General features: G+C 66.2%; 48 protein-coding genes (1 of these 48 cut by a window edge). 28 read left to right on the forward strand and 20 right to left on the reverse strand.

All coding sequences use genetic code 11. The features are described 5' to 3' along the window. Window positions 1-5: 5 nt before the first annotated feature. The 13 genes from AC6LJW_RS06095 to AC6LJW_RS06155 form a co-directional block, all read right to left on the reverse strand. Window positions 6-1,277, reverse strand: coding sequence for a glycosyltransferase WbuB (locus tag AC6LJW_RS06095; RefSeq protein ID WP_498086773.1), 1,272 nt, complete (start codon window positions 1,275-1,277; stop codon window positions 6-8). Then, window positions 1,274-1,834 (reverse strand): putative colanic acid biosynthesis acetyltransferase, encoded by a 561-nt coding sequence (locus AC6LJW_RS06100; RefSeq protein ID WP_056563330.1) that lies wholly within the window; start codon window positions 1,832-1,834, stop codon window positions 1,274-1,276. The genes AC6LJW_RS06095 and AC6LJW_RS06100 overlap by 4 nt, the downstream gene beginning before the upstream one ends. Then, a complete protein-coding gene (locus tag AC6LJW_RS06105) occupies window positions 1,831-2,718 on the reverse strand; it encodes a glycosyltransferase family 2 protein (RefSeq protein WP_056563327.1) in 888 nt (295 codons plus the stop codon). Before AC6LJW_RS06105 ends, AC6LJW_RS06100 begins: the two co-directional genes overlap by 4 nt. A gap of 13 nt (window positions 2,719-2,731) precedes the next feature. Then, window positions 2,732-3,862: a glycosyltransferase gene (locus tag AC6LJW_RS06110; RefSeq protein WP_056563324.1), complete on the reverse strand. Its 1,131-nt coding sequence runs from the start codon at window positions 3,860-3,862 to the stop codon at window positions 2,732-2,734. Next, window positions 3,855-5,150: an O-antigen ligase family protein gene (locus AC6LJW_RS06115; protein WP_056563321.1), complete on the reverse strand. Its 1,296-nt coding sequence runs from the start codon at window positions 5,148-5,150 to the stop codon at window positions 3,855-3,857. The genes AC6LJW_RS06110 and AC6LJW_RS06115 overlap by 8 nt, the downstream gene beginning before the upstream one ends. Window positions 5,151-5,177: 27 nt before the next feature. Next, window positions 5,178-6,095 carry a glycosyltransferase family 2 protein gene (locus tag AC6LJW_RS06120; RefSeq protein WP_235512096.1) on the reverse strand — a complete coding sequence of 306 codons (918 nt, stop codon included), beginning with the start codon at window positions 6,093-6,095 and terminating at the stop codon, window positions 5,178-5,180. A 5-nt stretch (window positions 6,096-6,100) separates the two neighbouring features. Next, a complete protein-coding gene (locus tag AC6LJW_RS06125) occupies window positions 6,101-7,405 on the reverse strand; it encodes a lipopolysaccharide biosynthesis protein (RefSeq protein ID WP_234015672.1) in 1,305 nt (434 codons plus the stop codon). A gap of 44 nt (window positions 7,406-7,449) precedes the next feature. Then, entirely contained in the window at window positions 7,450-8,403 is a 954-nt protein-coding gene (locus AC6LJW_RS06130; protein ID WP_056563313.1) for a GDP-L-fucose synthase family protein, read from the reverse strand. 5 nt (window positions 8,404-8,408) lie between these two features. Next, complete coding sequence (gene gmd, locus AC6LJW_RS06135; protein ID WP_056563310.1) at window positions 8,409-9,518, reverse strand: GDP-mannose 4,6-dehydratase; 1,110 nt, start codon at window positions 9,516-9,518, stop codon at window positions 8,409-8,411. A 10-nt stretch (window positions 9,519-9,528) separates the two neighbouring features. Continuing rightward, window positions 9,529-9,891, reverse strand: coding sequence for a VanZ family protein (locus AC6LJW_RS06140; protein WP_056563307.1), 363 nt, complete (start codon window positions 9,889-9,891; stop codon window positions 9,529-9,531). Window positions 9,892-10,096: 205 nt separating this feature from the next. Further along, window positions 10,097-11,527 carry a mannose-1-phosphate guanylyltransferase/mannose-6-phosphate isomerase gene (locus tag AC6LJW_RS06145; protein ID WP_056563304.1) on the reverse strand — a complete coding sequence of 477 codons (1,431 nt, stop codon included), beginning with the start codon at window positions 11,525-11,527 and terminating at the stop codon, window positions 10,097-10,099. A gap of 5 nt (window positions 11,528-11,532) precedes the next feature. Next, entirely contained in the window at window positions 11,533-11,985 is a 453-nt protein-coding gene (locus tag AC6LJW_RS06150; protein ID WP_056566764.1) for a GDP-mannose mannosyl hydrolase, read from the reverse strand. Window positions 11,986-12,031: 46 nt separating this feature from the next. Next, a complete protein-coding gene (locus tag AC6LJW_RS06155) occupies window positions 12,032-13,441 on the reverse strand; it encodes an undecaprenyl-phosphate glucose phosphotransferase (RefSeq protein WP_056563302.1) in 1,410 nt (469 codons plus the stop codon). 242 nt (window positions 13,442-13,683) lie between these two features. On the opposite strand from AC6LJW_RS06155, the gene AC6LJW_RS06160 reads away from it, so the two are divergent. From AC6LJW_RS06160 to AC6LJW_RS06190, 7 genes are all read left to right on the forward strand, one after another. Beyond that, on the forward strand, window positions 13,684-14,820 hold the full coding sequence (locus AC6LJW_RS06160; RefSeq protein WP_056563300.1) for a polysaccharide biosynthesis/export family protein: 1,137 nt from the start codon (window positions 13,684-13,686) through the stop codon (window positions 14,818-14,820). A 65-nt stretch (window positions 14,821-14,885) separates the two neighbouring features. Next, window positions 14,886-17,147, forward strand: a complete 2,262-nt coding sequence (locus AC6LJW_RS06165; protein WP_056563297.1) for a GNVR domain-containing protein — start codon at window positions 14,886-14,888, stop codon at window positions 17,145-17,147. Window positions 17,148-17,168: 21 nt separating this feature from the next. Further along, window positions 17,169-18,566, forward strand: a complete 1,398-nt coding sequence (locus tag AC6LJW_RS06170) for a phosphomannomutase/phosphoglucomutase (protein WP_427986024.1) — start codon at window positions 17,169-17,171, stop codon at window positions 18,564-18,566. Between the two features lie 13 nt (window positions 18,567-18,579). Continuing rightward, window positions 18,580-20,247, forward strand: a complete 1,668-nt coding sequence (gene pgi, locus AC6LJW_RS06175; RefSeq protein ID WP_056563292.1) for a glucose-6-phosphate isomerase — start codon at window positions 18,580-18,582, stop codon at window positions 20,245-20,247. Between the two features lie 12 nt (window positions 20,248-20,259). Then, window positions 20,260-21,342, forward strand: coding sequence for a UDP-glucose 4-epimerase GalE (gene galE, locus AC6LJW_RS06180; RefSeq protein WP_498086774.1), 1,083 nt, complete (start codon window positions 20,260-20,262; stop codon window positions 21,340-21,342). A gap of 182 nt (window positions 21,343-21,524) precedes the next feature. Then, window positions 21,525-22,472, forward strand: coding sequence for a serine O-acetyltransferase EpsC (epsC, locus tag AC6LJW_RS06185; RefSeq protein WP_056563286.1), 948 nt, complete (start codon window positions 21,525-21,527; stop codon window positions 22,470-22,472). A gap of 56 nt (window positions 22,473-22,528) precedes the next feature. Then, the gene (locus AC6LJW_RS06190; protein ID WP_498086775.1) at window positions 22,529-23,347 is read left to right on the forward strand and encodes an NAD-dependent protein deacetylase; all 819 of its coding nucleotides are present in this window, start codon (window positions 22,529-22,531) and stop codon (window positions 23,345-23,347) included. 160 nt (window positions 23,348-23,507) lie between these two features. Here AC6LJW_RS06190 and AC6LJW_RS06195 read toward each other — a convergent pair whose 3' ends face one another. After that, complete coding sequence (locus AC6LJW_RS06195; protein ID WP_498086776.1) at window positions 23,508-24,362, reverse strand: inositol monophosphatase family protein; 855 nt, start codon at window positions 24,360-24,362, stop codon at window positions 23,508-23,510. Between the two features lie 296 nt (window positions 24,363-24,658). On the opposite strand from AC6LJW_RS06195, the gene AC6LJW_RS06200 reads away from it, so the two are divergent. Next, window positions 24,659-25,435, forward strand: a complete 777-nt coding sequence (locus AC6LJW_RS06200; RefSeq protein WP_056563278.1) for a hypothetical protein — start codon at window positions 24,659-24,661, stop codon at window positions 25,433-25,435. A gap of 93 nt (window positions 25,436-25,528) precedes the next feature. Here AC6LJW_RS06200 and AC6LJW_RS06205 read toward each other — a convergent pair whose 3' ends face one another. Both AC6LJW_RS06205 and AC6LJW_RS06210 read right to left on the reverse strand, forming a co-directional pair. Further along, window positions 25,529-26,998 (reverse strand): NAD-dependent succinate-semialdehyde dehydrogenase, encoded by a 1,470-nt coding sequence (locus AC6LJW_RS06205; protein ID WP_056566761.1) that lies wholly within the window; start codon window positions 26,996-26,998, stop codon window positions 25,529-25,531. Window positions 26,999-27,140: 142 nt separating this feature from the next. Further along, window positions 27,141-28,403 (reverse strand): 4-aminobutyrate--2-oxoglutarate transaminase, encoded by a 1,263-nt coding sequence (locus AC6LJW_RS06210; protein ID WP_056563276.1) that lies wholly within the window; start codon window positions 28,401-28,403, stop codon window positions 27,141-27,143. A 96-nt stretch (window positions 28,404-28,499) separates the two neighbouring features. On the opposite strand from AC6LJW_RS06210, the gene pdxR reads away from it, so the two are divergent. Next, the gene (gene pdxR / locus AC6LJW_RS06215) at window positions 28,500-30,011 is read left to right on the forward strand and encodes a MocR-like pyridoxine biosynthesis transcription factor PdxR (protein WP_369818950.1); all 1,512 of its coding nucleotides are present in this window, start codon (window positions 28,500-28,502) and stop codon (window positions 30,009-30,011) included. Between the two features lie 312 nt (window positions 30,012-30,323). Here pdxR and AC6LJW_RS06220 read toward each other — a convergent pair whose 3' ends face one another. Next, window positions 30,324-31,238: a DUF72 domain-containing protein gene (locus tag AC6LJW_RS06220; RefSeq protein WP_056563274.1), complete on the reverse strand. Its 915-nt coding sequence runs from the start codon at window positions 31,236-31,238 to the stop codon at window positions 30,324-30,326. A gap of 114 nt (window positions 31,239-31,352) precedes the next feature. On the opposite strand from AC6LJW_RS06220, the gene AC6LJW_RS06225 reads away from it, so the two are divergent. The 7 genes from AC6LJW_RS06225 to AC6LJW_RS06255 all read left to right on the forward strand — a co-directional run bounded on the left by AC6LJW_RS06225 (window position 31,353) and on the right by AC6LJW_RS06255 (window position 42,268). Then, window positions 31,353-33,482, forward strand: a complete 2,130-nt coding sequence (locus AC6LJW_RS06225; RefSeq protein WP_498086777.1) for an ATP-dependent helicase — start codon at window positions 31,353-31,355, stop codon at window positions 33,480-33,482. A gap of 84 nt (window positions 33,483-33,566) precedes the next feature. Further along, on the forward strand, window positions 33,567-34,577 hold the full coding sequence (locus AC6LJW_RS06230) for a magnesium and cobalt transport protein CorA (RefSeq protein WP_498086778.1): 1,011 nt from the start codon (window positions 33,567-33,569) through the stop codon (window positions 34,575-34,577). Window positions 34,578-34,997: 420 nt separating this feature from the next. Continuing rightward, window positions 34,998-35,729 (forward strand): thermonuclease family protein, encoded by a 732-nt coding sequence (locus AC6LJW_RS06235; protein WP_498086779.1) that lies wholly within the window; start codon window positions 34,998-35,000, stop codon window positions 35,727-35,729. Window positions 35,730-35,851: 122 nt separating this feature from the next. Further along, window positions 35,852-38,089, forward strand: a complete 2,238-nt coding sequence (locus tag AC6LJW_RS06240) for an ABC transporter substrate-binding protein (protein WP_498086780.1) — start codon at window positions 35,852-35,854, stop codon at window positions 38,087-38,089. Beyond that, window positions 38,086-39,063: an ABC transporter permease gene (locus AC6LJW_RS06245; protein WP_056563262.1), complete on the forward strand. Its 978-nt coding sequence runs from the start codon at window positions 38,086-38,088 to the stop codon at window positions 39,061-39,063. The genes AC6LJW_RS06240 and AC6LJW_RS06245 overlap by 4 nt, the downstream gene beginning before the upstream one ends. Window positions 39,064-39,068: 5 nt before the next feature. Beyond that, a complete protein-coding gene (locus AC6LJW_RS06250) occupies window positions 39,069-40,580 on the forward strand; it encodes an ABC transporter permease (RefSeq protein ID WP_498086781.1) in 1,512 nt (503 codons plus the stop codon). Continuing rightward, a complete protein-coding gene (locus tag AC6LJW_RS06255) occupies window positions 40,577-42,268 on the forward strand; it encodes an ABC transporter ATP-binding protein (RefSeq protein WP_498086782.1) in 1,692 nt (563 codons plus the stop codon). The genes AC6LJW_RS06250 and AC6LJW_RS06255 overlap by 4 nt, the downstream gene beginning before the upstream one ends. A gap of 67 nt (window positions 42,269-42,335) precedes the next feature. Here the strand turns inward: AC6LJW_RS06255 and AC6LJW_RS06260 are convergent, their stop codons facing one another. The 3 genes from AC6LJW_RS06260 to AC6LJW_RS06270 all read right to left on the reverse strand — a co-directional run bounded on the left by AC6LJW_RS06260 (window position 42,336) and on the right by AC6LJW_RS06270 (window position 46,555). Further along, window positions 42,336-42,881: a MarR family winged helix-turn-helix transcriptional regulator gene (locus AC6LJW_RS06260; RefSeq protein WP_056563255.1), complete on the reverse strand. Its 546-nt coding sequence runs from the start codon at window positions 42,879-42,881 to the stop codon at window positions 42,336-42,338. A 29-nt stretch (window positions 42,882-42,910) separates the two neighbouring features. After that, window positions 42,911-44,524: a collagen-like triple helix repeat-containing protein gene (locus tag AC6LJW_RS06265; RefSeq protein ID WP_498086783.1), complete on the reverse strand. Its 1,614-nt coding sequence runs from the start codon at window positions 44,522-44,524 to the stop codon at window positions 42,911-42,913. 369 nt (window positions 44,525-44,893) lie between these two features. Then, window positions 44,894-46,555, reverse strand: a complete 1,662-nt coding sequence (locus AC6LJW_RS06270; RefSeq protein WP_498086812.1) for a ShlB/FhaC/HecB family hemolysin secretion/activation protein — start codon at window positions 46,553-46,555, stop codon at window positions 44,894-44,896. Window positions 46,556-47,102: 547 nt separating this feature from the next. Between AC6LJW_RS06270 and AC6LJW_RS06275 the strand changes: the two genes are divergently transcribed. The 12 genes from AC6LJW_RS06275 to AC6LJW_RS06330 form a co-directional block, all read left to right on the forward strand. Beyond that, window positions 47,103-47,933: an MHYT domain-containing protein gene (locus AC6LJW_RS06275; protein WP_498086784.1), complete on the forward strand. Its 831-nt coding sequence runs from the start codon at window positions 47,103-47,105 to the stop codon at window positions 47,931-47,933. Window positions 47,934-47,967: 34 nt separating this feature from the next. Beyond that, a complete protein-coding gene (locus tag AC6LJW_RS06280) occupies window positions 47,968-48,180 on the forward strand; it encodes a Flp family type IVb pilin (protein ID WP_056563247.1) in 213 nt (70 codons plus the stop codon). 149 nt (window positions 48,181-48,329) lie between these two features. Next, window positions 48,330-48,836 (forward strand): prepilin peptidase, encoded by a 507-nt coding sequence (locus tag AC6LJW_RS06285; protein WP_056563244.1) that lies wholly within the window; start codon window positions 48,330-48,332, stop codon window positions 48,834-48,836. Then, window positions 48,782-49,243, forward strand: a complete 462-nt coding sequence (locus AC6LJW_RS06290; protein ID WP_498086785.1) for a TadE/TadG family type IV pilus assembly protein — start codon at window positions 48,782-48,784, stop codon at window positions 49,241-49,243. The genes AC6LJW_RS06285 and AC6LJW_RS06290 overlap by 55 nt, the downstream gene beginning before the upstream one ends. 1 nt (window position 49,244) lies before the next feature. After that, entirely contained in the window at window positions 49,245-49,736 is a 492-nt protein-coding gene (locus tag AC6LJW_RS06295) for a TadE/TadG family type IV pilus assembly protein (protein ID WP_498086786.1), read from the forward strand. Continuing rightward, window positions 49,733-50,707: a Flp pilus assembly protein CpaB gene (gene cpaB, locus AC6LJW_RS06300; RefSeq protein WP_427986746.1), complete on the forward strand. Its 975-nt coding sequence runs from the start codon at window positions 49,733-49,735 to the stop codon at window positions 50,705-50,707. The genes AC6LJW_RS06295 and cpaB overlap by 4 nt, the downstream gene beginning before the upstream one ends. Before the next feature lie 64 nt (window positions 50,708-50,771). Beyond that, a complete protein-coding gene (locus AC6LJW_RS06305; protein WP_498086787.1) occupies window positions 50,772-52,133 on the forward strand; it encodes a type II and III secretion system protein family protein in 1,362 nt (453 codons plus the stop codon). Then, window positions 52,130-53,446, forward strand: coding sequence for a MinD/ParA family protein (locus tag AC6LJW_RS06310; protein WP_056563233.1), 1,317 nt, complete (start codon window positions 52,130-52,132; stop codon window positions 53,444-53,446). Before AC6LJW_RS06305 ends, AC6LJW_RS06310 begins: the two co-directional genes overlap by 4 nt. A gap of 50 nt (window positions 53,447-53,496) precedes the next feature. Next, a complete protein-coding gene (locus tag AC6LJW_RS06315) occupies window positions 53,497-54,855 on the forward strand; it encodes a TadA family conjugal transfer-associated ATPase (RefSeq protein WP_056563230.1) in 1,359 nt (452 codons plus the stop codon). Continuing rightward, a complete protein-coding gene (locus tag AC6LJW_RS06320; RefSeq protein ID WP_056563227.1) occupies window positions 54,855-55,778 on the forward strand; it encodes a type II secretion system F family protein in 924 nt (307 codons plus the stop codon). The genes AC6LJW_RS06315 and AC6LJW_RS06320 overlap by 1 nt, the downstream gene beginning before the upstream one ends. Window positions 55,779-55,791: 13 nt before the next feature. Beyond that, the gene (locus AC6LJW_RS06325; protein ID WP_427986742.1) at window positions 55,792-56,784 is read left to right on the forward strand and encodes a type II secretion system F family protein; all 993 of its coding nucleotides are present in this window, start codon (window positions 55,792-55,794) and stop codon (window positions 56,782-56,784) included. Continuing rightward, window positions 56,784-57,190: the start of a tetratricopeptide repeat protein gene (locus tag AC6LJW_RS06330; RefSeq protein ID WP_498086788.1), read on the forward strand. 463 nt of this gene lie beyond the right edge of the window; 407 of the gene's 870 nt are visible here — the first part of the coding sequence; the start codon lies at window positions 56,784-56,786; its stop codon lies off the right edge, out of view. Before AC6LJW_RS06325 ends, AC6LJW_RS06330 begins: the two co-directional genes overlap by 1 nt.

A 57,190-nucleotide genomic window follows, 5' to 3' on the forward strand; every position in this document is an offset into this window, starting at 1 on the left:
CCCCCTCAAACATCCCCCTCACTCGCCCGCGTTCCCGCCGGCGTCGCGCGCCCCTTGTTTTTCGCAATCGCCATGAACTCCCGCTCCGCCGCGCCCAGCACCGCATCCACATGCAGGTGCGCCATCGCATACTGCCGGGCGGCGGCGCCCAGGGTTTCGCGGATCTGTGCGTTGTAGCTGAGCTTGCGCACCGCCTCGGCCATCGCCACAGCATCCTCGGGCGGTGTGAGCAGCCCGCAGCGCGATACGACATTGGCAAGCTCCGTGCCGCGCGCCGCGCCGCAGACGACCGGGCGGCCGCTGGCCAGCATGCCGGTCAGTTTGGATGGCATCACCAGGTCGGCGGCACCTGCGCGCTGGGGCAGCAGGTGGATGTCTGCCGTGCCCAAAAGCGCACCCAGCCGTTCCGCCGGCTGCAAATCCAGAAAGATGACGCGCGTCAAACCACGGCATTTTTCCTCGAGCGCCGCGCGTTCGGGTCCCTGGCCACAGAACAGAAACCACAGGCGGTCCTCGCGGTTCAGGCGGCGTGCCACGTCCGCGAGGATCTGCAGGCCCTGCTTGCCGCCCATGTTGCCCGAATACAGCGCAACGATGGCGTTGTCCGGGATGCCGAGCTGCGCACGGTAATCGCCGCCTTCGGCCAGCGGCGTGATGGCATTGACGTCGATCCAGTTGGGTAGCAGCACCGCGCGGGCCGGGTCGATACCCTTGGAAAGCGCCAGATCCAGCATGCGGTTTGAAATCGTGGACACACGGTCAAACCTGCGCATCAGCCAGCGTTCGGCGCGCTTGACCATCGATCGCAGGGCGCCGCCCTTGAGCAGCCCCAGTTCGAACGCCGCGTCGACCTCGAAGTCCTGGATGTGCAGCCAGGCGCGCGCGCCGGTCAGGCGCGCTGTCAGCCAAGCGGCCGGCGCGCAGAAGAGGGCGGGTTCGACGACCAGGATGATGTCCGGCCGCCGCATCGCTGCGCGCAGCAGCGACGGCAGGCTGGACAGCGCGAAGCTGGCCAGGTGCACCAGCCGCTTGGCGCCGCCTGGTCTTTCGGGCACCCACAAGGGCGCGCGCCGCACCGTTACGCCGCGGCGCGTTTCCTTGGTGTAGCGTGTGCCGCGGTAGCCCTCGTGCACCTGCCATTGCGGGTAGTAGGGCGGGGCGGTGACCACGCTGACTTCGTGTCCGCGAGCGGCCAGCCATTCGGCCAGTTCGGCGGTGTATTTGCCGGTGCCGGTCAGTTCGGGCGCGTAGTTGATGCCATAGATGAGTATTTTCATGTTGGCGTGGCGGTGCGGGGCCGGATGGGGCGGCACGGGTTGCCGTGGCAGACCATCGCGGCCGGCATGTTGCGGAACACCGAGCTGCGTGCGCCGATCACCGCCTCGCGCGCGATCGTTACGCCCGGTCCGACAAACACGTCCGTGGCCACCCACGCGCCGTCTTCGACGCGCACGGCGCGTTCGCGTAGCGGGAAGTCGGGCCGGCCGGCGTCGTGGTCTGCCGCGCACAGGTAGCTGCGCTGGGACACCACGGCGTGCGCGCCGATGTGGATGGGTCCCAGGCTGTAGATCACCGCGTCGTCGCCGATCCAGGCGTAATCGCCGATCTCCACCTTCCAGGGATAGGTGACCGTGGCCGTGGGCCGGATCAGCACCTTGTGGCCCACGCGCGCGCCAAAGCAGCGCAGCAGCCAGCGGCGAAAGCCGTAGGCCACCTGCGGCGACCAGCGGAACAGCGTGCCTTGCACCATCCACCACAACTGCACGGTCAGCGCAGAACGCCCGCGCTGACCCGGCGCCAGCGCGAACTGGTCCAGGCGTTGCAATGTGCTCATTTGGCCGCTCCCGCAACGGCATCGCGCCGGGACGCGGCCTCGGTGGCCTCGCGCGCCTTCAGGATTTCCTCGGTCTTGATGCGGATCTGCCAGTAGTACATGGCGCGCGCGACGGCATAGTCATAGCCCGCCTTGCCGTCCAGGAAGCCCAGCTTGAAGACGTAGGAATGCAGGAACGAGATGGGCGCCTTGAACGGCATGGCCTGGAAAATGCGCTTGAGCAGCGCGCGGCCGCCCACGTTGGCTTCGCGTGGGTCGTTCATCAGGCCCTTGGTGCGCAGGTTCGCTTCCCAGTCCGAATAGCGGTTGTGCTTGTCGAAGTAGTGATAGAGCGAGTCGTGGTCGTTGTGCACCATGCGCTGGCGCAGCGCGAATGTCTCGCCCTCGACCTGCGGCTGGTAGTGGCCTTCGACCTCCCACATGTTGGCGACGTCCAGGTCGTCGTAGTCCAGGAAGCGGGAGCGGTCGCGCGCCAGCAGCGCCAGCTTGTAGACGCGGTGGCCGTGCTCGAGCTTCTTGCCGCAGAACACGTAGTCGAACGGCACGAACGCGCCGCCCGCGCCTGCCGCAAAGCGTGGCAGCACGTCGCGGATTTCGGCCGCGAGGCCCGGCGTCATCTCTTCGTCGGCATCGACGTACAGGACGACAGGGTGGGTGAAGGGCAGTTGCTCCAGGCACCACTGCTTTTTCTTGGGATACTTGCCGTCCCACTGGAAATTCGAGACGCGCGCGCCCATCGCCGTGGCGATCGAGCAGGTGGCGTCCGTGCTGTTGGAGTCCACGACAAAGACTTCGTCGAACTCCACCAGCCCCTTCAGGCACTTCGCGATGTTGCGTTCCTCGTTCTTCGTCATCACCACGACGGATACCGGTATCTTCTGCATGATGCTGTCCTGTTCAGGGCGTTCCGCGCTGCATGAGCGGGCGGAAGAGATCGATGACGTTGCGGCAGTGCCGCTCAAGGGAAAAGGCGTCCGCGCGCTCGGGGCCCTGGGCCGCCAGCTTCTCGCGCATCTCGCCGTCGTAGGCCAGGCGCCGCACGGCATCGGCCAGCGCCGCCGCGTCGCCCACCGGCACCAGCAGCCCGTAGCGGCCCGCGTCCAGAATCTCGGCGGGGCCGTGCGGGCAGTCCGTGGAGATTACGGGAACGCCCAGGCACAGGGCCTCGACCAGCACGTTGCCAAAGCTCTCCCGCACGGACGTGAGCGCGAAGGCGCCAGCGCCGGCGATAACCGGAAAGGGATTGTCGATGTGACCTGCCAGCGTGACCTGCGTGCGCGACGGCCTGTCGTCGATGCGCTTTTGCAGGGCGGCGTGCTCGGAGCCTTCGCCCAGGATCGTGAACGCGATGCGCGGATCGTCGAGCAGCGCGGCGGCATCTATCAGCGTGGCGTAGTCCTTGACCGCCTCCAGGCGGCCCACGGCAACCACGTGGTAGGGCGACTCGCCGTCGTCGGCCGGCTTGGGCTGCGCGCCTTGGCGGCGCACGTTGTCCAGCGGCACGCCGTTGTAGATGGTGTGGACCTTGCCGCGCAGCGGCGGAAACATGCTGACCAGGTCTTCCTTCACGCCGCGCGACACGCCCACCACGGCATCGTGCCGCCGGTAGGTCTGGCTGACCAGCCAGCACTTCAGACGCCGCATTTTTGAGGCGCCGTAGTGGATGGCCGGGCTGCTGTGTTCGAACGCCACCGTGCGGAAGTTGCCGCGCAGGATCTTTCTGGCCAGCACGACCAGCATGTTGCACAAGAGGCCATGCGAGCAGACGATGGCGGGCTTTTCGCGGCGGATGTGCTGCAGCAGCTTGAAGAACGCCACGGGCAGCGCGAGCCGCAGCTTGGTTGGGGACTCGATGATGGGAAATGCGCGGGTGACCTTGGGATTGGCGATGGGGTACTCGCGATTGCGCGAGCGCAGCAGGAACAGGGAGGAGTCCACCCCCTGTTCCGGCAACGCATCCACAATGAAGGCGACGCATCTTCCGACGCCGCCATGCAAGTCCGGTGCGACAAACAAGACATCAGGCATGGGGTATTACTCGCGTGGGTGGCGTCCGGCGCACGATGTCCGGACGGGGGCTGTGAACGGGCGGTTCGTTGCGGGGCACGGGCATGATCTGTGCATTGCGGATCAGAGACAGGCAATAGCACAGCAGAAAGCCGGTAAACGCGGTCTTGGGCGCATAGGCCAGGCCACCGGACATCGAGTCGATGAAGATATAGATGGGCGCGGTGGCGAGCAGATATCGCCGGTGCATCTCCAGCCCGGGATGGGCATAGCGCCGAAAGAGCGAGAACAGCAGGATCAACAAGGGCGGCAGCATGATCATGGTCGTGCCGACCACCCCGAACTTCATCAAGTAGAAGGCCCAGGAGTTGTGCGCGAACGTGCTCAGTTCAAAGCCGTTCTCGCCCATCACCCAGCTGCGAAAGCCCGCACCCTTGCCAAAGACGGGGCTTTCGGCAAAGAACTGCATCTGGCCTTCCATTTCCTGCACCCGCGCGCCGTAGCTGGAGTCTTCGTCCAGGCGCTCGACGCTGAAGATGCGATCGGTAAGCACGTCCAGATAGCCAATGCTGGCGAAGATCAGCACGCCGGCCACGGCCGCCGGCGCGAAGATCATCACGGCGCGGCGGCGGATGTCGGCGCTGCCGGCCAGCAGCACGGCGATGATGACGGAGATCGCCAACTGCAGGTACTGGCTGCGGTTCAGCGAGAACACCAGCGCCATCACCATGAACAGGATCAGCGCGTAGGCCTTGGGACCCGATACGTTCAGCGTGCGGCGGAAGTACAGCAGCGACACCACGCCCATCGGGATCGCCCACACGCCCAGGCGCACGTTGCGCAGGGGGTTGGCCACGCTGAAGCCGGCTGCCTGTTCCACCAGCATCAGCGCGGCGACCGCCAGGCTCGCCGCCACGATGTACTTTTGCAGGATCGCGTAGGCGTGCGGACTGTCGATGTCCTTGTAGCAAAGGAAGGGCGTGCACAAAAAGTAGAAGACGATGCGCAAGTCGCGCGCGACGTCGCCGGTCTCGATGCCCGGGTGGTGAACGGACACCAGCAGCAGGTAGATCACCGAGATCGCCTGGATGCCGAGCAGCATGCCCAGCGCGCCGCGCGGCAACGCGTACGCGCGCGGGTCGGCCAGCCTGAGCGCCTTGACCCCCAGCATGGCCACGAACAGCAGATCGAAGGGCGACAGTTTGAAGCTGCCCACGCCCACGACGAACCTGTCGTCGTTCAGCGCCAGCGCGGTGAAGACGAACAGGCCCAGGAGGTGCAGGGTGGAAAGTCGGCGGCGCGTGGTCATTGCAGTTCCGTATCAGTGAGGGCCGGCCTAGTGCGCGGCCCAGTCGTCGCGTCCGAAGATCTTGGTGGTCAGCTTTTCCAACAGATAGGTCAGATCGCCTTGCCGGGCGTGCGCGGCCACCTTCGAGGCGCGGCAGGACAGTTCGAACAGCTTTCCGAGTCCCGGCTCGGTGCGCCGGATGCGGCTGACGATCTGTTCGCGCTCTTCCAGCAGCACGTCCTGCATCAGCGCCGTCTTGGTCTCGTCGTGGGCGGTGTACACGCCCAGCGCATCGGGCACGATCAGGTTCTTGCCCTCGCGCAGCAGCCGGCTCCACAGCTCCAGATCCATGCAATAGCGCATGCTTTCCTGCAGCAGGCCGTACTTGCGCAGCAGGTCGCGGCGGAAGATCGCGGATTGGTTCGGGATCGAGGCCTTCACCACCGTCAGCGTGCCGCGGTTGACGGGCGTGTAGTGGATCTTGCGGAAGATGCGGTTGTCGGCATCGGCCACGAACAGGTTGCCGCTGACGATCGGCGCGCGTCCGCGTGCCGCCGCCGTGCCCAGCTTGCGCAGCGCGCCCGGGAAATACAGGTCGTCCGAGTTCTGCCAGCCGACGTAGTCGCCCGTGGCGCGTTCGAAGCCCTTGTTGATCGCGTGCGACTGGCCCCGGTCCGGCGTGCTTTCCCAGTACGACAGATAGCGCTCGTACTTTTTGATGATGTCCACGCTGCCATCGGTGGAGCCGCCGTCGATGATGATGTACTCCAGCCGCGGATACCCCTGGTTCAGCACGGACAGGATGGTGCGCTCCAGGAACTTGGCCTGGTTGAACGAGGGAGTCACGATCGTCACCTTGGGCAGCAGGCCGCTGGCGATGGGCGCCGGCGGACGGAGCTCGCGGACGAAGTCGATGAGCTGGCGTGAATACTCGTTATGGCGCTTGCGCATGTAGGACCTCAGCATGTTGGTTATCGGGTGGCCGCAGGCATGGCGCCCGGAAACTCGGGGCGGGATTGACGGATGGCGAGGGCCACGCCGGCCAGCGTGATCGCCGCGTAGGCCATGCGGCCCCAGGCTGCGGCGTGTTCCCCCGCCACGTGAACCAGTCCCGCCATGACGCCCAGCATTGCCAGTCCGCCCAGTCCGTTCAGGATCGCGACGGCCCGGGAATTGCCGAGCCCCAGGAGGGAGAAGTGCGCCGCGGCGTTCAGGGACAGCAGACCCGACGCGACGATCAGCAACTGGAATGTGCCCAGATGGCCGCTGGCGACGTTGTCGCCCAGCAGGACGTTCAGCAGCGGGCGGCTGACCGCCAGAACCGCCAGGGTGGCGCCGGCCGACAGCGCCAGGTTCCACAGCATCATGCGGCGGATCTCGCGTTCGGCGGCCCCCGGGTAGGGCGGCGACACCGACAGGCGCGTCACGCGCGGCATCGCTTTCTGGAAGATGGCGACGGACGCCGTGTGGATGATCTGGCCCACTTGCACGCCCACGGTGTAGATCGCCAGCGCCGCCGGCCCCATGAGGCTGCCGACCAGCACCCGGTCGACCGAGCCGAAGGCCAGCGCGCTCAGGCTGTTCAGCCACGACCAGCGCGAGAACCGGAAGGCGGCCATCATGGCGCCGCGATCGCGCACGGGCCGCACGATGTAACGGTCATAGGCGCGCGAGAAAACGCGCATCTTCACGCTGCCCGCGATCAAGAGGCCCAGCGCCTGCGCCAGCCCCGTCCACGTGGGCGAAGCGGTGTACCAGGCGGCCGCGCAGGCCAGCGCCATCGTGCCGGTGCGGCTGAAGACCTCGCACAGCGCGGTGGCGCGAAAGTCCTCCCGGCCTTTCAGGCAGCCGGAAAAGAGCTGGTCATACTGCTGCGTGAGGTAGATGGCGAGCGCCGGCATGGCCAGCATCGTCACCGCCACGCCGCCAAACGTGGCTTCTGGCCAGCCCAACCCCACCACGCCCCACAACAGCACCGCCGCCAGGGTCACGACGGCCAGCGCACAGCCGATCAGCGACATGCTGACGCCCGCCGCGCGGTAAGCGCCGCCCGGTGCGTGCGCGCTCTCGGAGACCAGCTTGGTCGCGGTCACGGCCGCGCCCAGGTTGGCCGCGTTGCCGAATCCGGCCAGCGCGATGATCATCGAATACTGGCCGAAGCCGACCGTGCCGAGCTGGCGAAAGAGGATCGGCAGCGCCACCAGCGCCGCGACGGGACCGATGCCGTACTCCACCAGCCCCCAGAAGGAGGCATTGCCGGCGATGTGTTTCTTCACGAATCCAAGCATCGGTAACCCTGTCTGTCATGCTGGCGCGGCCGTCAGGCCACCGGCAGCGCCTGTTGCGTGCGCTCGCGCAGGAAATGGCCATAGGCCAGCGTGATGCCGTGCGTCAGAGAGATCTCCGGCCGCCACCCCAGCGCCTGCACGCGCGACGAGTCCATCAGCTTGCGCGGCGTGCCGTCGGGCTTGGACGTGTCGTAGACGATCTTGCCCTCGTAGCCGATCACGCGCGCCACCAGCCGCGCCAGGTCCGCAATCGAGATGTCCTGGCCGGCGCCGATGTTGTAGATGCCTTCGGCGTCCGGATGCTCCATCAGCATGACGCTGGCCTGCGCCAGGTCGTCCACGTACAGGAATTCGCGCAGCGGCGACCCGGTGCCCCAGATCGTCACGCTTTCAGCGTTGGCCTCGCGGCCTTCGTGGAACTTGCGGATCAGGGCCGGCAGCACGTGGCTGCTGTGCAGGTCGTAGTTGTCGTGCGGGCCGTACAGGTTGGTGGGCATGGCGCAGATGAAGCGCGCGCCGTGCTCCCGCTGATAGGCTTCGCACAGCTTCAGGCCGGCGATCTTGGCGATGGCGTAGGGTTCGTTGGTGGCTTCCAGCGGACCGGTCAGCAGCGCGTCCTCGCGGATGGGCTGCGGGGCCTCGCGGGGGTAGATGCATGACGAACCCAGGAACAGCAGCTTGCGCACCCCCGCCGCATACGCCGCGCGGATCACGTTGCACTGGATCATCAGGTTCTTGTACAGAAAGTCCACCGGATGCGTCTGGTTGGCCAGGATGCCGCCCACCTTGGCGGCGGCCAGGTACACCACATCGACCGGCGTGGTCGAAAAGAAGCGGTGCACCTGGTTCTGGTTTTCCAGGTCCAGTTCCGCGCGGCTGCGGGTCAGCACGTGCTCGTAGCCGCGCCTGTGCAGTTCGCGGGTGATCGCCGCGCCCACCATCCCGCGGTGGCCGGCGACGAACACGCGTTGGTCCAGGTTCGTCATGTCGGCTACTCCTTGTAGGCGTAGATTTCGTAGCCGTTCTGTTCGACCAGCGCATCGCGCCGCGCGTCCTTCAGGTCGCTTTCGACCATTTCCTTGACGAGCTGCGCGAACGTGGTGCGGGGCGACCAGCCGAGCTTCTCGCGGGCCTTGGTGGGGTCGCCCAGCAGGGTTTCCACTTCGGTCGGACGGAAGTAGCGCGGATCGACGCGGACGATGACCTGGCCGGCCTTGACGTCGTGCACCGGCGAGAACAGCACGGTGGCCGTCTCTTCAAGGCCTTCGCCTTCCCATGCCAGCAGGATGCCCAGCTCGCGCGCCGCCGTGTTGATGAACTCGCGCACGCTGTATTGCATGCCGGTCGCGATGACGTAGTCCTCGGGCGTGTCCTGCTGCAGCATCAGCCACTGCATTTCGACGTAGTCGCGGGCGTGTCCCCAGTCGCGCAGGGCGGACAGGTTGCCCAGGTACAGGCATTCCTGCAGACCCAGCACGATGCGCGCCAGGCCGCGGGTGATCTTGCGCGTCACGAACGTTTCGCCGCGCTTGGGCGATTCGTGGTTGAACAGGATGCCATTGCAGGCGTACATGCCGTAGGCTTCGCGGTAGTTCACGCTGATCCAGTAGGCGTAGAGCTTGGCGGCGGCGTAGGGGCTGCGCGGGTAGAAGGGGGTCGTTTCCTTCTGCGGCGTTTCCTGCACCAGGCCGTACAGCTCGGACGTCGACGCCTGATAGAAGCGCGTCTTGTTTTCCAGCTTCAAGATGCGGATGGCTTCCAAGAGGCGCAGCGTGCCCAGGCCGTCGGCATTGGCGGTGTATTCCGGCTCCTCGAACGAGACGCCCACGTGGCTTTGCGCGGCCAGGTTGTAGATCTCGTCGGGCTGCACCGACTGGACGATGCGGATGAGGCTGCACGAGTCCGTCATGTCGCCGTGGTGCAGCACGAAATTGCGGGGCTGGTCGTGCGGATCCTGGTACAGATGGTCGATCCGCGCGGTATTGAACAGCGAAGCGCGCCGCTTGATGCCGTGGACCTCATAGCCCTTGGCCAGCAGAAGCTCCGCCAGATAGGCCCCGTCTTGGCCAGTTACGCCGGTAATCAGTGCCCGTTTTGGCATGGTTGTGTCCTTAAGACTTAGTGACTGCACGAAAGGAGCCGATGGCTGCGTTACCAATGTGCAAAGAGATTACTGTTGCACCAGCCGCTGAGATATCGGCCAAAAGGTCTAAGAGATCCGCCTGTCGGTAGGGGAAAAAGGACTGGATTGATTCATCCACCGCACCGAGGGCGGTAGCCGCCAGCATGGCAACCAGCGCGGGGCGCCGGTTCACCGACAGGTAGATCAGCGCGGTCAGGAGGGCGTAGGCGGCCAGGTGCAGCCGCTTGTCGCCAAAGGCATCGGACATGTCCGCCGCCAGCCCTGGCATGTTGCCCACCGTGACCAGCACGGCAAAAAAGAGCGCCGCCGCGGGCAGGCAGATTCTTGCCATGCCCGGGCGCCAGAAAGGAACCCGATCCGGAGAGGGATCTTCGCCGCCGGGCCGCCCCAAGGCGAAGACGGCCCCCTTGGGGGGCAGCAAGCGCGCGGAGCGTGTGCGGCGTGGGGGCTTGTCTTCGCCGCCGGGCCGCCCCAAGGCGAAGACGGCCCCCTTGGGGGGCAGCAAGCACGCGGAGCGTGTGCGGCGTGGGGGCTCCCTAAACACGGCCGTAGATGTCCTGGAAACGGACGATGTCGTCTTCGCCGAGATAGGCGCCGGATTGCACCTCGATGATCTCCAGCGGAATCTTCCCGGGGTTTTCCAGGCTGTGGATCTCGCCCAGCGGGATGTAGGTCGACTGGTTCTCGGTCAACAGGTACTGCTTGTCCCCGTTGTAGATCCGCGCCGTGCCCGACACCACGATCCAGTGCTCGGCGCGGTGGTGGTGCATCTGTGAGGACAACCGCGCGCCCGGTTTCACGGTAATGCGCTTGACCTGGTAACGCGGCCCCTGGCCGACGGAGTCGTACGACCCCCACGGCCGCTGGACCTCGCGGTGGTGGTTCAGTTCGCTGCGGTGCTGCGACTTGAAGACCTCGACCAGGCGCTTGACGTCCTGCGAGCGCGATTTGTGCGCCACCAGGACGGCGTCGGCCGTCTCGATGACGACGATGTCGTCCAGGCCCACCGAGGCGACCAGCCGGCTGGTCGAATGGATGAGGCAGTTGCGCGAGTCCTCCACCATGACGTCGCCCGTCGTGGAGTTGCCTTCCACGGACTTCTGGGCGATGCCCCAGACGGCGTCCCACGCGCCGACGTCGCTCCATGAGGCGGCCAGCGGGATGACCACCGCGCTGTCGGTGCGCTCCATGATGGCGTAGTCCATCGAATCGCTGGGGCATGCCTCGAACGCCGGGCCGTCCAGATGGAAGAGCCCGTTGTCGCCGTGCCCCGTCGCCACGGCCGACTGCGCCTGCGCGAGGATCTTGGGCGCCAGCCGACCCAGTTCGGCCAGGAAGACCGACGCCTGGAAGGCGAACATGCCACTGTTCCAGTAGTAGCCGCCGTCGTCGATGAAGCGTTGGGCGACCTCGGGCGAAGGCTTTTCCACGAACCGGCGCACGCGGCGCGCGGGCGCCATGGCGCCCGGCTCATCCGCCTGGATGTAGCCGTAGCCGCTGAGCGGCGCGGTCGGCTTGATGCCGAACGTCACCAGCGCGCCCTGGCGGGCCGCGTCGTACGCCTGGGCGAATGCGGTGCTGAGCAGTTCGCCGTCCTCCAGCACGTGGTCTGACGGCATGATGAGCATGATGGGATCTTCGCCATCCTGCATTGCCCGCAGCGTGGCGGCGGCGATGGCCGGCGCCGTGTTGCGCGCAAACGGTTCCAGGATGACCTCGACGTCCTTGATGCCCAGCTCCTCGGCCTGTTCCGCCGCGATGTAGCGATGCGCCTCGTTGCAGACGAGGATGGGCCGCTCCTGGGCGCCCGCCGAGTTCAGCCGGCGCAGGGTGTTCTGCAGGAGGCTGCGGTCATCGGTCAAACGGATGAACTGCTTCGGCAGCAGTTCGCGCGACAGCGGCCACAGGCGCGAGCCTGAACCGCCGCAAAGAATCACTGCCCGGTACGGGGGACGGGGGGTGGTCATGGCTCTCACTCCTTGAAGTAGGCCTGGGTGTACGGATGCACGCCGGGATCGGCGGCGATCACTTCCCGCGGCAGCCAGCGGTAGCCGCTGTGCTGGGCCAGGGGAAGGCTTGCGGTATCCAGAGAAAGCTCGGCCTCATACGCGAGGACGACGTAGTGGGTGGAGCGTCCCGCCTCACCCGCGAAATTGGTGCCATAGAAGTGCTCGTACACGCCGCGCGGCGTCCACTCCAGATCGGGCAGCGACAGGCCCAGCTCGTCGTGGACGATGCGGTGCAGCGCGTGGCGCAGGGACTCGTTCTTGCGGATCCGGCCGCCGGGCACGAACCAAGCGCCCTGGGCGGGGGGATTGGCGCGCAGGCCGGTCAGGTAGTTGCCGGCGCCGTCGCGCAGCAAGAGGTCGATCGACACCAGGGGCAGCATCTCCACCGCCTGGCGGAAGTCCGATCGGGCGAGCATGCCGCGACGCGGTGCCGGCGCTTCGCGCACGGGCCATCCCAACGGTTCAGTAGACATTGCGGCCCGTCCAACCCGATACCGCGGTGCGCGCAATGATCAGCAGGTCCATCCTGAACGTCCAATGCTGGATGTAGTAGATGTCGTGTTCGACGCGGTCGCTCATCTTGCGCAGCGTGTCGGTCTGGCCGCGAAAACCATTGACCTGCGCCCAGCCGGTGATGCCGGGCTTGACGCGGTGGCGCATCATGTAGCGCTGCACCAGGTCCTTGTACATCTCGTTGTGCTCCAGCGCGTGCGGGCGCGGGCCCACCACCGACATGTCGCCCATCAGCACGTTCAGGAATTGCGGCAGCTCGTCCAGGCTGGTGCGCCGCAAGAAACCCCCAATGCGCGTGACACGGTTGTCGTTGCGTGTGGCCTGCGTGACCACGCCCTGTTCCTGGTGCACGGTCATGGTGCGGAACTTGTAGACATGGAACACCTTGCCGTCCACGCCCAGCCGGGGCTGCGTGAAGAACACGGGGCCGCGCGACGTCAGCTTGATCAGCGCGGCGACGGTCAGCATCACGGGCGCCAATCCGATCAGCGCGCACAACGCGAAGCTGCGGTCGAAGGCTTCCTTTGCCCAGCCGCGCACGCCGGCCGCGGGCAGGCTGTTCAACTGGATTGCGGGCAGTCCCAGAAATTCGCCGATGCGATGGCCCAGAAGCTGGATCGACATCACATCGGGAATCCAGCGGATGTCCACCAGGTCGTTGCGCAGGTGATAGAGCACCTCGCGCAGCTCCTGGCCGGCTTCCATCGGCAGCACGATCCAGATCTCCCGGACCTTGTTTTCGCGCACGAAGTCGGTCAGGTTGTCCAGATCGTGCAGACGGCGGACCTGCGGCGGCAGGATCTCATGCGGTTCGGCGTAGATCCCCAATATCTGATAGCCGGCCTCACGGTACTTTTCCACGCGGCGCCACATGTCGTGACCCAGTGCGCCAAAGCCCACGAGCAGCACCCGCTTCTTGTCCATGCCGCGATCGCGCGCCGCGCCCAGCACCGCATAGACCGCGATGCGCACGCCGGCCAGCGCCAGCGCCGCCATGCCGAACCAGGTTGCAGCCCATAAGCGGGATATCGCGCCGGTCTGGTGCATGAGAAAACTGACGAAGATGCCCAACGCGAACACGGTGGCCCACGCAGCCAGGCTGCGCACCACCAGATCGGTGAGCAGGCGTCCCCGCCACGACACATACAGGCGGAAGGCCGGGAAGACGGCGATCACGCCCAGGCCGCACAGATAGATCAGGAACAAATGAATCTGCGGAGGATCCGTGAAAGCATCTTCCGAGAATTTCAAGCCGGTGGCAGTCAGGCCGCAGGTGATGACGATCGCGGCGTCGAGCAAGCGATACAGATAACTTGCCCCGCTGAACCTTGCCGACGTGTCCGTTTGGGACGGGTCCATCGCGCACTCCTGTTCGGGTGGGAGCGCCTTGCGGCAAGCAAAAACTGTGCAGTGCCGCAAAGCATGTGGCTACCGACAAAATCTTATTGAGTGCGCAACTCACCCGAAACCTCCAAACGATGTAGGAGAAGGCTTAGGGCATCCGTCGAATGTGCGGGCCTAGGAAAAGAGTGTGGAATGTCGCAACCCGTTACGCATCGGGCTCCTTTCCAGGCAACGAAGTCATTCACAGTGGATTCGCCATGACTACATTTTTCGGAACGTTGAGCCGAGCCATAGCCGCTATCGCGCTCGTGTCCTCGCTGGGCGCTTGCGCCTTATCTCCCGGTATGACGTTCAGCGCCAACCAACTCGCGGATCCGCTGGACCCGAACTCGAAGGCCGTCATCAAACAGATCACGCCGTCCCTCGTTCTTGAAGAACAGCGCGCGCGTGAAGCGCTGCTCGACAACGAAGGCATTGGCCACCTCGTCGGCAAGCCGGGCCCCTACCTCATCGGGCCGGGAGACATCCTCTCCATCGTCGTGTGGGATCACCCCGAGCTCGTCCTTCCGACGCAAACCTACGCCATCGGATCTGGGGCAACGGAATTAGCTATTGGGGATACCGCCTCGGGCATTCCGGGCTATACGGTCTCATCCACTGGATATATCCAGTTTCCGTATACGGGACTGCTGAAAGTGGCGGGGTTGACTGAACTGCAGGCGCGCAATCTCATAGTCAATAGTTCGGGCAAGTACATACAGGACCCGCAGATCACCGTACGCGTTCTGGGATTCCGCAGCAAGCGCATCTTCGTCGATGGCGAGGTGACGACGCCGGGCACGGTTGCGATCAACGATGTGCCCATGACCCTGTTGGAAGCGCTCAACAGGGCCGGAGGCATCTTACCGACCGGAGACCGCAGCTCGGTCTATGTGATCCGCGATGGAAAACGTACTCGCGTGAACCTTCCCGCGCTGATCGAGCGCGGCCAGGACCTGAATCAAGTCATGCTCAAGGCAGGGGACATCGTGAGAGTCACGCCGCGCGACGATAGCAAGGTGTTCGTGATGGGTGAAGTGTTCATCCCCGGCGCTTCCGTCATGCGTGATGGACGCTTGTCGCTGACCGAGGCATTGGGCCTCGCAGGCGGGCCCAACCAGACCACCGCCGATACCTCGCAGATTTTCGTCGTGCGCGCCACGGAGGAGGCAAAGCCCTTGGTGTATCACCTGAACGCCGCATCGCCGCAGGCGCTGGCGGTAGGCGCCAAGTTTGAATTGCAACCCAAGGATGTCGTGTTCGTGGATTCGGCCGGTCTGGTGCGGTGGAACCGCTTCATCAGCAACCTCTTCCCGAGCGCGCAAACCGTACAGACCGTCAGGTCCATCGATTAGTCCGCCTCAAAACCCCGCCTTTGGGGGCGCCGCATCCGCAGCGGCGCCCTCTCCTGGAGAGCTGCATGTCGTTGCCCATCGAATCGTTCGAGCCGTCAGTCCCGGCCCGTCAGCAGGAAACACCGTTGTCGTCTCACGTGGACGCCATTTTTTCCAACCGCTGGATGATCATTGCGATCACCATGTTCGCGTTTCTCGGCGCGCTGGCCTATGTGATGGTGACGCCGTCGGTCTATTCGGCTGACATCATCGTCCAGGTCGAGGAGGAGCTTCCGAACGGCCAGGCCCGCAGCCTGCTGGGCGATGTCTCATCGATGTTCGACACCAAGGCGGAAGCGTCGGGCGAAATGGAAGTGCTGCGCTCGCGCATGGTCGTCGGCCCGGCCGTCGACAAGTTCCTGCTGTACATCCACGCCAAGCCGCGCTATTTCCCCGTCGTGGGCGAATGGCTGGCGCAGCGCTACGAAAGCCTGCCGTATCCGACCAGCTTGCCGCGCGGGGGCTATGCGTGGGGCGGCGAGACCATTGCGATCTCGCAACTGGACGTGCCCAACGAGTGGCTGGGCAAGCCGTTCCGGCTGACCACGCTGGGCGAGGGGCGCTACACGCTCAGCGACAAGCTGACGGGGGCAACCTTCACGGGCACGGTGGGCAAGCCCGAACGCTTCCTGTTGCCGGGCGGCGGCGCCATGGATGTGCACGTCGACGCGCTGTCGGGCCGTCCCGGCACCGAGTTCACGGTGTCGCGCAGCTCGCGTCTGGCGGCCATTGAAAACGTGCAGTCGCGCATGGGCATCTTTGAACGCGGCCGCGCCTCGGGCGTGATCGGCGTCACGCTGGAAGGCAACGATCCGGCGCTGACCACCGCGGTGCTGAACCAGATCGGCCAGGAGTACGTGCAGCAGAACGTGAACCGCAAATCTGCGCAGGCCGAGAAGTCGCTGGTGTTCCTGGAGCAGCAGCTGCCGCAGCTGAAGTCCGAGCTGGACGCCGCTGAAACCAAGTACAACCAGTTGCGCAACAAGCGCGGCACAATCGACCTGAGCGAAGAAGCCAAGCTGATCCTCGCGCAGTCGGTCGATGCGCAGACCCGCGTGATGGAACTGCGCCAGAAGCGCCAGGAGCTGATCACGCGCTTTGCGCCGACGCACCCGAGCATCGTTGGCATCGACCGCCAGATCGCATCGCTGACGGGCGACGTCAACCGCCTGGGCAACAACATCAGGCAGCTTCCGGATCTGGAGCAGGACGTGGTGCGCCTGGTGCGCGACGTGCGCGTCAACACCGAGCTCTACACGGCGCTCTTGAACAACACGCAGCAGCTCAAGCTGATCCGCGCCGGCAAGGTGGGCAACGTGCGCATCCTGGATGCGGCCGTGCAGCCCGACAAGCCCGTGCGTCCGAAGGGCGCGATCATCATCGGCGTGGCCACTGCGATCGGCCTGATCTTCGCCATGCTGTGCGCGTTCGTGCGCAACGCCCTGTTTGGCGGCCTGTCCGAGCCGGAAGATGTCGAGCGCCATACCGGCCTGCCGGTGTTGGCCGCCATTCCGTACAGCGACGTGCAGGACAAGCTGTGGCGCCGCAGCCGGCGCAAGAACGCCACCGTGCCGGCGCTGCTGGCCCAGAGCCAGGGCAACTCGCCACCCATCGAAAGCCTGCGGTCCTTCCGCAACGTGCTGCAGGCGTCGCTGCGCCAGTCCGCCAACAACATGGTCATGTTCACCGGTCCGGTGGCGGGCGTGGGCAAGTCCTTCCTGTCGGCAAACTTCGCCTTCATCCAGGGCGGCGTGGGCAAACGCGTGCTGCTGATCGATGCCGACTTCCGCAAGGGCCAGCTCAACCGCTATTTCGGCGTGCCGAAGGAAGACGGCCTGTTCGAAGTGCTGACCGGCACGATCCCGCTCAGCCGCGTCAGGAAGCACAGCGTGTCCGAAGGCGTGGACTTCATCGCCACGGGCGCCGTCACCTTCGACCCGTCGGAACTGCTGGCGTCGCCTGTGTTCGGCGAGACGCTGCGCGAACTGGCCACGCAGTACGACATGGTGATCCTGGACACGGCGCCCGTGCTGTCGTCGCCGGATGCGGCCGTGGTCGGCACGCATGCGGCGGCGGTCATGGTGGTGGTGCGGTCCGGCATGAACACGGTGGGCGAGATCCGCGAAACCGCTAAGCGCCTGATCCAGGCGGGTGCGCCGGTCGATGGCGTGGTCTTCAACGGTCTCAAGCTTCTGCCGGAACGCTTCGGCTTCCGGTCCAAGTACGGTGGTTATCGCTACTCCCGTGCGGCGTACTACGGTGATTTCAAACAGAACGGTCCCAAGTGAACGCCACACGGAGAAACTGGCATGCACGGAACTTTTGGCTGGGACACGCCGCAAATTCTGGACGCGGTCTTCAAGGCCTATGACATACGGGGAACGGTACCGGATGAATTGGATGCACGGTTTGCCCACAGCCTGGGGATGGCGGTGGGCGCCAAGGCGCACGCACAGGGGGTGCGGTCGATCGTGGTGGGGCGGGACGGCAGGCTGAGCAGCGTCGAGCTGTCCGCGGCGCTGCAGGCCGGGCTGCGCTCCGCCGGCATGCACGTGATCGACATCGGCATGGCGACTACGCCCATGGTGTATTTCACGGCCCGGTTGATGGACACGGGGACCGGCATCGCGGTGACGGGCAGCCACAATCCGCCCACGCACAACGGCTTCAAGATCGTGATGGAAGGCAACTCGCTGTACGGCGACGGCCTGACGGCGCTGCGCGACGCGATGCGCCAGCCGATCGACTCCGCGCCGACGCCCGGCGGCCGCACTCAGATGCAGATCACGCCGTGCTACGCGGCGCGCCTGGTGGGCGACATCCGCATGGCTCGGCCCATGAAGATCGCCATCGACTGCGGCAGCGGGGTGGCGGGCGCGGTGGCGCCGGCGCTTTTCCGGGCGCTCGGCTGCGAGGTGACGGAGCTGTTTTGCGAGGTGGACGGGTCATTTCCGGGGCATCACCCCGATCCGGCCGATCCGCACAACCTGCAGGACCTGATCTATTGCCTGCGCTATTCGGACTGCGAGGTCGGACTGGCGTTCGACGGCGACGGCGACCGGCTGGGCGTCGTCACAAAATCGGGACAGATCATCTGGCCGGACCGCCAGCTGATTCTCTTCGCCCGCGATGTGCTGGCGCGCAACCCGGGCGCCGAGATCATCTACGACGTCAAATGCAGCCGCCACGTGGCGCGCGCCATCACCGAGGCGGGCGGCAAGGCGACCATGTGGAAGACCGGGCATTCCCTAATCAAAGCCAAGATGCGCGAGTCGGGAGCGCTACTTGCTGGAGAGATGAGCGGCCACATTTTTTTCAAGGAGCGCTGGTATGGCTTTGACGACGGCATCTACGCCGCCGCCCGCCTGCTGGAAATCCTCTCGTCGGCGCCGGACCCCTCGGCTTTGCTGGAAAGCTTGCCGCAGTCCTGCGCCACCCCCGAATTGAAACTGGAGACCACGGAAGGCGTTGAGCTGGTTCAGGCGTTGCGCGATCAAGGGGAGTTCCCGGGCGCAGTGTCGATCAACGAGCTCGACGGGATCCGTGTGGACTACGCAGATGGCTTTGGCCTCGCGCGGCCGTCCAACACCACACCAACGGTGGTACTCCGGTTCGAAGGAGACAACGTGGCCGCGCTGGCTCGTATCGAGGAGGACTTCCGCAACGCGTTCAGGCGCATTGCACCTCACATTCGTTTACCGTTCTAAGGAGCATCACGCGATGGGAAAGGCTCAACAGTCGATTGAGGCGTTAAGGGCAGACTCCGGACTGGCAAACAGCCCCGAGTGGGTGGCTTTCGCGCAGGCTGCGCAAAACGCTGAACTGGACGCCAGTGCGCTCAAAGTGATCGAAGCGGCCGGATTGTGCGTGGACTTGACCATGCAACGCCAGTCGGCGTCGCTGGACGGCGCGGGACAGGCGCTCTTGCAGGCGCGCGGACTGGACGAGGCGCGCCGTGCGCTGTTTGCCGGGGAACCGGTCAACTGGACTGAAAACAGGGCGGCATGGCATACCGCGCTGCGCGCGGGGCGTACCCGCGAGCAGCCGGAAGGGCAGGACGCGGATTCCGTTTGCGAGTATTCGCGCATGACCGACTTCGTGCGGCGCGTGGACCAGACGGCAGACTTCTCCACCGTTCTGCACATCGGTATCGGCGGCAGCGACTGGGGCCCGCGCCTGGCGGTGCAGGCCTTCGGCGGACCGTTGCAACGGCGGCAGATCCGTTTCGTGTCCAACATTTGCGGCCACGCGTTCCATGACGCCGTGGCCGGGCTGGACCCGCGCCGCACGCTGGTCGTCATCTCCTCCAAATCCTTCACTACCGCAGAGACGCTGCACAACGCCCGCGCCGCCATCGCCTGGCTCAAGCAGGGGGGCGTGGCCGACGTGTCCGACCATCTGGCGGCCGTCACCGCCAATGCGCCGGCCGCGCGCGCACTGGGCGTGCCGTCCAGCCAGGTCTTCAAGATGTGCGACTGGGTGGGCGGACGCTATTCCGTCTGGTCGGTGGCCGGCCTGTCGATCGCGCTGACGGTGGGCGTGGACGTGCTGATCGGCATGCGGGCGGGCGCCGAGGCCATGGACCAGCATTTCCTGCAGACGCCGTTTGCGTCCAATGCGCCGGTGCAGCTGGCGCTGGCCGGCTTGGTCAATTGCAGCGTGCTGGGATTCAACTCGCTGAACGTGGCGGCTTATAGCGGACGCCTGCTGCATCTGGTGACCTATCTGCAGCAGCTTGAGATGGAATCGCTGGGCAAGCGGGTCGCCGGCGACGGCACCGCGGTCGGCGTGCCGACGGCGCCCATCATCTGGGGCATGCCGGGCACCGACGGCCAGCACACCTTCTTCCAGTGGCTGCATCAGAGCGAGGAAGGCGCGCCGGTGGACTTCATCGCCAGCCTGCAAGGGCACACGGACAGCCCCGATGCGCATCGCATGCTGCTGGCCAACTGCCTGGCGCAGCGCCAGGCGCTGCTGCGCGGCAAGAGCCTGGAGCAGGCGCTGCTGGACGTGGCGCACATCGACAACCAGGAGCGCGCGCTGACGCTGGCGCAGCACATGGTGCATCCGGGCGGCCGGCCGTCGACGCTGATCGTCTTGCGCCAGCTTGATCCGCGCGGTCTGGGCGCGCTGCTTGCCCTGTATGAGCACAAGGTGTTCGTGCAGAGCGTGGTCTGGGGCATCAATCCCTTCGACCAGTACGGCGTTGAACTGGGCAAGCGGCTTGCCAGCGGCATCGAGCGCGAGCTGGCGGTGCCGGTGTCGGCGGGCGTGGTCGATTGGGGGCATGACGCCTCCACGTCGTACTGGATCGACCGCTACCGCAGCCATGCGCAAGCCCCGCGTCCGCGCCATGCGTGGGTGCCCGGCATGACGGCCCATCTCTGACGGAGCGTGGACATGCCGGACACGCAAGTGTTGGTGACGGGCGGCGCCGGCTACATCGGTACGCATACGCTGGTGGCGATGATCGCCGCCGGCCTGCGGCCGATCGTGCTGGACAACCTCAGCAACGGCAGCCGCGAGGCCGTGCGCCGGGTTGAACAGCTTTGCGGCACGCCCATCCCGCTGATCGAAGGCGACATCCGCTCGCGCGGCCTGGTGGCCGCCGTGCTGGCGGATGCGGCCGCGCGAGGCACGCCGGTTCAGTCCGTGCTGCATCTGGCCGGCTGCAAGGCGGTGGGCGAATCGGTGGCGGACCCGCTCAAGTACTACGACAACAACGTGCAGGGTTCATTGGTCCTCTTGCGCGCCATGCGCGAGACGGGCGTGTCGCGGCTGGTCTTCAGCTCGTCGGCCACGGTCTATGGCGAGCCGCAATACCTGCCATTCACCGAGGCACATCCGCTGGCGCCGGCCAATCCGTATGGCCGCACGAAGCTGATGGTCGAGGACATGCTGCGGGACGTGTGCGTGGCGGATCCGGCGTTCAGCGCCGTCACGCTGCGCTACTTCAACCCGATCGGCGCGCATCCCAGCGGGATGATCGGCGAAAGCCCGCGCGACCTGCCCAACAATCTTTTTCCGTTCATCACGCAAGTGGCGGTGGGACGCCAACCGTTCCTGCGCGTCTTCGGCGACGACTACGACACGCCGGATGGCACCGGCGTGCGCGACTATCTGCACGTCATGGATCTGGCGCGCGGCCATGTGCAGGCGCTGACCTACGCGGACAGCCATCCCGGCTTCGTGGCGGTCAACCTGGGCACGGGACAGGGCACCAGCGTCATGGAACTCGTGCGCGCGTTTGAACGGGTCAACGGCTGCACGATCCCGCTGCGCATCCTGCCGCGTCGCGCGGGCGACGTCGAGCGCATGTGGGCCGATCCTGCGTTGGCGGCATCGCTGCTGGGCTGGCGCAGCACGCACGACGTGGAATCCATGTGCGCGGACGGCTGGCGCTGGCAGCAGGGCAACCCGCAAGGGTATGAGGCGGAGCCGGGGTTGGTCTCGGTCTCCGTCTCGGTATCGGCCGCGGCATAACCCCAACGCCGTGTCGGAGGACTTCCGGCGGATACGCCAGAGCGGTTACAGTTGACGGAATTATTGCGAAGCAGCATTCCCCGGGGCATGGCGCCGGGGGCTTCGCACCGTCAGCGAGGCAAAACCATGTTCGTTATCCATCCGTCTGCCGGAACTGCCGGCTCCCCGTCCGGAGCCCGGCAATGAGCGGCCCCAGCTATTTCCCCACGGCGCACTGGAATCTGGACGGCATCGTGTCCGGCCTGCGCGATGCGCGCGTCGCCTGGCGCGGACCGCGCGGCCGGCTGCGCGACGACGCCGGCCTGCGTGAGTTCCCTTCGCAGGAAAGCCTGCGCCAGATCGTCAAGGACCTCTGCGGCGCCTTGTTCCCGATGCGCCTGGGTCCCATCGACCTGCGCGAAGAGGTCGAGGACTTTTACGTCGGCCACACCATCGGCGCCGCGCTCGATGCGCTTTTGCACCAGGTCTGTCTGGAGCTGCAATACGAGGGCCGGCATGATGCGGCCCAGCACGCGGACACCCAGCAACGCGCCACCGAGATCGTGCGCCGCTTTGGCGCCGAGCTGCCGGCCGTGCGCGCCGCGCTCGATCTGGACGTGATGGCCGCCTACCAGGGCGATCCGGCCGCGCACAACGTGGACGAGGTCCTGCTGTGCTATCCGGGCGTCGCGGCCATGATCCATCACCGCCTTGCCAACGTCCTGTACCGCCTGGGTGTGCCGATGCTGGCGCGCATCGTGGCCGAGATCGCCCATGCCGACACCGGCATCGACATCCACCCGGGCGCGACCATCGGCCGCAGCTTCTTCATCGACCACGGCACGGGTGTGGTGATCGGCGAAACCGCCATCATCGGCGACCGCGTGCGGCTCTACCAGATGGTCACGCTGGGCGCCAAGCGTTTCCCGCCCGGCGAAAATGGCGAACTCAAGAAAGGCCTGGCGCGCCATCCCCTGATCGAGGACGACGTCGTGATCTACGCGGGCGCCACGATCCTGGGCCGCGTCACCATCGGCAAGGGCTCGACCATCGGCGGCAACGTCTGGCTCACGCGCAGCGTGGCGCCGGGCAGCAACGTGACGCAGGCCAGCCTGGTCAGCGACATGCCCGATTGCGGGCTGGGCGGTTGAACGCTGCGGGCCGCGCGGCATGATGGGCGCACGGCGGCGGGACTGAGGAGCGAGGATTGGATACAGCACTTCCGGAGCTGGCCGCGCTGCGCGGCTTCATCGACCGCCATCCGCGGCTCTTCGTCCTGACCGGGGCCGGGGTCAGCACCGATTCCGGCATCCCCGACTACCGCGATACCGAAGGCGAATGGAAACGCCAGCCGCCCATGACGCTGCAAACGTTCATGGGTGCTGAGCTTTCGCGGGCGCGTTATTGGGCGCGCAGCATGGTGGGCTGGCGCCGCTTTGGCCACGTCAAACCCAATGCGTCGCATCTTGCGCTGGCTCGCCTGCAGGACCGGGGTCACGTCGCCGTGCTGGTAACGCAGAATGTGGACGGCTTGCACGAGGCCGCGGGCAGCCGCGATGTCGTGGACCTGCACGGACGGCTGGATGCCGTGCGCTGCATGAACTGCGATTGGCGCGGCGGCCGCCACGACTGGCAGGAAAAATTGCACGCGTTGAATCTGGACTGGATGCAGCTTGAAGCCAGCGACGCGCCCGACGGCGACGCCGATTTGGACGGCCACGATTTCTCGCGGTTTGCGGTGCCGCCGTGCCCGCGCTGCGGCGGCATCGTCAAGCCCGACGTGGTGTTCTTCGGCGAGACCGTTCCGCGCGAGCGCGTGGAGCGCGCCAACGCCGGCCTGGATAGCGCCGACGCCGTCCTGGTGGCGGGCTCATCCCTGATGGTGTATTCCGGCTACCGATTCGTGACGGCTGCCTCGCGCATGGGCCTGCCGATCGCCGCCATCAACCTGGGACGCACCCGCGCCGACAGCCTGTTGACCCTGAAAGTGGAACAACCCTGCGCACTGGCGCTGGAAGCGCTTTAGAAAGAAGCGGCGGCGGCCGGTTTTTGACCGGTCTAAGCAAGTGCTTGCCCGGCAACGGTTTTTTTGGCCGGTTACAGACCTTTCCATAGGGTTGTCCACAGGAACTGGGGATAACTCCTAGGGATAACCCCAGTTTTTTGGGGTGATCCCGACGGCGTTGTCAAGTCTCAGTGCCTTCCAATGCGTCCCCTAACAGCGCCTTGCGCGCCGCGTGCCAGCTTCCGGCGTCGGGCGCATAAAGCAGGCCACCCGTGCGGTGCGTGGGCTTGTAGGGCGAACCATCGAAATGCGCCGCATAGCCGCCCGCTTCCCGGTGCAGCAGCCAGCCCGCGGCGTGGTCCCACGCGGTGAGCTGGTTGTACAGCGCTACATGGCAATGGCCGGCCGCGAGCATGCGGTATTCGTGCGCTGCGCAGCGCAGCGAGGCGGTGCTGCCCAGCCGGGACAGGTTGCCGTTGACGGTGGTGCGCAGCGGCTCGGGCAGGGCGCCGGTGGAGATCAGGCCGTCCATGTCTTGCGGGGGCGCGGGACTGGCGACGGCAAGCGGCACTCGCTTGCCGTTCTCGAATTCCAGCAAGGCGCCTTCGCCGCGCACGGCCAGCGCGCTGTCGCGGCTGACCGGGTCGTAGATCACGCCGGCGATCACGTCGCCGCGATGGCAGGCCGCGATCATCATGCCGAACAGCGGCAGGCCCGCCACGTAGTTGCGCGTGCCGTCGATGGGATCGATCAGGAAGGCGAGGTCGGCGTCGACCAGCATGTTCAACAGGGCGGGATTGCGCGCGGAGGCTTCCTCGCCGATCAGCACGGCGCCGGGATGCAGCTTGGACAGGCGTGCGGCGATCAGGCGTTCGGCGGCTTCGTCGGCATCGGTGACCAGATCGCGCGGCGAGCTTTTGCCCCGCACTGCGCCTTCGGGCAGGTTGCGAAAACGCGGCATGACCTCGGTCTGCGCGGTTTCCGCCAGGATGGCCGCCAGCTTGCGGGTGTCCTCAAGGGTGAAAGTTCTGCTCATACGGACTCGTCCACGGAACGCGCAAATCTAACATGCCCGGATGGTATCCGATCGATCGGTGCGCGCGCATCGGCCGTGTGTCCACCGGATGGCCTGCGCCGCGCAAGGCAGGGCGGCTGCGCCAGCCATACCCTGACAGCCGCATCTGGCGCCGCGTGGCGGTTTTTTCTAGCCTTGCCTCGTTCGCCGTATCTACGTGAGTTTTTGCCCGATGGGACTGCGTTTTTTACAACGCCCCGCCGGCGCACCGGTTTCGTCTCGCCCACGTTTCCCTATCACGTTGCAGAGGTGACGCCATGCTGAAAAAACATGCCGCAGTTGGCCTCGTGCTGACCGCGATCGCACGTGCCGCGGCTGCGGAAGACGCTGCCCAGGCCAACAACCCGTTGGCCAACATGACCGCATTCAACCTTCAGAACTACTACATCGGCGATCTGTCCGGCTTTCAAGACAGCGCGAATCAGTTCTGGGTGCGGTATGCGCAACCGTTTTCGTTGGGCAAGACGGACTGGATCTTCCGGGGATCGCTGCCGATCAACAGCTTTCCCACCACGCCGACCGGCAGCCAGAAGACCGGCACTGGCGATCTCAACATGTTCGCCGCCTATCTCATCGACGTGGGTAATCCCGATGTGAGTTTCGGCATCGGTCCGCAGATCACCGCGCCAACGGCCAGCAAGAAGGAGTTGGGCAGCGAGAAGTGGTCCGCGGGATTGGTGAACGTGCTGTTCGACGCCAGTTCGCGCAAGTTCCAATATGGCTATCTGCTGACGTGGGAAGCCAGCTTCGCGGGCAGCAGCAACCGCTCACGCGTGAACATCGGGGCGTTTCAGCCGTTCGCGTTCTATCAGCTTGGCGGCGGCACGTATCTGCGCTCGACGCCGATCTGGTCCTACAACTTCCAGAACGACGCCTACAGCATTCCCATCGGGCTCGGCATCGGCCAGGTGGTTCGGCGCGGCCATACGGTGCTCAATTTTTTCCTGGAACCACAGGTGTCGGTGGCGAGCCGGGGGCCGGGCCAGCCGGAGTGGCAGGTGTTCTTCGGCATGAACATGCAGTTCACGAAGTAACCCGTTGGCGGGCGACGCGCTGCGTGGCGGCGGGCCCGCCGTGCAGCGCGTTTGCCGCAAACGCGCGCGGCGTTGCGCCGCGCGTGCCGGACTTCATGCGCCGAGGTCGACGCAGAGGTATTTGATCTCCAGGTACTCTTCGATGCCGTACTTGGAGCCTTCGCGGCCCAGGCCGGATTGCTTGACGCCGCCGAAGGGGCCGACTTCGTTGGAGATGAGGCCGGTGTTGATGCCCACGATGCCGTATTCCAACGCTTCGGACACGCGCCAGATGCGGGCGTAGTCGCGCGTGAAGAAGTAGGCGGCCAGACCGAAAATGGTGTCGTTCGCCATGCCAATGACCTCGTCTTCCGATTCAAAGCGGAACAGCGGCGCGACGGGACCAAAGGTTTCCTCGCTGGCAAAGCGCATCGATTGCGTCACGTCGCGCACGACGGTCGGTTCGAAGAACGTGCCGCCCTTCGCGTGGGGCTTGCCGCCTGCGATCACCTTGGCGCCGTGGGCCGTGGCGTCGGCGATGTGCTCCTGCACCTTTTCGATGGCGTTCTTGTCGATCAGCGGACCTTGCGTCACACCGTCTTCAAAGCCGTCGCCGACCTTCATGGCGTTGACCTTGGCGACCAGGCGCTTGGCGACTTCCTCGTACACGCCGGCTTGTACATAGATGCGATTGGCGCACACGCAGGTCTGGCCGGCGTTGCGGTACTTCGAGGCCAGAATGCCGTCGACCGCGCGGTCCAGGTCGGCGTCGTCGAACACGATGAAGGGCGCGTTGCCGCCTAGTTCGAGCGACAGCTTCTTGATGGTGGGCGCGCACTGCTCCATCAGCGTACGGCCGACTTCGGTCGAGCCCGTGAAGCTCAGCTTGCGCACCACGTCGCTTTCGCACAGCGCCGCGCCGATGTCGCGCGAGCTGCCCGTGATGACGTGGAACACGCCTGCCGGCACGCCGGCTTCTTCGGCCAGCACGGCCAGCGCCAGCGCGGTCAGCGGCGTCTGCTGAGCGGGCTTGACGACCATGGTGCAGCCGGCGGCCAGGGCCGGGCCGACCTTGCGGGTGATCATCGCGGCCGGGAAGTTCCACGGCGTGATCGCGGCGGTCACGCCGATGGGCTGCTTGAGCGCCATCAGGCGCTGGCCGGCCTTGGGGCTTTGCAGGATGTCGCCGTCGATGCGCTTGGCCTCTTCGGCAAACCATTCCAGGAACGACGCGGCGTAGGCGATTTCGCCCGCGGCTTCGGTGACCGGCTTGCCTTGTTCGGACGTCATGATGGCCGCCAGGTCTTTCTGGTGCTGCATCATCAGCTGCGCCCACTTCAGCAGGATCGCGGCGCGTTCCTTGCCAGTCTTGGCGGCCCACGCGGGCAGCGCGGCCTGGGCGCTGGCGATGGCCTGCTCGGTTTCCTTGCGGCCCAGCTTGGGCACCGACACGATGGTCTTGCCAGTGGACGGATTGTCGACGGGGATCGATGCGCCTTCGCCGGCGCCGACCCACTTGCCGTCGATGTAGCAGGCGTCGCGCAGCAGGTCGGGACGGGCGAGGGGATGGGACAGTGCTGTCATGTTGGAAGTCTCCTTGATGGTGCGGCGGGCCAAGCGATTGCGGGCGTGGCAGGCGTGCGGCCTGTTCATCAAGCCGCCTGCCTGCTACGCCCGCAATCGTTGTTCCTGCCAGCCGAATAACCGGTTATTCAGGGCCTTTGCCTCAAGCGGCAAGCGCCTCGGACAGGATGTCCAGCGCGCGTGCGAACTGGGCGTCGGGAATGGTCAAGGGATACAGGAAGCGCAGGACGTTTCCGTATACACCGCAGCTTAGCAAAATCAGGCCGGCGTCGAGCGCGCGCTGCTGCACGCGCTTGACGGCTTCGGCGTCGGGCTTGCCGGCCGCGTCGTTCAGTTCCAGCGCGACCATCGAGCCCAGGCCGCGCACGTCGGCGATGCCCGGAACCTTGGCGCGCAGGCCTTCCAGATGCGCGCGCAGCTTTTCGCCCAGTTGGGCGGCGCGTTCGCACAGCTTTTCTTCAGCGATGACGTCCAGCACGGCGTGCGCCGCGGCCACGGCCAGCGGGTTGCCGGCGTACGTGCCGCCCAGGCCGCCCGCGGCGGGACCGTCCATGACGTCGGCGCGGCCGACGATGCCCGAGATCGGGAAGCCGCCGCCCAGGCTCTTGGCCATGGTGATGATGTCGGCCTGCACGCCGTGATGTTCCATCGCGAACAGCTTGCCGGTGCGGCCAAAGCCCGTCTGGACTTCGTCGGCGATCAGCAGGATGCCGTGCTCGTCGCAGACCTTGCGCAGCGCGGTCATCAGTTCGGGCGGCGTGATGTTGAAGCCGCCTTCGCCCTGCACGGGTTCAATGATGATGGCCGCGACGCGCTTCGGATCGATGTCGACCTTGAACAGCAAGTCCAGCGCCTTGAGCGAATCGGCCACGCTGATGGACTGCGTGGCGTTGGGGAACGGCACGTGATAGATGTCGCCCGGCATGGGACCGAACGACAGCTTGTAGGGAGCGACCTTGCCGGTCAGCGCCATGCCCAGCATCGTGCGGCCATGGAACGAACCCGAGAAGGCGATGACGCCCGAGCGGCCGGTGGACGAGCGCGCGATCTTCACGGCGTTCTCGACGGCTTCGACGCCGGTCGTAAAGAAGGCGGTCTTCTTCAGGCCGTCGATGGGGGCGAGGCGGTTGATGCGCTCGGCCAGCGAGATGTAGCCTTCGTACGGCACGATCTGATAGGCCGTGTGCGTGAAGTTGTCGAGCTGCGCGGCGACCGCGGCCTTGACCTTCGGGTGCAGGTGGCCCGTGTTCAGGACGGCGATGCCGCCCGCGAAGTCGATGTATTCCTTGCCTTCGGCATCCCACAGCGTGGCGTTTTCCGCGCGCACGGCGTAGAAGTCGCACATGACGCCGACGCCGCGCGGCGTGGCCAGGGAACGGCGGGTATTCAGATCCTGATTCTTCATCTCGGTCTCGATGAGAGTGATGGGCGGTAAAGCACTTATTTAATGCTACGATGGCCCCACTTGTGGGAACCACTTTAATAAATTAGGTAGAACCAATTGCGGTCCATCGTCGGTGACTTGCTGCTGCTGCGCCTGGCCGACGGCGCCAGCGAGCCCATGAACAAGCGGCTCTACCGCGGCATCCGCGAAGCGATCCTGGATGGATCCATTGCCGCGGACTCGCGCCTGCCCGCCACGCGCGACCTGGCGGCGGAGCTGGGCATTGCCCGCAACACCGTCGTCCACGTCTACAGCCAGCTGCTGGCCGAGGGCTACACCCGCAGCCGGCAGGGCAACGGCACCTTCGTCAATGCCTCGGTGCCGGATTCGTATCTGGCCAGCGGCCGCCGCGCGCGCCAGGCGCAGCAGGCGTCCTCGCGTCCGGCCCTGTCGCCGCGCGGCGCGGCCATCGTGGATGGCGTGTCGGCCTCGCCGTACCAATGGGGCGCGTTCATGCCGGGGGTGCCCGACCTGACCGAGTTTCCGCACAAGAAGTTCGGCCGCATCTTCAGCGCGCTGTGGCGCAATCCCGCACCGGACCTGCTGACCTATTCCTATGGCGGCGGCCTGCCGGCGCTGCGCGAGGCGCTTGCGCAGCATCTCGCGCTGACGCGGTCCATCGACTGCGACCCGGAGCAGATCATCATTACCGAGGGCTCGCACCAGGCCATTGACCTGACCACGCGCATCCTGGGCGAGGCGGGCGAAACGGCATGGGTCGAGGACCCGGGCTACTGGGGCGCGCGCACCATCTTGCAGGCCAACGGTCTGCGAACGGTGCATCTGCCGGTGGACGAAGAAGGCATGCGGGTGCCGGACACGGTGGACACGCCGCCGCGATTCATCTTCGTCACGCCGTCGCATCAGTACCCGCTGGGGCCCGTGATGTCGCTGGCGCGCCGGCGGCAGTTGCTGGCAGTGGCGCGGCAGTGCGGCAGCTGGATCATCGAAGACGACTACGACAGCGAGTTCCGCTTCTCCGGGCGCCCGATCGCGTCGCTGCTGGGCCTGGAGTCCGACGCGCCCGTGATCTACATGGGGACCTTCAGCAAGACGCTGTATCCGGGTCTGCGCGTGGGCTATCTGGTGCTGCCCAAACCACTGACGGCGGCATTTCAGGCGGCGCACGCGGAGCTGTACCGCGAGGGGCACCTGATGACCCACGCGGCGCTGGCCACGTTCATTTCCGAGGGCCATTACGCGGCGCACATCCGCCGCATGCGCATGCTGTACGGCCGCCGCCGCGCCATGCTGGTCAACCTGATCGAGCGCCGGCTGGGTCCGGACTGGCTGCATCGCGATGCCAGCATGGCAGGTTTGCATCTGGTGCTGACCTTGCCGGAGGACATGGACGACCTGCGCGTCGTCGAGGTGGCGCGCAGCAAGGGCGTGCTGACGCGTGCGCTGTCGCGCTACTACGTCAACGAGGAAGGGCGCCGGCCCGGGCTGCTGCTGGGTTATGCCTGTGTGCCGGAGCACGACATCGCGCGCAAGTTTGAAGTGCTGCTGGAGAGTCTGGCGGAAGTGGCGCGGCCGGCGGCGCGGACTGCGGCGAAGGCGGGTGTTTGACACCCGAGAGCAAAGGTTGGCGCTTTATCGGCCGGTGTCAGACACCCATGTGGCACGGCGTTGGATTGAAGCGTTTCTCTGTGGGTGTCAGACACCTTGCATGTGGGCCACTACCTGGGTGTCTCGGCCGGTGTCAGACACCCATGTAGCACGGCGTTGGATTGAAGCGTTTCTCTGTGGGTGTCAGACACCTTGCATGTTGGCCACTACCTAGGTGTCTGACACCCGTTGAGACGCGGCTGCGCACTGCGGATCATTTTCCCGGGTGTCTGACACCGGCCCAACCGAACGTGCCGGCCGTCAGGCACCCATTCAAATGCCCGGCAATTGCAGCGCCGACGCGAAGGCCGCCGCGTTGCGCATGCCCTGGTCTTCGAAGTTGGTGTTGAACACCGCATGCGCCTGCGCCGATTGTGACGCCAGCCGCGTGAAGCGGGCGACCAGTTCGGCCAGTTCCGCTTCCGAGTACTCGTACTGAAACCGTCCCGACGACGCCGGGCCGGACGCATTCCACTTGGCCGCATTGCGCCCGTGCAGGCGCAGCAGGGTCAGGTCGGGGTGGGTGCTTTCCCAGACCGCGGGCACGGTGTTCTCAAAACCCTGCGGCGCGTCGACAACCGTGTGCACCACACCCAGATCCCTTTCGAAGGCCAGCGTGTCCGCGGTGGCCGCCGGGGTTTCGAACCAGCTGCGATGGCGGAATTCCACCGATACCAGATGCTCCTCCATCCGCCGCGCGCAATCCGCCACGCGCGCCATGCCGCGGGCGTCGCGCCGTACCCACGGCGGAAACTGGAAATGCACCGCGCCAAGCTTGCCCGGCATCCGCAGCGGCTCGACGGCAAGCTGGTAGCGCCGCCAGAGTTCGTCGCGCAGGTCGGCCGGCATGCGGTCGTGGTAGATGATGGGCTCCGGCCAATCCGCCAGTTCGCGCCGGATGTCGCCGGGCAGGGCAGTGAGCGGCGTCTGGTGGCCAGTGAACAGCCGGAACGCCTTGATGTTGAAGACGAAATCGTCCGGCGTGCGGGTGGACCACAGGTAGGCGTTGTCCGGCGTGGGCATCGCGTAGAAGCTGGCGTCGACCTCGGCCAGCGAAAAGCGCGACGCATAGAACCGCAGCCGGGATTCAGCGCTGCGCGCATCGGGCGGATAGAAGCGGCCGCAGGCCAGCAGGGTGGGGTCGGTCCAGGAGGCGGTGCCGGTCAGGATGCGAGGGAAATCGGACATGGCGCCGGGGCGTTCAGACGAAAGGTCAAAAATTCTGTATAAATATACAGTGTTCATCCGGAGCCAGCCCTGGCTCCTTCCTTTTTTGCGGCCGCAGCGCTGCGGCTCCGCGACATGCCAGACCAAGATCAAATTCCCTGCACGCCCGACAACCACCTGACCGCCGCCCGTCCGGCCGAGCGGCCCGATCCGCTGGCCGACCTGAATCCCGCGCAGCGCGAAGCCGCCGAGTTCGGCGTGGCCGGCGCGCCCGGCAACGACGGCCCGCTGCTGGTGATCGCGGGCGCGGGGTCGGGCAAGACCAATACGCTCGCGCATCGCGTGGCGCACCTGATCCTGAACGGGGCGGACCCGCAGCGCATCCTGCTGCTCACGTTTTCGCGCCGCGCCGCGCTGGAAATGGAGCGGCGCGTGGGGTCGGTGCTGCAACGGGTGATGAACCTGCGGTCGTCGCAGCAGGCGCCGTCGCTGCCTTGGGCGGGCACGTTCCATGCGATTGGCGCGCGCCTCTTGCGCGATTGCGCGCTGCGCATTGGCCTGTCCGAAGCATTCACCATCCATGACCGCGGTGACGCCGAGGACCTGATGGGCATGGTGCGCCACGAGCTGGGCCTGTCCTCCACCAAGTCGCGCTTTCCGCTCAAGGGAACGTGCCTGGCGATCTATTCGCGCGTGGTGAACAGTCAGACGCCGGTGGGCGACGTGCTCAAGACGTCCTTTCCGTGGTGTGCCCAATGGGAGGACGAGCTCAAGAACCTGTTCCGTGCATATGTCGCGGCCAAGCAGGACCAGCAGGTGCTCGACTACGACGATCTGCTGCTGTACTGGTCCGAAATGATGTCGGATGCGGAGATCTCGGCGGACGTGGGCGCGCGCTTCGATCACGTGCTGGTGGACGAATACCAGGACACGAACCGGCTGCAGTCGGACATTCTGCTGGCCATGAAACCCGACGGCCGGGGGCTCACCGTGGTGGGTGACGACGCGCAGTCCATCTACTCGTTTCGCGCGGCCACGGTGCGCAACATCCTGGACTTTCCCAACCTGTTTCCCGCGCCCGCGCGCGTCATCACGCTGGACCGCAACTATCGGTCCTCGCAACCCATCCTGACCGCCTCCAACGCCGTGATCGCGCAGGCGACCGAACGCTATGCCAAGGACCTGTGGACGGACCGCAAGTCCTCGCAGTTGCCCGAACTGGTCACGGTCAGCGACGAAGCCGGCCAGGCGCGTTGGGTGGCCGACCAGGTGCTGGCGCAGCGCGAGGGCGGCGCGACGCTCAAGTCGCAGGCGGCGCTGTTTCGCACCGCCAGCCACAGCGCCGCGCTGGAACTGGAACTGACCCGCCGCAACATTCCCTTCGTCAAATTCGGCGGATTGCGTTTCCTGGAAGCGGCGCACGTCAAGGACCTGCTTTCGATCCTGCGCTGGGCCGAGAACCCGCGTGGCCGCATGGCGGGTTTCCGCGTCGCGCAGTTGATGCCGGGCATCGGCCCGGCCACGGCGGGCAAGCTGATGGACGCCATGTCCGCGTCCGCCGAGCCGCTGCGCACGCTGCGCGAATTCAAGCCGGGCGCGGCAGCTCAGGAAGAGTGGGGCGCCTTTGCCGACACGTACGCCGCTTTGTGCGACCCCACGCTGAAGTGGCCGGCCGATGTGGACCTGGCGCTGCGCTGGTACAGCGGCCAGCTCGAACGCCTGTACGACGATGCGCGCGTGCGCAAGACCGACCTGGACCAGCTCGTGCGCATCGCTTCGGGCTATCCGTCGCGCGAGCGCTTCCTGACCGAGCTGACGCTGGACCCGCCCGACGCCACCAGTGACGAATCCGGCGCGCCGCTGCGGGACGAGGACTACATGATCCTGTCCACGATCCATTCGGCAAAGGGGCAGGAGTGGAAGGCGGTCTATGTGCTGAATGTGGTGGACGGCTGCATTCCGTCCGACATGAGCACCGGCACGGCCGAAGAGATCGAGGAAGAGCGCCGGCTGTTGTACGTGGCCATGACGCGCGCGAAGGAACGGCTGCAGCTCGTTGTGCCGCAGCGCTTCTACGTGCACCAGCAGACGGGCATGGGTGACCGCCACGTCTACGGCTCGCGCACCCGGTTCATCACCAACGCCATGCTGCCGCTCTTCGACCATCTGCCCAAGCTCCCAGACCTGCCGGCCGGACGGGGCGAGCCGCGCGAGCCGCAGGCGCCGCGCATTGATGTGGCCAAGCGGGTACGCAACCTCTTCTGAGCGGTCGGTCCACCCGCGGGCTGGGCTATCATCGGCCGATAAACACAAGCTGTGCGGCAGGGATCGATTTGTCCGAGGATGTCTATGTCTACTGAAGTGCAAGCCGCCGATGCGCCCAAAGGCGAGGTCGTGGCATCGATCGCCTACGTGAACGGACGGCGGGACCGCGAGGTCCCCATCGAAGAGGCCGGCCAGTACGTCGCCCAACGGCAGGGCCAGAGCATGTTGTGGATCGGGCTGCGCAATCCCAATCCGGACACGCTTGCCAAAGTGGCGCGGGAATTGGGCGCCTGCGACAAGAATCAGGAAGAGATGCTGGAAACGCACCGGCGGCCGAAGATCATCGACTACGGCAACATGATTCTCATCGTCGCCGCGACGGTCGAGGTCGAAGCCGAGCGTCCGATCTTCGGCGAGACGCAGTTCCTGATCGGCGACGGTTTTCTGGTCACGGTGCGGCGCGGCGCCACCGCCGGGCACAGCCCGCTGCGAGAGCGTCTGGAAGCCTCGCCCGACCTCCTCAAGCGCGGCAGCGATTATGTGGCGTCCGAGCTGCTGGACTGGCTGGTGGATCGCTATGTGGCGGCGGCCGTCAAGATCGAAAGCGTCGTCGAAGGCGCCGAACAGAAGCTGTTGATCCGCGGCGCCAAGGACTCGGACATCCGCAGGCTGTACCGGCAGCGCCGCGACCTGCTGCGCATCCATACCGTGGTGTCGCCGCTGGCCGAGATCTGCCGCAGGCTGGCGCGCGTCGAGATGTCTGCGGTCGACGAACATGCGCGGCCTTACTTCGGTGAAGTGGCGGATCGCGTGTTGCGCGTGGATGAGCTTTTCAATTCGCTGCGCGAGTCGCTGGCGTTCGCCTTTGAAGCCAGCCTGATGATCGGGCAGGCGGCGCAGAACGACACCACCCGCAAACTCGCGTCCTGGGCCGCCATTCTTGCCGTCCCCACAGCCATTGCCGGCATCTACGGCATGAACTTCGAGTTCATGCCGGAACTCAAGACCCCATGGGGCTATCCGATCACGCTGGGCGTCATCGCGTCGGTTTGTTCGGTGCTGTATTGGCGGTTCCGGAAGTCGGGCTGGTTGTAAGGGGTGGGACTGGGGTTTGACGTGCTGGGGAGATGGTGTTCTTGCCCCGGTGTCTGACACCCTGGTGAGATGACCTTGGGTTTGTAGCGGTGTGCCTGGGGTGTCAGACACCTCCAAATGAGAGGTGGTGTTCTTGCCCCGGTGTCTGACACCCTGGTGAGACGACCTTGGGTTTGTAGCGGTGTGCCTAGGGTGTCAGACACTTCCAACTGCGGTGGTGTTCTTGCCCCGGTGTCTGACACCCTGGTGAGACGACCTTGGGTTTGTAGCGGTGTGCCTAGGGTGTCAGACACCTCCAAATGAGAGGTGGTGTTCTTGCCCCGGTGTCTGACACCCTGGTGAGATGACCTTGGGTTTGTAGCGGTGTGCCTAGGGTGTCAGACACTTCCACGCCAGTGTCGGACTCCAGCATCCAGGCGAATGCGGCGAGCTTCCTTGTGGCAAACTCGCTTTCGTTTTCCCTCTGGAGTCCCGCCGGTGCGTGGCAAATCTCCCTTTCGTGGCGGCAGCAAGCTGACCGCCCTTGTCGTTGCCCTGGTTCTGGCGGCGGCGGGTGCCATCGTGAACTGGCTGCAGCCGCAGGATTCGGCACCGCAGCGCCCGGGGCCGACGGCAAGCGGCAAGCCCTCGGCGCCGGCGGGTGGCAAACCGTCGGCCGTGGCGCCCGCGGGTGGTGTGCCGCCGGGGAGCTACACCCTGACGGGCACGATCGTGAATGTGGCGGACGGCGACACCGTGACGCTGCGGGCGCCGGACGGGCAGCGGCGCATCCGGATGGACAGCATCGACGCGCCGGAAGAAGGCCATGGCACGGATCAGCCCGGCCAGCCTGACGCCGAGGCCGCGCGCAAGCACCTGGCGGGTCTGGTGGCCGGCAAGACGCTCACCGCGCAGTGCTACGAGCAGGATCAGTATGGCCGCGATGTCTGCGCGCTGATCCTGGACGATGGGCGCTCCGCCAACCGCGTGCAGGTCGAGGCGGGCTACGCCTGGGCCTATACGGCCCGCAAGGGCGATTACCTGCGCGACAAGGCCATGCCGGACCTGCAGCGCCAGGCCAAGGCAGCCGGCCGCGGGTTGTGGGCGCGTCCGGATGCCATGCAGCCCTGGAAATGGCGCTACGACTGCTGGCGGCAACGCCAGTGCGGCTGAGCGTCGCCATCCCGACCCGCTCCCGCCCGATTCGCCCGCTGCGCCTCTAAGGGCATGCCGGGGTATTTCCCCAGCCCCCCATTTGCTATCCTCTGTCGCTACGAAACGAAGGGAAGGTTTCCATGGGTGTATTGAAGCGGCTCTGGGCGTCGGCCATGCTGCTGTCGCTGGCGTTGACGGGCTGCTCGCAAGAAAGCCCCATCAACAGCCCGTATCCATCCGGCGCCGAAAGCCAGAACACGCTGTATTCCGCTTTCGTCAAACGATCCCCCAAATACCTGGACCCGGCCAGCTCTTATTCCGGCGACGAGACGCCATATACCTACAACATCTATGAGCCGCTTTACGGGTATCACTACCTGAAGCGGCCCTACGAACTGATCCCGCGCGCGGCGGCGTCGATCGATCCGCCGGTGTACCTGGACAAGGACGGCAACCCGCTGCCCGCGGACGCGCCCGGCGAGCAGATCGCGCAAAGCGTTTACGACATCAAGATCCGGCCGGGCATCCGCTTTGCGCCGCATCCGGCCTTTGCGCGCAAGCAGGACGGCAACTATGCGTACTATCCGCTGGCGCCCGGTGAACTCGACGACAAGTTCTACATTCCCGATTTCCCGCTGACCGGCACCCGCGAGCTCACCGCCGACGACTACGTCTATGCGTTCCGGCGCCTGGCCAGCCCGCGGGTGGTGTCGCCCATCTATTCGCTGATGGCTGAACACGTGCAGGGCCTCAAAGACTACGGCGACCGGCTGCGCAAGCGCGATCAGGACCTGCGGCGCGACGTGCCTGGGGGCGCCGGCGCGTCGCCCTGGCTGGATCTGCGCGAGGACGACGGTTTCAAGGGTGTCGAGGCGCTGGATGCCCACACGCTGCGGATCCGCGTCGACGGCAAGTATCCCCAGTTCAAGTACTGGCTGGCCATGACCTTTACCGCGCCCATCCCGTGGGAAGCGGACCGTTTCTATAACCAGCCCGGCATGGCCGCGCACGACCTCTCGCTGAACACCTGGCCGGTGGGCACCGGGCCGTACATGCTGGTCGAATCGCTGCAGAACCGCCGCCACGTGCTGGGCCGCAATCCCAATTACCACGGCGAACCCTACCCCTGCGAAGGCGAACCCGGCGACAAGGCGGCCGGCCTTTTGGCCGACTGCGGCAAGCCCACGCCGTTCATCGACCGGGCCGAGTTCAGCGTCGAAAAGGAAGCCATTCCGCTGACCGGCAAGTTCATGCAGGGCTATTACGACGTGCCGCAGATCGAGCGCGGCGAATACGGCGTGGCCATGCTGGTGGCGGCCGGCGACAGCCAGGACAAGGCGCGCAAGTACCAGGAACACGGCATCAAGCTGCCGACCACGGTCGAGACCGCCAACTGGTACATGGGCTTCAACTGGCTGGATCCGGTGGTGGGCAAGGGCGACACGCCCGAGCAGCAGGAACGCAACCGCAAGCTGCGCCAGGCCATCAGCATCGCCTTCGACTGGGAAGAGTACGTGGCGGTGTTCGAGAACAGCCAGGCATCGGTGGCGTATGGCCCGGTTCCGCCCGGCGTGCTGGGCTACCGCGATCCGCCCGAAGGCATCAATCCCGTGGTATATGACCTGGTCGATGGCAAGCCCGTGCGCAAGTCCATCGACGTGGCCAAGCGGCTGCTCGCCGAGGCCGGCTACCCGGACGGCCGCAACGCGCAGACTGGCGCGCCGCTGGTGCTCTACTTCGATTCGATGTCCGGCGGCGGGTCCAACCCGCAATCTGATTGGATGCGGCGCCAGCTTGCCAAGATCGGCGTGCAGCTCGACGTGCGGGCCACCGACTACAACCGCTTCCAGGACAAGATGCTGCGCGGCGCCGCGCAGATCTTCCTGTGGGGCTGGAACGCCGACTACCCCGACGCCGAGAACTTCCTGTTCCTGCTGTACGGCCCCAACGCCAAGGCCAAGGGCGGCGGCGAGAACGCGGCCAACTATGCCAGCCCCGAGTTCGACAAGCTGTTCGAGCAGATGAAATTCCTGGACGACGGCCCCGAGAAGGCCGCGCTGATCGCCGACATGATCGCCGTCGTCCAGCGCGACGCGCCGTGGATGTTCGGCTACTTCCCGATGTCGGGCGGCGCCTACCAGCAGTGGGTCGGCAACGCCAAGCCCACGCAGATGGTGCGCAACACGCTGCAGTACATGAAGGTCGACCCGGCGCTGCGGCAGCAGAAGATCGACGAATGGAACTCGCCCATCTGGTGGCCCGTCGGCGTCTTCATCCTGCTGCTGGCGCTCGCGATCTGGCCTTCGTACGTGGCGCTCAAGCGGCGTGAACGCCAGACGGCGTTTGTGCCGCCCGAACGCAAGGAGCATCAATCATGATCGGCTATGTCATTCGCCGGCTGTTGTATGGCGTGCTGATTCTGATCGGCGTCAATCTCTTTACCTTCATCCTTTTCTTTGCGGTGAATACGCCCGATGACATGGCGCGGCTGGCCATCGGCGGCCAGCGTGTCAGCCAGGACGCCGTCGAGAAATGGAAGGCCGAACGCGGCTACGACAAGCCGCTCTTTTTCAATGCCGAGGCCCAAGGCACGGCGCAGCTCACGGACACGGTGTTCTACCGGCGTTCGGTGCCGCTGCTGGTGATGGATTTTGGCGCGTCGGATGGCGGCCGCGATATCGGCCGCGAGATCAAGACGCGCATGGGGCCCAGCCTGGCGCTGGCGGTGCCCACGTTTTTCCTGGGGCTGTTCGCCAGCATCGTGTTCTCGCTGACGCTGGTCTATTTCCGGGCCACGCGGCTGGACTTCTGGGGCGTCGTGCTGTGCGTGATGCTGCTGTCGATATCCAGCCTGTTCTACATCATTGCGGGCCAGTGGCTGTTTGCGAAGCTGCTGCGGCTGGTGCCGTTCTCGGGCTACTCGGGCGGACTGGACGTGATCAAGTTCCTGGCATTGCCGGTGCTGGTGGCGATCGTGTCGCGGCTGGGCCCGGAGGCGCGCTTTTACCGCACGCTGTTTCTTGAAGAGATCGGCAAGGACTACGTGCGCACTGCGCGCTCCAAGGGCCTGGCCGAACGTGTCGTGCTGTTCCGTCATGTGCTGCGCAACGCCATGCTGCCCATCCTGACCAGCACGGTCGCCGCGCTGCCGCTGCTGTTCATGGGAAGCCTTATCGCCGAATCGTTCTTCGGCATTCCGGGGCTGGGCAGCTACACCATCGACGCCATCAATGCGCAGGACTTCTCCATCGTGCGCGCCATGGTGTTTCTGGGCGCGGCGCTTTATATCGTGGGGCTGATCCTGGCCGACATTTCCTACACGCTGGCCGATCCCCGCGTGCGTTTCGAGTAGCCGCCATGCCCAAGTTCGTCTTTCTCTGGACCGATATCGCGCTGTGGCTGATGGTGGCGGGCGCGCTGGCCTATGTCTGGCACGTGCGCCGCAGTCCCAACCTGCGCGCCACCTGGGCGCGTGTCGCGCGCGACACGCCCGCCATGTGTTCGGCCGTCATCCTGGTCGCGTTTTCGGTGGTCGGCCTGCTGGATTCCGTGCACTATCGTCCGCTGCTGCCGCCTGCGCCGGGCGCCGCCGCCGACGCCCCGCCGGTCTACGCGCCCGCGGTGCGGTCCGCGCTGGATGGGCTATTGGCTGGCACCGTGCTCACGCGCCCCGAAAAAACCTATTCCGAGCCGCTGGCCGCGCATCAGTTCACCAAAGAGACCATGCTGGTCGACGATAAGCCGGTACGCGATTTTCCGCGGCTGCGCGGGGCGGCGCTGCACCTGACCGATCCCGAGAAAGAGCGCGCGGGCGACATTGCGATGCGGCTGGGGTGGGGGCTGGCCGCGGGGCTGGCCGTCGCGCTGGCGGGCGCGGTCCTGCTATTTGCCTGCCTGACGCGCGCCACCGGTTCGGCGTCGCACGCGGCCGAGGAACTGCTGGCCGGCCGCGCCGACATTCCCTGGCGCGCCATGACGATCACCTTCGCCCTGTTGTGCCTTGCGGTGGGGGCGCTGGCCGGCCTGTCCAGCGGCTATCACGCGCTGGGCACCGACCGCATCGGCAATGACGTGTTGTGGCAGGCGCTGAAAAGCATCCGCACGGCGCTCGTCATTGGCAGTCTCACCACGCTGGCGATGCTGCCGCCGGCCATCATTTTTGGCATCGCGGCCGGGTATTTCAAGGGCAAGGTCGACGATGCCATCCAGTACCTGTACACCACCATCACCTCGATCCCCGGCGTGCTGCTGGTTGCTGCCTGCGCCCTGATGATGCAGGTGTACATCGACAACCATTCCGACCTCTTCAACACCTCGGCGGCACGCGCCGACCTGCGGCTGTTCCTCTTGTGCATGATCCTGGGCCTGACAGGCTGGGCAGGGCTGTGCCGCCTGCTGCGCGCCGAAACCCTGAAATTGCGCGAACTGGAATACGTGCAGGCCGCGCGCGCCTTTGGCGTGTCGCACTGGCGCATCATGACGCGCCACCTGCTGCCCAACGTGGCCCATCTGGTGCTGATCACCGTGGTGCTGGAGTTCTCGGGCCTGGTGCTTTACGAGGCAGTGCTGTCCTACCTGGGCATCGGCGTGGATCCCAGCATGAATTCCTTCGGCTCGATGATCGACGGCGCGCGGCTGGAAATGTCGCGCGATCCCATGATCTGGTGGAACCTGATGACCGCTTTCATCTTCATGCTGGCGCTGGTGCTGGCCGCCAACCTGTTTGCGGACGCCGTGCGCGATGCCTTCGATCCGCGCACGCGCCGCTACAAGCCCAGCCGCCTGGCGCGCCTGGGCTTTCTTGGCCGCCGTCCGGAAGCCATGCTGGCGGCGGACGGCCGCGCCTCCAAGACCGGAGAGGCGCCATGACGTACGACACTCCCTTGCTGACCGTGAACGGCCTGGACGTCGACGTCGCGGGCGAAAGCGGCATGACGCATGCGGTCAAGCGGCTGCAGCTGGCCATTTCCAAGCGCGAGACCTTCGCGCTGGTGGGCGAATCGGGCTGCGGCAAGAGCATGACCGCGCTGGCGCTGCTGCGGCTGCTTCCGGACGCCGGGCGCATCGTGGGCGGGCAGATCGACCTGGACGGCGAGGACCTGAACCGCCTGCCCGAAAGCGCCATGCGCGGCGTGCGCGGCGGGCGCATCGGCATCATCTTCCAGGAACCGTCCACCAGCCTGAACCCGGTCATGCGGGTAGGCGACCAGATCACCGAGACGTTGACCGCGCACACGCCGCTGCGCGGGGCGGCGGCGCGCGCGCGGGCCATCGAGTGGCTGCGCCGGGTCGGCATTCCGGAGCCCGAGCGCCGCATCGACGACTACCCGTTCCAGTTTTCCGGCGGCCAGAAGCAGCGCGTCATGATCGCCATCGCGCTGGCGGCCGAACCCGTGCTGCTGATCGCCGATGAGCCGACCACCGCGCTGGACGTAACGGTGCAGGCGCAGGTGCTGGACCTTCTGGCCAGCATCCAGCAGGAAATGGGCATGGCCGTCCTTTTGATCACGCATGACCTGGCCGTGGTCAAGAACGTGGCGCATCACGTCGCGCTGATGCGCAGCGGCGAGATCGTCGAAAGCGCCAGCGCCGAGGAATTCTTCCGGGCGCCGCGCCATCCATATGCCAAGCAGCTCTTCGAGGCCATTCCCACCTTCGACAAGCGCGGCGTGCCGCTGACCGAACAGGGCCGCGCCGTGGCCGCGCAGCAGCGCCAGCAGGCCGGGCCGGACCGCACGGCGGGCGTGGTGCTGGACGTGCAGGACCTGAAAGTCCATTACCCGGTACGCAAGGGGCCGCTGCGCCGCATCGTGTCCTGGGTCAAAGCCGTGGACGGCGTGACCTTCACGCTGCGCGCGGGCGAAACGCTGGCGCTGCTGGGCGAGTCCGGCTGCGGCAAGACCACCACCGGCAAGGCGTTGCTGCGGCTGATCGACGGCGCGCGCATCTCGGGCCGCGCCATGCTGCAAGGCCAGGATCTGCTGACCGCCGACCGCCGCCAGCTGCAGCGGCTGCGCCAGGACATCCAGATCGTGTTCCAGGATCCGTACGCGTCGCTGGATCCGCGCATGCGCATCGGCGAGATCCTGGACGAGGGGCTGGCATCGCTCAAGCGCGGCATGAGCCGGCAGGATCGCGAGAAGCACGCCGCGCAGCTCATCGAGCGGGTAGGGCTGCCCGCCAATACGCTGATGCGCTATCCGCATGAATTCTCGGGCGGACAACGCCAGCGCATTGCCATTGCTCGCGCGCTGGCCGTTGAGCCCAAGGTGCTGATCTGCGACGAGCCCACGTCGGCGCTGGACGTGTCTGTGCAGGCGCAGATTCTGGATCTGCTGCGCGAACTGCAGACCGATCTGGGCATCGCGTATCTCTTTATCACCCACAATTTCGGGGTGGTCGAGTACCTGGCGGACCGCATCGCGGTCATGGACAAGGGCCGCATCGTCGAACTCGGTCAGGCCGAATCGGTCTTGCTGGCGCCGCGCCAGGAAGTCACGCGCCGGCTGCTGGCCGCGGTGCCGCGTCTGCACTTCGGGCCGCCGGAGGCGGAGTGATCCAAAGCCGGATCCGGCCAATGTGGCCGGATCCGGTGGTAGCGTCAACGAGGCAATACCCCGCCGCCTACCCGGGCTGATGCGCGCTGCCCGTCTCCAGCCAGTCCAGCGTGTCACGCTTGACGCCGCGGCCGCACCGCGTCAAAAACCCGTGCACGGCCTCCAGTTCCGCGGTGTCATAGTTGCATGAAGTCATCGCGATGGTCTCGGCGATCCACTGCCGCTCCTGCGCGAGCACCCGGCACTGCGCCTCGACCGGCCGGATCACGATGATCCTGCGGTCAAGCGGGTGGCGGCCGCGTTCCACGTAGCCGGCTGCTTCCAGCCGGTTGATGAGCGCGGTCGCCCCCCCCGAACTGATGCCCATCAATCTCGCCAGATGCCCCGTCGGCAGGGCATCGAACGCGATGACCAGCTCCAGCGCCTTCAAGTCCGCCACAGTCGTGCCCAGCTTCTCGGCCAAGGCCGATTGGCAGGCCGTGTTGTAGGCGGCGAACTGCCGGCCGAGCAGCAGGCCGATTTCGTCCAGCATGCCGGACCGCCGGCTGCTCTTTGATGGCTCGACCATGCCGGTCATGGGCTCGTGGTGTTGATAGGTGTGTTGTTGCAGCATGATGGGGTTTCCTGGCGGTTTTTAGGGGATCACTTCTTGCCGGCCAGGCCGCCGAGCAGTCCGCCCAGCAAGCCGCCATTGGGCGCGCCGCCCGTCGAGCTGCCCGTCGTCGCGCCCGTCACCCCCACCAGCAGACCGCCGAGCAGTCCGCCGTTGGCTGCGCCACCGGTCGTTCCGCCCGAGCCTCCCGAACTGGCCGGCGCACCGGTGGAAGCGCCTGCGCCCGCGCCGGCTCCCGCGCCCGCCGCGACATTCACGCCGCCCAGCAGCCCGCCCAGCAGACCCCCGCCGCTTGTGCCGGCCGAGGCGCCGGCACCCGCGGCGGCGCCGGCCCCAGCGGTCAATCCGCCGGTTACCCCACCGAGCAGGCCGGTCACGGGCGCCAGCAGGCCGCCCGCGCCGTTGGCGCCGCCCGTGACGCCACCCAGGCCGCCCGTCACGCCGCCCAGCCCCCCCGTCAGCGAGGCAACGGCGCCCGTGGCGTTGGCCAACGTCGAACCCAGGGGATTCGCGTTGCCCGGCGTCGCATGGAGCAAACCGCCAGCGCTCGCGACCGCGCCGCCCAGCCCTTGCAGTACGCCGTTCAAGCCCGGCGCGGTACCCGGCAACGAGCCGCCCAGATTGGTGACGGTGCCGCCCAGGCCGGTCAACAGGTTGGCGACCGGTGCGCCCAGCTTGGTCGTGTCGCCCACTTGCTGCGTCAGGCCGACGACGTTGCCGGCCAGCGGGCTGGCGGTCGGGTCGAGCGCGCCGCCCACGCCTGCCAGCGTCGTCTGCAGACCCAGCGGCAGCACGTTGTCGACGGTCTTGCCGACATTGCCCAGCGCGGGCTCGAGCAGCGGCGTGGTGGGGCCGTTGAGCGCACCGTTCGTCACGCCGCCCACCACTTGCGTGATCGGTTGCAGCAGGCCGCCCTGGCCGGACAGCGGGCCGGTCAGCGCGCCCACTGCGCCCGTGGCATTGCCCAGCACGGTGGTCAGGGGATTGGGGTTGTTGGCGTCCGCATGCAGCAGGCCGCCCGTGCTGGCCACCGTCTTGCCCAGGCCATCCACCAGGCCACCCACGCCGACTGCCAGGCCGCCGGGCAGGCCCGAGCCCTTGACGTCCGTGCCCAGGTCGCTGACCGCGCCACCCACCTGCCTGACGATGCCGTCGACAGGCTGGCCCAGGCCGGTCGTGGCGCCCACTTGCTGCGTCAGGCCAACCACGGTGTCCGCGACCGGCTTGATCGTGGGATCCAGCGCCTTGCCAACGCCGCCAAGGGTCGAGTCCAGATTCAGGGGCAGGGCGTTGTCGACCGCGCCGCCGGTATTGCCCAGCGTCGTTTCCAGCAGGCCGGTAACGCGCGGCGGGTTAGTGCCGGGGTCGGTGCCGCCGCCGCCGGGATTGGTGCCGCCACCGGGGTTCGTGCCGCCGCCCGGGTTGGTGCCCCCGCCGGGATTCGTTCCACCGCCGGGGTTCACGCCGGGATCAAGCCCCCCGCCGCCCGGGTTCGTCGGGATATCGGTTCCCGGAAGTCCTGCAGTTTTCTTCCCGCTGCCCCCGCCGCCTCCGCAGGCGGTCAGCGCGCCGACAAGCGCGGTGGCCATGACGGTGGCGGTCAGGACGTGATGGAGGCGGCGCATCTCGGTACGGTTCTGCATGACGAACTCCTTTGGCTGGAAGAATCGAGTCTTGAAACAACCCGGTACGCTTCCTGATGCATAAACCATGCCAAGATTTTTCAGAACCGTTGCATATCGCCAGTTTGGGAAATGCCGAGCCAATAAATTCGCTTTGTTATCAAGCGCATACGCTGGTATTTAAGGGTTTTTCCCTGGCTCTCGATAATCCCTGTTTTGGGATGGCGGCGAGCCTGCGACTGTTACGGAAAGCCGGTCATCCGACGTAACGTTACGTCGGACGTTACGGCCGGCGTTACGTAACGCCGGATCCTTTCGCGCATTAAAAACGCCCGTCGTAACGGGCGTTTTTAAATTTCGGGCATAACCGCGCCAGGCCCGGCTGGACAGTTACAGCGCGTCCCAGAACAGCGAGTAATTGGCGTTGAAGCGCAGGTCGCGGTCGTTATTGACGGTGGCCGATCCCACCGGCTTGGCTACGTTGAAGTCAAACAGATAATGCTTGTCGTCGGTAATCCGCACGCCCAGCGCCACGGATGATAGGTGGCGGTTATTCAACGTCTGCAGGTCCTTGTTGTTGTACCAGGTGCGTGCGTAGTCGACCAATGCGTAGGGCTGCACGCTGGAAAGATACGTCCAGCCCACGCCGAAGCGGCGATTGATTTCCGCTGACACGCCGACGCCTTTGTCGCCACTTTGTTCGCCTTGCGGATAACCCATGGCAAACCGCCAACTGCCAAAGGAAATCTGCTCGGAAGAGGGCAGGATATTGCTGGAATACTGCCCCGCGCCGGAGAAAACTAGCCCAAATTGATGGGGCAGCGCAAATGTCTGCCTGGCGTTCAGGTTGTAGCGGGTGAAGTCCAAGTCCAGCCGCGGCGTGGCGGAATAACCGTAATTGGTCGAGATATCCTTTTTTGCGCCGACGGCGTCAAAACCCTTGGCAACCGTAAGCGTGACGTCCGTCGCCTTGGTTTCTGAAACCTGGATAAACCGCATTTCGGCTGTGGCGGCGCGCACCTGCGCGTCCTGCTGCAACCAACGGTCGGATTCGCGGGCTTCGTATCGGTCCTTGGAATTGGCGGCATATACCCCTAACGTGCCGGTCAGCGAACGCCGGTTGTTGAGCAGAAACGGATAACTGACGCCGACGCCGATGCGGTCGTTTTTTACACGGCGATCAAAACCCAGCAGTTCAATCGCATCATCCTGCGGCCGCGCATCGTAGTAATAACCGTCCACTTTGACCGACAGGCCATTGGCGCCGATCGGTACCCGGATTTCGCCGGACACGTATTTCACGTCGTCGGTATTGAATGGGACCGACGCCGTCAGCTTCACCTGTTCGCCTAACGGGGTCAGGCTGTTGGTTGTGACATTCACGATAGGTTGCATGCCGGTGCCCAGATCCGCGATGTCGCCGTTGAGGCTGACGGGTTGGCGGGTGGCCACCAGCGCCAGCTCGGTGGCGCCGTCCGCGCGGCGGGGCAGGTCCAGGCTGGGCGTGAACCTGACGCCCGGCACGGTTCGCATCAGGTTCAGTTGGCGCTCCAGCGTGGCCTGGCTGAGCGGCCGTTCCGCCAGCAACGGCGCGGCCAGTGCTTCAAGCCGATCCTGCGCATTGCCGATGTCGCCGTCGATCCGCACATTGGCGATAAAGCCCTCGACCACCGTCACCACGACCAGGCCGTTGGCGAATGTCTGGTTCTGCACCAGCGCAAATGACAGGGGAAAGCCCTTGTCGCGGTAAAGCTGCGTGATCTTGTCGACCTGGGCGACCAGCTCTCCCAGGCTGATTTCCTTGCCCGCAAGCGGCGCGAGCACGGCGGACACCTCCTCGAACGGAATGGCGCGCACGCCGGTGACGTCGAAGTTGCGCGGCACGATCCGTTGCGCCAGCCGGGCCTGCAAGGCCAGTTGCTCGGGGGTGGCGGTTTGGACGACCGGTGGCGGTTGCCTTGCCGATGGCGGACGTTCCAGCCGCGGCAGGGCGTCCACCGGGTTGCCGCGCAGCGGTCCCTCCGCCCGCACTGGCGAGCCCGTCACCATCATGCAAAACAGGGCCAGGGCCAAAGGCCCACCCTGACATTTCCCTCGTGTGCCTTTCTTATCTTTCATTTCTGCTTGCTCATGTGAACGCCGAGCCGATAAAGATCGCGTGTCGAGTGGAAAAGGGGGTTGTGTCACCAGTAATTAACTGTTGCGTTTAAGGGTGCTTATATGGTGCCAGTATTGTCCGAACGATGACAATCAATTTCAAAATGAGGTTGTACGACGTGCAATATGTCTCCCGTACGGCATTATTCCGATGTCCCCATTAATTCGATATCTGAAAGATAGGCGAGTTTCGGACGTTTTTTATAAGATTACCTGGAAGTTGGGAGTATCCGTTACAACTCGTGTGTCGCAACATTGCGAAATTCAGTGAAAACCCTGATGCGTATGATTTGGCAATATATAAACTGAAGCCACGTATCAAAAATACGCAAAATGTGTGGACCCGCCCGGAGATTCAAATGGCTGGGAAATACTGCAAGAAGCACTGCAATTACCCGCCGGCTGCGCAATATCGCTGCCGGCTACCACACGAGGAGCATTCATGAGCCCGGGCGACGTTGTCCCGCTCTCCTTCGACGGCCGCTTGGTGGCGCTGTCGTTCCTGATCGCGGCCTTGGGCTCGTACGTCGCCCTGCTGGCGGCGGCGGGCATCCGCGCGGAAACGCAGGACGGGGAGATCCGCCTTGGCTATGTCGTCATCGGCGCGGTGGCGATGGGCGGCGTGGGGATCTGGAGCATGCATTTCATTGGCATGCTGGCGCAAAACCTGCCTTTTGAAGTCGGTTATCAGGCCGGGCTGACCATACTGAGCTTTCTGGTTGCCGCCGGGTTTTCCGGGTGGGCCTTCTGGTATGTCGGCCGGGATCGGTTCTCTTTTATTCGGTGCCTGATCGGCGGTTGCGCCGCGGGCTTTGGCGTTGCCTCCATGCATTATGTCGGGATGAGCGCCGCGCGCATGCCGGCGGTCCTGCTCTGGAATCTGCCGCTGGTTGTGTTGTCGGTGCTGATCGCCGTCATAGCGGCCACTGCCGCGCTCTGGCTCGCATTTAATACGCAGAACGAACGTCAGCGCATCGGCGCCGCCATTTTGATGGCCGTCGCCGTGTGCGGCATGCATTACACGGGTGCGGCCGCCGGAGCCGTTATCTGCACGGCCGCCAATGACGCCGCCGGCCGGTATATCGGGGGCGCCATGCTGCCGTATATCGCATTCGCCCTGTCCATCATCACCTTGCTGCTCATGCGCTGGCATTTGCAGCGGGCTTCGCAACGCTTTCGCGCTCGCATGGCGCAGCGCATTGACTCGATCATTGAATCGGCGCCTGGCGAGGTTTCGGGGAGATCCCCGGACGCCTCTCCGGGGCCGGGTTAGCGGGACCCTTCAATCGATGCCCATGGAGCTTGATATGAAAGCAACACTTGCGCAGTTCTGGAATGACGAAGACGGGATCACCGCCCTTGAGTACGGGCTGATCGCGGGAATGGTGGCAGTGGCCCTCATCGTGGCGGTGGGCGCCTTTACCGGTTCCTTGAAAGGCATGTTCGAGGACCTTGGCACCAAGCTGGATAACGCCAAGGCGGGGACTGGCACCACGCCGCCGGCCGGCGGCGCCGGCTGAGCCGCAAGCGGATCCGCGGCGCGGTGGCCCTTGCCACCGCGGCGCGAACCTGCAACCCGGCATCGCTTGATTGAAGGGGGCGGAGCCCGCCGCGGCACGCCCGAGGTCTTGTCCGTTCTTCAGAAGGTCTAGCCTTGTATCCAGGGGTGATGCTGTGGTGGCTGTTGTTTACATGCTGGATTCTGGCGCTGATCCATGGCGATCTGCGTCACCGCCGCGTCCCCAACCGGCTGATCGTCGCGGGACTCGCGGCCCAATTGCTTTGGCTGCTGGCGGCCTTGCTGGCGCCGGGCTGGGCCTATCCGCCGCGATGGAGTGGATGGCTGCCGGCGCTGGCCGGTTTTCTGGCGGCGGCGCTATTTCTGCCGCTGTGGCGCTGGCGTCTGATGGGCGCAGGCGATATCAAGGCGATCGCCGTTCTCGGGCTGCTGCTGGGCTTTGCGCCGCTGATGGTGACGCTGGTGCTGGCCAGCGTGCTGGCGGGTCTGCACAGTCTGCTGTATCTGGTCGTGTCGAGCGTCTGGGCGCTGAGCAACCGCGCGCGCCAGATTCCCTACGCGGCATATCTGGGGCTGGCCGCCGTCAGCGCGGCTCTTATTCCGTGGAATTCGCCCTGGTATTCGTGGTGTTCTTCCTGGTGTTCTACGGGATCCTGACGTATTCCCTGGTGGTTGCCGCCCAGCATTCCGTGACGCTTGCCGCGCAGGACGGCGCGCGCAAGATCCTGCAGTGGCAGCCCGGCACCGCGTCGCTTGTGGCGCGGGCCGAAGCCGGACGCGAATCGGCGCTGTCGCAGGCGGCGTGGATCAGCGCCATGTCCGCGGGACCCGTGCAGGTGGCGGTGTGCGGCAGTGCGGGCGCGCTGACCAGCGCGGCGGGCGGCGCGTGCAGCGGATTGCCGCTTGCGCAGGATCAGGTCGAAGTCAACGTGTCGTACGCGTATGGCGCCCATCCGCTCATCCCTTCCGTGCCGTTGTTGAACACGGCGCTGATGCCGGCTTCCAGCGTATTGAGCGCGCGCGCCACGGTGCATCTGGGCGATGCCCTGGGCGGGGGAAGCTGAGATGCGCGCGGCGCCGCAATACCTCAACCGCATCAAGACGCGCGCGCGCCAGCGCGGCATCGCAGCGCTGGAGTTTTCGCTGACGCTTACGTTGCTGCTGCTCTTCATCTGCGGCGTGGTCGGATTCGGCGCCCTGTTCTGGATGCAGCAGCAATTGGCCGCCGCCGCCGCTGACGGCGCGCGCGCGGCCGTCCAGGCGCGGTTCAGCGGCCAGGCCGACGTGCCGGCCATCGCCTGCGTGGCGGCGATGCGAACTTTCTCCGCCGGATCGGCGGTGCTGTGCAGCGCCACGCGCGCGCCGTGCGCCTGGCCCGGGGCAGGCGGGGCGCAGGCCGATTGCGCGACCGTCGCCATGACCTACAACACCCAGACCTGGCCGTTGCTCGAGACAGTGCGGGGCCTCGTCACGGCCTTGCCGGGCGCGAACCGCAACTGGATACCGAGCAGGCTGCATTCGCAGGCTGTCGTGCAGATATCGCAGGGGACGCCATGAGCAGTCTGAGCAAGATCGTCGCGGGATTGTTGCTGGTGGCGGGCGTGGCGCTTGCCTTCATGGCGTGGAGGCTGGCGTCGGCGCCGCCCCGCCCGGCGGTCAGCGTGGCGCCCGCGCCGCTTGCGGTGGCGCCTGCCGAGCCGGTCAAGCTGTATCCGGTGGTGGTGGCACGCGAGGCGATCGCGGCCGGCTCGCGCATCGACAGCGCAAAAATGCTGACGGTCGTGCAGTGGCAGGCCGCGTTGTCCGGCGGTTTTGCCGACCCCGCGCCGCTGGATGGCGCGGTGACGAAGGTCGACATTGCCGTGGGTGATCCGATCGTGCCCAGCCTACTCACGCAGGGCCTGGCGCGCCAGCTCAAGGCGGGCGAGCGCGCCGTCGCCATCGCGGTGGACGAAGTCATCGGCGGTGGCAACCGCATCGTCCCGGGCGACATGGTGGACGTGTTCTTCATGATCGAGAAAAGCCCCGAAGTCGCGTCGGGCCAGGCGCGCCTTTTGCAGTCGCAGGTGCGCGTGCTGGCCTATGGCCAGGCCACGGTGGAAGGGCCGGACGAGAAGCCGGCCTTGCAGCAGGGCGGCCCGGGCCAGCCGGCACGCACCGCGGTGCTGGCGGTGCCGGTGGATCGCGTCAACGAATTGATGCTGGCCAGCCGCGCGGGCCGCTTGCAACTGGCGCTGCGGCCGGTGGGCGACGACAGCATGCCGGATGTGGCCCTGTTCGCCCCGCGCGGCACGGTGTTGCCGGTACGCGCGGATCTGACGCCCGCGCAGCGCGAATCGCTGCTGGCCGGCCCCAACCGCGCCTTCGCGGGCGAGAGCCTGGTGCAGCTGGATGGCAGCACGGCCGCCGCCTTGGCGCCCGCCGCGCGCGGCCCCGCAACCCGCGCCGCAGCCCGGCCGCAAGGGACCGGTGGCGGCCGCACAGTCGAAATCATTCGAGGAGATAAAACCGAGCACGTGCGCTACTGAACGGGGCTGCGGGCGCACCAGGCGCAGCCCGCAGCCAAAGAATCCCACCATCAGATCCGGCACTATGAAGAACCTTCAGCGCACCACCATGATCTGCCTTCTGTTGGCCGCCGCGGCAATGACACCCGAAGGAATCAGCCTGGCACAAACCGCGGCCCCCGCGACTGGCGCAAACGCGCCGGCCCGCGACATTTCAATGGCGGTCAGGGAGCAGCAGACCGTCATGCTCGATCACGGCGCGCCCTCGCGCATCGCCATCGGCGATCCGGACGTGGCGGATGTAAAGGTGCTGCCAGCCACGGGCAACCGCGCGGGCGCCGTGCTGCTGTACGGCAAGAAGCCCGGCACCACGCGGCTGCAAGTCTGGTCCGCCGGCAACGCCGCGCCGCAGGTGTGGACCGTGCGCGTCGGTAGCGGCGTGCAGGGCGCGCTGGCCAGCCGCGGCCTGGCCGGCGGCGCCAACGTGGACATCGCGGACGGCCACGCCGTCGTTTCGGGCCACGCCGAATCGCCGCTCGGGCAGATTGCCTCGGCCACGATGGCGGCCGCCGCCGTGGGCGGTGATAAAAACGTGGTGGACCTGTCCACCGCTGGCGCCGGCGGCGTCGTGCAGGTGGAAGTGAAGGTCGTCGAGGTGTCGCGCTCGGTGATGAAGGCGGCCGGCATCAGCTTCACGGCCAGCAATGGCCCCTGGAGCGGCGGCAGCTCCACCATGCCAGCCAGCCTGGGCGGCGCGCTGGCGTCGGGGTTTTCGCTGTTCTACGACTCAAACAACTTTGCAGCGCGCCTGCGCCTCTTGCAGACCAACGGCATGGCGCGCGTGCTGGCCGAGCCCACGCTTGTCGCGCTGACGGGGCAGAGCGCCAGCTTCCTGGCGGGCGGCGAGCTGCCGATCCCGCAGGCCGGCGGACTGGGAACCGTCAACGTGACCTTCAAGCCCTTCGGCATCGGCCTGACCGTGACGCCCACCGTGCTGTCGCGCGACCGCATCGCGCTGAAGGTGGCGCCCGAGGCCAGCGAGCTGGACTACACCAACGGCATCGCCATCAACACCAGCGAAGACACCAGCACCATCATTCCGGCGCTGCGCACGCGTCGCGCCGACACGATGGTCGAACTGGGCGATGGCGAAAGTTTCGTCATCAGCGGCCTGGTGTCGCGCCAGACGAAGGCGTTGGTCAACAAGGTGCCCATGCTGGGCGACCTGCCGATCATCGGCGCGTTTTTTCGCAGCGTCGATTATTCCCAGGAAGACACCGAGCTGGTCATCGTCGTGACGCCGCGCCTGGTGCGCCCGATCGCGCGCGGCGTGGCCTTGCCGCTGCCGGGCGCCCGGCAGGAGCAAACGGACTCGGCGTTCAACGCCTGGGGTTATTACCTGACCGGCCCGGCAAGCGGCCAGCAGATGCCGGGATTCTCACGGTGACCAATATGAAGACACATGCCAGCGAAGGAGTGGGCCTGCAGAACGGCACGCGGTTCCTGTTTTGTTCTCAGGGTAGTGCGATTGCCTCGCAGTTGGGGATGGCGTTGGGCGACCTGGGCGTGCTGACCCAGGAGTCGCCGCGCATCGAGGAACTGGCGCGGCGACTGACGGAGCTTGCGCCGCAGGTGGTGTTCCTGGATTTCTCGTTGAGCGACGACGAACCCGGCAAATTGTTCAAGTCCGCTGAACTGGCGCGGCTCTTGGCGCGCATCGCGCCGACCCTGCCGCGCGTGGCGGTCGGCTACGTAAGCCAGCCCGAGGGGGCGATCGCCGCCCTGCGTGCGGGAGCGGTTGATTTCGTCGATCCGTCCGTGGCGCCGCAGGAGGTCCGGGAGGTGGTGCTGCGCGTGCTCGACCGGCCGTCGGGCGGGCGCATGGACGGCACGCGCCGCAGCGTCGTGCTGCTGGGCGCGCGTCCCGGCGTGGGCACCAGCACGCTGGCCGTGCATCTGGCAGGCATGGTGCAGGACCGCCTCAAGCTGACGTACAACCAGCGCGCCGCCAAGGCGTCTCAACCGCCGGGCGAGCCGCTGCCGTTGTCCAGCCGCGTGGCCCTCATGGACCTGGGCTGGCCGGTGGGCGATTGCCAGCTCTACCTGAACATCGGCGGCGACTTCGATTTTGCCGAGGCGGCGCGCAATCTGCGCCGCCTCGATTCCACGCTGCTCGGATCGGCGATGGCGCACACCGCCAACGGCCTGAGCGTGCTGTCGTTGCCGCGCGATCTGGGGCAGATGCGCGAGGTGTCGCAGTCGGATTCGCTGCTGGTGTTTGAACGGATGCGTCAGCACTTCTCCGTCGTTGTGGCCGACGCGGGCGGTTTCACCAATGCCGAGTTCGTGTCGGGCCTGGCGCGCAACTCGCAACTGAACTGGATCGTGACCGACCAGAGCGTGGGCGCGCTGGTGTCGCTGGCTGGGCTGCTGCAGGAACTGGAGCATCTGCACGTGGACCGTTCCACGTTAGGCCTCATCGTGAATCGCTATGACGAGCGCTACGGCATGACGGCCAAGCAGATCGCCGAACGCTTCAGCCTGGAACTCGTCGGCACGCTGCCGGACCGCACGCTGCCGCTGATGGTGTGCACCAACCGCGGCCATCTGCTGCACGAAGAGGCCGAGCGCGACGTCTACGTGCGCGCAGTGCAGACGCTGGCGGAACGCCTGTGCACCGAGGAAGCCGCGCCCGGCGGGCACGCAAGCTGGCTGGCTACCTGGCTGCCCGGCGTGCACCGCCGCATGGTGATCGGCTGACGGACCACATCGGCTGACGGATTAACAGACGCACGGTTACGGGATCCGACATGATCATGACAGCGACGATAGAGTTCGGCGGCGACGGCGACAAAGGGTTCTCGGCGTCGGACCGCTACCAGGAAGTGAAGACGGCGGCCTACGAGCACCTGCTGTCCCGCATCGAGGAACTGGGCGCGGAATTCGGCCGCTGGGCGCGCTCGGCGATCCAGGAATTCGTGGACATCGAGGTCGCCAGCTTCGTGCGGCTGCGCCGGGTCGCGATCAACGAAAGCGAAATGCGCGCCATCGCCGAAGCCCTGACCAAGGAACTGGCCGGGCTCGGCCCGCTGGAAGATCTGCTGGCCGATCCGGCCGTCGAAGACATCCTCATCAACGGCTACGACAACGTCTTCGTCTCGCGCCGCGGCGTGCTGGCCCGCGAGTCGCTGCGCTTTACCGACAACCAGCACGTGCTGCGCATCGTGCGCCGCATCTTGGCGCCCATCGGCCGCAGGCTGGACGAGTCCAGCCCGATGGTCGACGCGCGCCTGCCCGACGGCGGCCGCCTGAACGTGGTGATCGAGCCGCTGGCGGTGGACGGTCCCATGGTGTCGATCCGCAAGTTCCGGCAGGACCCGCTGAAACCGGCGGACCTGCTGACGCTGGGCACTTTTGACGAAGCGATCTACCGCCTTCTGAACGAGGCCGTGAAGAATCGCTGCAACATCCTGGTGTCCGGCGGCACCAGCTCGGGCAAGACGTCGCTGCTGAACGCGCTGGCGTTCTTCATCCCTGAGAACGAGCGCGTGGTGACGGTCGAGGACACGGCGGAGCTGTCGCTCAACCATCCGCACGTGGTGCGGCTGGAATCGCGCCAGGGCGGCTTTGACGGCAGCGGCGCAGTCACCATCCGCGAACTCATCCGCAACAGCCTGCGGATGCGGCCGGACCGCGTGGTGGTGGGCGAGGTGCGCGGCGCCGAGGTCATGGACATGCTGCAGGCCATGAACACCGGTCACGAAGGGTCGATGGCGACCATCCATGCGAACTCGCCGCGCGAATGCCTGTACCGGATCGAGATGCTGGCCGGCTTTGCCGGCTTTCAGGGCAGCGAGGACAGCCTGCGCCGGCAGATCGCCAGCGCGCTGGACTTCATCGTGCAGATCGGCCGCCTGTCCAACGGCAAGCGCCGCGTGCTGTCCGTGACCGAGATCACCGGCATGGGCGACAACGTCATCTCCACGCAGGAGCTTTACCGCCACGACCCGTTTGCGACGCCGGACGGCGAGGAACGGGACCGCTGGAACTGGCTGGGCATTCATCCCCACACGCCCAAGCTGGCCAAGTTGCGCAACGAGGCGCGCGCCAACGACAACGCGCCGGACGACCGCGATGGCGGCGGTGGCTTCTGGAGCAGGAGGCGCTGATGCAGGACGTGATGGCGCTGTTGAGCCTGGCCGCGGTGCTGGCCGTGGGGGCGGTGCTGCTGTGGCGCCACGCCGACCGCAGCGCGCGCCGGGCTGCCAGCTCCGCGTTTCTGGACAGCCAACTGGCGCGCGGCCGCGAGGAGGCGGCGGGCGACGCGCCGTTCGCCGAGAACGCGCGCGAGTTCCGCAGCGGCCATGCCGGCTGGGACCGTCTCTTGCGCCTGGCCGGCCTTCGGCAAAGCGTTGGCCTTTACCTGCGCATCGCGCTGCCTGTCGTCGCGGGCGGGGCGCTCGCCTGGACCTTTCTGGGGCCGCTGTCGGGCGCGGTGACGTTCCTGCTGCTGGCCGTGTTTGCGTACTTCCTGCTATGGCTGCGGGCGGACAAGCGCCAGCGCCGCATGATCTCGCAACTGCCGGCCTTTCTGGACAACATCGTGCGCCTGCTGACCATCGGCAACAGCATCGCCGCGGCGTTCCGGACGGCGGCCGCGGCCACCGACGAGCCGTTGCGCGAAGTGGTGGAGACTGCCGCCAGCCTCAGCAACTCAAAGGAACTGGACGCGGCGCTGGCGCACGTGTCCCGCATGTATGGCCTGAAGGAGCTGTACATGGTGGCGGCGGTTGTTTCGCTGGCGATGCGCTTTGGCGGCCGTAGCGATCAGGTGCTGGAACGCATGGCGGCCTTCATGCGCGATGTCGCCCAGGCGCGCAACGAGCTGACGGCAAGCTCGGCCGAGGTCCGGCTGTCCGCCTGGATCCTGGCGCTGCTGCCCGTGGGCGTGGCGGGCTTCATCATCGTGGCCAACAACAACCTGTTCATGGGCCTGTGGGAAGACCCGCAGGGCTTCAAGATGCTGCTGACTGCCGTCTGCCTGCAGATCGGCGGCTGCTATTGGCTGTATCGCATGGCCAAGGCCATCTGAGGGGAGGCGCCGCATGGACACCCTGCAATCCTGGAACGCGTCCACCGTGCTGGCGATGGCGCTGATGCTGGTGGCGGCAGGCCTGGTGGTGCTGGGACTGGGCATGGCGCGGCGCCTGCGCAGCCAGGACCGCAGCCGCCAGGTGGTGGATCAGGCGCTGGCCGCGCGGGAAGGTGCGGCAGCATCGGTGGCGCCGGGCGAAGAAAGACGCGGCCGGCTGGCCGCGGCCGCGCGGATGGCGGACACGTTCGGCAAGCGCCTGAGCGAGGGCCGGCTTGCCGATGCGCTGCTGGCCGCCGAAGACCGCAAGCTGGTCGACATGGCCGGCTACGCGCAGCCCGGCACCGCGCGTTCGCGCTTCGTCCTGATCCGGTTCGGCCTGGCGCTGAGCCTGCCCGTGGCCGTGGTCCTGCTGGACTGGCACAAGCAGTTGCCGCAGATGCCGCTGCGCGCGTTTGTCGCGGGATTCGTGGCGTTTGCCATCGGCTACATGCTGCCCAAGTGGATCGTGCAGCGCCGCCTGGCGCGCCGCCGCCGTCAGGCCGCCGACGAGCTGCCCTTGCTGATCGATCTGCTGCGTCTCTTGCAGGGCGTGGGTTTGTCGATCGACCAGAGCTTGCAGGTGTTGATCAAGGAGTTCGGCCAGGTGCTGCCCGTGCTGGCTTTGGAGTTGCGGCTGGCGTCGGAACTGTATGTGCGCGGCCGCACGCGCGAACAATCGCTGGCCCGCATGGCCACGGGCTTTGACAACGACGACCTGTCCGCGATCTGCCGACTGATCGCGCAGGTGGATCAGCACGGGGGCGCTGTGCAAGAGCCGCTGAACCGCTTTGGCGAACGCCTGCGGGACAAGCGGCGCCTGGAGTTGAAGGAGAAGGTGGGCAAGACCACGGTCAAGATGACCGGCGTCATGATCGTGACGCTGCTGCCTGCCCTGTTGATCGTGACGGGCGGCGCGGGGTTTATCGCGGTGTTGCGCGGCTTGTCGCGCATGGGAGGGATGTGATGGACGGCAGAATCGAAAGACGGTCGGGCGCGGCGCGCTGCGGGTTTGCGGTCACGGTACTGGTGATCGCCGCGGGCCTTGCCGGATGCCAGACCAACAAGGCGGAATCCGCCTGGCAACTGATCCAGCAACAGCAGCAGGAACAGGCGCTGATGCGGCAGCAGGAGGACGAAGCCGAGAACAAGCGGCGGCCCAAGGAGCCGGAGCTGATGCTGTCCCTGATCGTCGAGGCGCAACGCCAGGACCGGTATTTCGCCTCGCTGGCGTACATCGACGGCTTTCAACAGAAGTTCGGCAATGATCCGCGCGTGGCCGTCCTGCGCGCCGAAGCCCTGCGCCAGACCGGACAGACCGCGTTGAGCGAAGAGGCCTATCGCGCGCTGACCACCACCGATCAGGCGGCCGA

It is taken from the genome of Achromobacter sp. 1012554356, assembly GCF_059760815.1.

Excerpts from the sequence above, each read along its gene's own strand:
- AC6LJW_RS06095 (WP_498086773.1), bottom strand. The coding sequence starts at position 1,277 with ATGAAAATACTCATCTATGGCATCAACTACGCGCCCGAACTGACCGGC.
- AC6LJW_RS06100 (WP_056563330.1), bottom strand. The coding sequence starts at position 1,834 with ATGAGCACATTGCAACGCCTGGACCAGTTCGCGCTGGCGCCGGGTCAG.
- AC6LJW_RS06105 (WP_056563327.1), bottom strand. The coding sequence starts at position 2,718 with ATGCAGAAGATACCGGTATCCGTCGTGGTGATGACGAAGAACGAGGAA.
- AC6LJW_RS06110 (WP_056563324.1), bottom strand. The coding sequence starts at position 3,862 with ATGCCTGATGTCTTGTTTGTCGCACCGGACTTGCATGGCGGCGTCGGA.
- AC6LJW_RS06115 (WP_056563321.1), bottom strand. The coding sequence starts at position 5,150 with ATGACCACGCGCCGCCGACTTTCCACCCTGCACCTCCTGGGCCTGTTC.
- AC6LJW_RS06120 (WP_235512096.1), bottom strand. The coding sequence starts at position 6,095 with ATGCTGAGGTCCTACATGCGCAAGCGCCATAACGAGTATTCACGCCAG.
- AC6LJW_RS06130 (WP_056563313.1), bottom strand. The coding sequence starts at position 8,403 with ATGACGAACCTGGACCAACGCGTGTTCGTCGCCGGCCACCGCGGGATG.
- gmd (WP_056563310.1), bottom strand. The coding sequence starts at position 9,518 with ATGCCAAAACGGGCACTGATTACCGGCGTAACTGGCCAAGACGGGGCC.
- AC6LJW_RS06140 (WP_056563307.1), bottom strand. The coding sequence starts at position 9,891 with ATGGCAAGAATCTGCCTGCCCGCGGCGGCGCTCTTTTTTGCCGTGCTG.
- AC6LJW_RS06145 (WP_056563304.1), bottom strand. The coding sequence starts at position 11,527 with ATGACCACCCCCCGTCCCCCGTACCGGGCAGTGATTCTTTGCGGCGGT.
- AC6LJW_RS06150 (WP_056566764.1), bottom strand. The coding sequence starts at position 11,985 with ATGCTCGCCCGATCGGACTTCCGCCAGGCGGTGGAGATGCTGCCCCTG.
- AC6LJW_RS06155 (WP_056563302.1), bottom strand. The coding sequence starts at position 13,441 with ATGGACCCGTCCCAAACGGACACGTCGGCAAGGTTCAGCGGGGCAAGT.
- AC6LJW_RS06160 (WP_056563300.1), top strand. The coding sequence starts at position 13,684 with ATGACTACATTTTTCGGAACGTTGAGCCGAGCCATAGCCGCTATCGCG.
- AC6LJW_RS06165 (WP_056563297.1), top strand. The coding sequence starts at position 14,886 with ATGTCGTTGCCCATCGAATCGTTCGAGCCGTCAGTCCCGGCCCGTCAG.
- AC6LJW_RS06170 (WP_427986024.1), top strand. The coding sequence starts at position 17,169 with ATGCACGGAACTTTTGGCTGGGACACGCCGCAAATTCTGGACGCGGTC.
- pgi (WP_056563292.1), top strand. The coding sequence starts at position 18,580 with ATGGGAAAGGCTCAACAGTCGATTGAGGCGTTAAGGGCAGACTCCGGA.
- galE (WP_498086774.1), top strand. The coding sequence starts at position 20,260 with ATGCCGGACACGCAAGTGTTGGTGACGGGCGGCGCCGGCTACATCGGT.
- epsC (WP_056563286.1), top strand. The coding sequence starts at position 21,525 with ATGAGCGGCCCCAGCTATTTCCCCACGGCGCACTGGAATCTGGACGGC.
- AC6LJW_RS06195 (WP_498086776.1), bottom strand. The coding sequence starts at position 24,362 with ATGAGCAGAACTTTCACCCTTGAGGACACCCGCAAGCTGGCGGCCATC.
- AC6LJW_RS06200 (WP_056563278.1), top strand. The coding sequence starts at position 24,659 with ATGCTGAAAAAACATGCCGCAGTTGGCCTCGTGCTGACCGCGATCGCA.
- AC6LJW_RS06205 (WP_056566761.1), bottom strand. The coding sequence starts at position 26,998 with ATGACAGCACTGTCCCATCCCCTCGCCCGTCCCGACCTGCTGCGCGAC.
- AC6LJW_RS06210 (WP_056563276.1), bottom strand. The coding sequence starts at position 28,403 with ATGAAGAATCAGGATCTGAATACCCGCCGTTCCCTGGCCACGCCGCGC.
- AC6LJW_RS06220 (WP_056563274.1), bottom strand. The coding sequence starts at position 31,238 with ATGTCCGATTTCCCTCGCATCCTGACCGGCACCGCCTCCTGGACCGAC.
- AC6LJW_RS06225 (WP_498086777.1), top strand. The coding sequence starts at position 31,353 with ATGCCAGACCAAGATCAAATTCCCTGCACGCCCGACAACCACCTGACC.
- AC6LJW_RS06230 (WP_498086778.1), top strand. The coding sequence starts at position 33,567 with ATGTCTACTGAAGTGCAAGCCGCCGATGCGCCCAAAGGCGAGGTCGTG.
- AC6LJW_RS06235 (WP_498086779.1), top strand. The coding sequence starts at position 34,998 with ATGCGGCGAGCTTCCTTGTGGCAAACTCGCTTTCGTTTTCCCTCTGGA.
- AC6LJW_RS06240 (WP_498086780.1), top strand. The coding sequence starts at position 35,852 with ATGGGTGTATTGAAGCGGCTCTGGGCGTCGGCCATGCTGCTGTCGCTG.
- AC6LJW_RS06245 (WP_056563262.1), top strand. The coding sequence starts at position 38,086 with ATGATCGGCTATGTCATTCGCCGGCTGTTGTATGGCGTGCTGATTCTG.
- AC6LJW_RS06250 (WP_498086781.1), top strand. The coding sequence starts at position 39,069 with ATGCCCAAGTTCGTCTTTCTCTGGACCGATATCGCGCTGTGGCTGATG.
- AC6LJW_RS06255 (WP_498086782.1), top strand. The coding sequence starts at position 40,577 with ATGACGTACGACACTCCCTTGCTGACCGTGAACGGCCTGGACGTCGAC.
- AC6LJW_RS06260 (WP_056563255.1), bottom strand. The coding sequence starts at position 42,881 with ATGCTGCAACAACACACCTATCAACACCACGAGCCCATGACCGGCATG.
- AC6LJW_RS06265 (WP_498086783.1), bottom strand. The coding sequence starts at position 44,524 with ATGCAGAACCGTACCGAGATGCGCCGCCTCCATCACGTCCTGACCGCC.
- AC6LJW_RS06270 (WP_498086812.1), bottom strand. The coding sequence starts at position 46,555 with ATGATGGTGACGGGCTCGCCAGTGCGGGCGGAGGGACCGCTGCGCGGC.
- AC6LJW_RS06275 (WP_498086784.1), top strand. The coding sequence starts at position 47,103 with ATGAGCCCGGGCGACGTTGTCCCGCTCTCCTTCGACGGCCGCTTGGTG.
- AC6LJW_RS06280 (WP_056563247.1), top strand. The coding sequence starts at position 47,968 with ATGAAAGCAACACTTGCGCAGTTCTGGAATGACGAAGACGGGATCACC.
- AC6LJW_RS06285 (WP_056563244.1), top strand. The coding sequence starts at position 48,330 with ATGCTGTGGTGGCTGTTGTTTACATGCTGGATTCTGGCGCTGATCCAT.
- AC6LJW_RS06295 (WP_498086786.1), top strand. The coding sequence starts at position 49,245 with ATGCGCGCGGCGCCGCAATACCTCAACCGCATCAAGACGCGCGCGCGC.
- cpaB (WP_427986746.1), top strand. The coding sequence starts at position 49,733 with ATGAGCAGTCTGAGCAAGATCGTCGCGGGATTGTTGCTGGTGGCGGGC.
- AC6LJW_RS06305 (WP_498086787.1), top strand. The coding sequence starts at position 50,772 with ATGAAGAACCTTCAGCGCACCACCATGATCTGCCTTCTGTTGGCCGCC.
- AC6LJW_RS06315 (WP_056563230.1), top strand. The coding sequence starts at position 53,497 with ATGATCATGACAGCGACGATAGAGTTCGGCGGCGACGGCGACAAAGGG.
- AC6LJW_RS06320 (WP_056563227.1), top strand. The coding sequence starts at position 54,855 with ATGCAGGACGTGATGGCGCTGTTGAGCCTGGCCGCGGTGCTGGCCGTG.
- AC6LJW_RS06325 (WP_427986742.1), top strand. The coding sequence starts at position 55,792 with ATGGACACCCTGCAATCCTGGAACGCGTCCACCGTGCTGGCGATGGCG.